The organism is Gordonia caeni, assembly GCF_039537105.1.
GTDB lineage: Bacteria > Actinomycetota > Actinomycetes > Mycobacteriales > Mycobacteriaceae > Gordonia > Gordonia caeni.
Genome location: NZ_BAAAZW010000001.1, coordinates 110,216 through 167,886, shown reverse-complemented (window position 1 = coordinate 167,886; position 57,671 = coordinate 110,216). Strand labels below are relative to the sequence as shown.

Here is a 57,671-nt window from a genome sequence, read left to right as displayed (position 1 = left end):
GCGCGTGCGCAGCCACGATCCGGCCGAGATCGACCGGCACGCGGCCGCCGCCGACGACATCCCGGACATCCTGGATCCGGTGGACGACGGCCGGCGCGGCGCCGCCGCGCGCTGGGTGGATTTCCAGGCCCGGCTGCAGCAGCCGTCCACCGTAGTGATCACGGTGGTGCTCGCGGGCGCCCTGCTGACGCTGTACTGGCTGCGCCAGGGCGGCGACTTCATGCACGGTCGCGTTCTGCTCGCACCGCTGTTCATCCTGTTGCTGCCGCTGATGGTGGTGCCGGCGACCATCCCGGCCACCGCGCGCACGGTGATCTCCCGGTGGCGCCTGGCCGCGGCCGCCTTCATCATCCTGGTGGTCGGCGGCACGGTCTGGTGGGCCGCGGCGATCTCACAGGAGGTGCTCACCGAGGCGGCGATGGACATCGGTCGCGACGGCATCGTCGACGAGCGCCGGTTCTACGTCGCCAACATGGCCAACGAGAACCCGGTGACCGCGCAGGACTACCTGGACTATCCGCGCATGCGCGCCATGATGGAGACGATCGAAGAGCTGGACGGCAAGGGTGGTCTGATCCTGCCGTCCGGGAACTACGACGAGTGGTACGTGGCCCATCTGCGGCAGAACCTGCCGGACCATCAGAAGGACCGCACCTCGCTGTACTTCCTTAACCTGGGTATGACGGGGATGAACGCCCCGCTGAACGTCCGGGTGATCGATCAGATGGGTCTGGCCTATCCGCTGGCCGCGCACACCGAGCGGCTCGCCGACGGGCGCATCGGGCACGACAAGAACCTGCCGACGGCGTGGGTGGTGGCCGAGTCCGGCGGTGTCACCGGCGGACCGGGACTGCCCGGCTACATCGAGCCGCTGGACGTGCGACGCGCCAACGTCGCGCTCACCTGCCCGGATACGCAGGCGCGGTTCGCCTCCTATAAGGACACCTGGTCGTTCGCGCGCTTCCGGCACAACCTGCGGCAGTCGTTCGAGTTCAACAGCTACCGGATCGTGCGGCAGCCGGAATACGAGATCCTGCGATGCGGCCTGACCCCGGTGCCCGAGCCGCCCCGATGACCGGCGGCCTCGGTGACCTGGGTCACGTCTTGGCAATTGTGGTCTCGAAACGGTAACGTCCTAGCGCAGCTACCCGATGGTATCGGTGAAGAAGGCCTCTGCAAGCGCATGATTGCTGAGACTATTTCAAGTGAAGATGCCACTACCGACACTGTGATCGCGGTCACAGTTTTGGAGCCGTGCGGACTGGGCGGATAAGCTTCCGTCAATCCGGTTACGGGTGTGGCGTGTGTCAAGTCGCGAGACTCCCGGCACGAACGAGACGTCTGTGGGGGGCCTTACAGGTTCCTTACAGCCGAGGAAGTTAAGGAAGAGAGCAGTAATGCGCTTAGCTAAGAGCAAACCGCGGTCCAGCCGGCGGCTGGTAGCGGTTCTGGTCGCCGTGGCGACCACCCTGGGTCTCGTGGGAAGCACGATCGGTGTCGGCGACGCCGACGCGGTCCCGGGGCGCACCTACTGGACCGATTCCTGTGGCATGCCCACCAACGGTGCCTTCGGTAACAAGTCGATGGCTCCCGGCAAGGTGAAGGTCCGCATCTGGTCGCGGCCGGGGAACACTCGCACGGTGATCATGCTCGACGGCATGCGCGCCCAGTACGACCGCAGCGGCTGGGAGATCAACACCAACATCCAGCGTCTCGCTGATCGCGGCGTCAACGTGGTCGAGCCCATCGGCGGCCCGGCCAGCTTCTACACCAACTGGGATGCCCCCTCGAACTTCAACGGCCAGCAGCGCACCTACAAGTGGGGCTGCGTGATCGATCGCCTCGCGGTTAATCTGCGTCACGGCCGCGCCGGCGTTCCGAAGCTGGCGACCAAGGGCGGCAAGTTCGCCATCATGGGTCTGTCGTCCGGCGGTAACGCCGCACTGACCCACGCCGCACAGCGCCGGGACCTGTTCTACGCGGCCGGCTCGCTGTCGGGTTACAACTTCCTGACCGCCCCCGGTATGCGCACCATGCTGCGCGTCGCGATGCTCGACGTCGCCCCGCAGCCGTGGAACATCGACTCGATGTGGGGAGCGCCGTGGAGCCCGCGCTGGCCGCAGAACGACCCGTTCATGCTGATCAACCGGATGCACGGCCTCAAGCTGTACGTCGGCTCGGGCAACGGCTTCTTCGGCAAGTACAACTACCCGCAGAACATGGGCGACGACCTGTTCAAGGGCACCCCGCTGGAGATGCTCGCGCTCACCCAGACCGTCGCCTTCGAGGCCGGTGCCCGCGCTCAGGGTCTGAACCCGATGACCTACTACGCCAACGGCACCCACGCCTGGGGCTACTGGCAGGACATGGTCTGGAACGCTCACCGACGCGGCTTCTTCCGCTGATCTGAGCGACGTGGCTAAGAAACATTAGTCACACAATTCACATGCGCCACAGCGTGGCGCACGGACATCGAGGCGCCCCACGTGTAAGAACACACGTGGGGCGCCTCGCATCGTTGCGTGCGATACGCCCGGGAACCGCCGGTCGGGGACACCGGCACCGCAGGCCAGATGCCTGTGGGCCCGATGGACGCAGTGAAGGAGCATGGACGTGACGGTGTGGAGTGGACGCAAGAGGGCGTCGTCGGAAGGCCGCAGACCGCGGCTGCGGACGGCTGCCGTCGTCACCGCCCTGAGTGCAGCCCTGGTGCTGCCGTTCGCCGGCTCCGCCGGTGCCGACCCGGAGCCGGCTGCGCCGCCCGCCCCCTCGGCCGCGCCGTCGCCGGCGGCCCCGGCCCCGGCGGCTCCAGCACGCGTCACCAAGACCTTCTGGTACGACAGCCACCGCGTCGCGCTCTGGGTGTACTCGCCCGCCATGAAGCAGGAGATCCAGGTGCAGGTGCTGCTGGCCCGCGACTGGTTCGCCAAGCCGCGCGAGAAGTTCCCGCAGCTGTACACCCTGGACGGACTGCGCGCCCAGGACGATCAGAGCGGCTGGATCATCAACACCGACATCGCGCGCTTCTATCAGGACAAGAACGTCAACGTGGTGCTGCCGGTGGGCGGCGAGTCGAGCTTTTACACCGACTGGAAGGAACCCGACCGCGGCAAGAACTACCAGTGGGAGACCTTCCTGATCCGCGAACTCCCGCCGATCCTGCAGGACCAGTGGCGCTCCACCGAGGTGCGCGGCGTCCAGGGGCTGTCGATGGGCGGCTCGGCCGCCATGATGCTCGCGGCCCGCAACCCCGGCTTCTTCAAGTTCGCGGCCTCCTACTCGGGCATTCTGCAGTTCACCTCCTACGGCATGCCGCAGGCCATCCAGTTCGCGCTCCGCGACGGCGGCGGCTACGACTCGATGAAGATGTTCGGTGAGCCCAGTGACCCCGCCTGGGCCGAGCACGATCCGTACCTGCTCGCCGACAAGCTGCGCGGGACGAGCCTCTACATCTCGTCCGGCAACGGCGTGGTGGGCCCGCACGACGACCCCAGCGACATCCCGTTGCTGGCCACCAACTATTCGGGCGTCGGCCTGGAGGTGCTCTCGCGCACCACGAGTCAGCAGTTCGCGACCAAGCTGAACAAGCAGGGCATCCCGGCCCAGGCCGTCTACCGCCCGTCCGGCACGCACACCTGGCCGTACTGGGAGTTCGAGATGAAGCAGGCGTGGCCGCAGGCCGCCAGCGCCCTGGGTCTCTCCGGCGACAAGGTGCAGTGCAAGGTCGGCGAGGCCTTCAAGAAGGCCAAGCAGGTCCGCGGCCTCGGCGGCTGCCTCACCGGGCAGTACACGGTGCCGGGCGGTCACGCCCAGGACTTCCGCAACGGGCGGATCTTCACCGGGCCGAAGGGGCCCAAGGTGGTCGCCGGCGCGATCGGCGGCGCCTACGTCACGGCCTTCGACCGGCTCGGCCTGCCGACCAGTGACGAGCTCACCACCAAGGATCGCAAGGTGAAGTACAACACCTTCGAGCGCGGCAAGATCACCTGGACCCCGTCCCGCGGTGCCCGGGTGGAAACCGGACGGTGATGGTCGATATTGATAATCGGCTGAGTTTCTGCCGTGTTTCTGCAGGTGAATACCGTTTGCGCGGTGGGATAGCCGGATTCGGAAGGTAGCCTCTCAGTCATGACTGGCAAGTACTCCCGTGGCCTCTTCGTGTGCGCCGCCCTCGCCGCCGCCGCTGTCGCCCTGAGTGCCTGCGGGGACTCGTCCACCGCGAGTGCCCCGCTGACCCAGGACGTGACCACCACGTCGATGTCCGGCAGCTCCGCCGCCTCGACGGACCCGTCGGCGGAGGCCGAGGCGTCCAGCCAGGCGGCAGAGGCGGCGTCGAAGGCCACCAGCACCCTGCCCGCCACCAAGCCGGATTCGTCGGCCAAGGTGCCCGGCAACTTCCCCGGCTCCGCGCAGGGGGGACAGGAACTCAGTGACAAGGACAAGAAGTACCTGGCCGCGCTGAAGAAGGACAAAGTGGAGTTCATGGGCGACGACGACAACAACGTCGCGCTCACTTGGGGTCACTACGTGTGCTCGGAGAAGCAGAAGAAGACCGACCCGATGATGATCAAGGTGTACGTGCGCGCCGGGCTCGGTCCGATGAACGACAGTGAGGACCAGGCGGGGGCCAAGGCGGACAAGCTGATCGCCGCCGCCGAGAAGAATCTCTGCTGACAGTGAAACGCCACGCCCGCAAGCTGGCGTTCGGCCTCGGGTTCCTGGCGCTGGTCGCCGTCGTACTGGTGATCGTGCTGGTCTTCCAGTTCCTGCGGCCCACGCCGCCGCCGCCGGGAACCCCGTCGACGCCCCCGTCCACCCCCGCCGACCGCCCCGAAGCGCAGCCGGCGGACTGCCCGGACGTCCTGGTGCTGTCGATTCCCGGGACCTGGGAGTCCAAGGCCGACGACGACCCGTACCGGCCGAGCGCCAATTCGCGCTCGCTGATGCTGCGCGTGACCAAGGCGCTGCAGAGCAAGTTCCCGGACAGCCGCGCCGAGGTCTACACGGTGCCCTACGTCGCCCAGTTCCGTAATCCCACGGTGCTCACCGACAAGCAGCGGGACTACAACGTCTCGCGCGCCCAGGGGAAGCGCCGGGCCGAGGCCAAGCTGACGAAGACCCACGAGCGCTGCCCGCTCACCAGCTACGTGCTGATGGGCTTCTCGCAGGGCGCGGTGATCGCCGGCGACATCGCCGGGGACATCGGCAACGGCCGCGGCCCGATCCCGGAGCAGGACCAGGATCTGGTGCTCGGCGTGGGCCTGATCGCCGACGGGCGTCGCGAATCCGGCCGCCAGCACGACGTGGGGCCGAGCCCGGAGGGCGTCGGTGCCGAGATCACCCTGGCGCCGTTCGGTTCGCTGGTGCCCGGCATCACGATGAGCGGTGCCCGGCCCGGCGGCTTCGGCGAGCTGGAGGATCGCACCTATTCGATCTGCGCCTCCGGGGACCTGATCTGCGATGCCCCGCGCGCGACCAGCCCGCTCACCGCGATCGGCCAGCTGGCCAATGCGGCCAACAATCCGGTCCACGCCATGTACGCGACCAAGAGGTACTGGTCAGACGGCGGAACCACCGCGACGCAATGGATGTACGCGTGGGCGAGCCGACTGATCGAGGACGCGCCGCACCCGCCGCATTCCTGACACTTTGGGGTCAGCTCACCTGCTACGTTAACCTTTTCGTGACCTTGCGCCGTTCCCCCTTTCGGAGGACCCGGCGCATGCCCCGCGAAGACGATGACGATGACGATGAGGAGGCCGCCCGTGAGTTCAGCCCCGGCTGGAAGCCCCGCGACCCACAACGCCGAGGGTCTCCGGAAGTTCCGCTTCGGTGCGGGCGGCGAGGGAAACAAGGACGAGGGCGGCGCGCGCAAGTTCGTCAAGCTCGCGCAGACCGCCGAAGAATACGGCTACGACACCTTCGCCATCCCCGATCACCTGGGCAACCAGGTGGGCCCGCTGGCCGCGCTCGGCGCGCTCACGCAGGCCACCGACAACATCCGGCTGGCCACCTCGGTGCTCGCCAACGGGTTCCGCCATCCGGCGGTGCTGGCCAAAGAGGCCACCACCATCGACGTTCTCTCCAAAGGACGCCTGGAGCTGGGCATCGGCTCGGGCTGGATGAAGGACGAGTTCGACAAGGCGGGGATCGAGTTCGGCACCCCCGGCGAGCGGATCCGCCGGCTCGACGAGGCGCTGACCATCCTCGACGCCCTGATGCGCGGTGAGACCGTCGACTTCGAGGGCGAGTTCTACCGCATCCGGGGCCTGGAAGGCAGCCCGCGCCCCCGCCAGGGCCCGCGGCCGCCGATCGCCGTCGGCGGCGGCGGACCGAAGATGCTGGCGCTGGCCGCCAAGCACGCCGACATCATCTCGGTGGCCACCGGCTCCACCCCCGAGGGCAAGCTCCGCCTGTCGGACATGACGCTGGCGAAGACCAAGGAGCGGGTGGACCGTATCCGGCGGGCCGCGGGCGACCGGTTCGACGAGATCGAACTGAATTGGACCATCGCGACCATCGTCGTCACCGACGACCGCGTGGCCACGGCCGAGATGGCGCTCAAAGCCCTGGATCAGGGGTATCCGCCGAACATCGAGCGCGACGTGGAACTGAGTGTCGACGACATCCTCTCCTCCCCGTATCTTGCGTTCGGAAGCTTCGAGGAGATCGCCGAGCAGATCCGCGAAGTGCGCCGACAGACCACCATGAGTTACGTCGGGGTCTTCCCGACGCAGATGGATGCCTTTGCACCCGTCATCCCGCTGTTGCGGGAGGAGTAGAATCAGCGACGGTTTTGCGTGCCCCCGGGCCGGTGAGGCCCATGGAAAGAGGCGGGGCGAAGACAGGGCGCCGACAACCTGCGGGGGCGGGAGTCAGAGCGCCGACAGTGTGACTGAGACGAAGCCGCGTGTGCGGCACAGGAGTTTGGAATGCTGAAGACCGAGTTCGAGGAGTTTCTCGACGAGGACGGGAACCTGCGGTTCACCGAGGACGCCACCCTCGTCGACTATGTCGAACGCAACGTCCGCGATCAGGCCGACACCCTGGCCTACCGGTTCATCGACTACAGCCGGGAACGCGACGGCGAGGCACAGGACCTCACTTGGGCGCAGTTCGGCAAGCGGCTCCGCGCCGTGGCCGCCCGCCTCCAGCAGGTGACCAAGCCCGGCGACCGCGTCGCGATCCTCGCGCCGCAGTCCCTCGAGTACGTGATCGGCTTCTTCGCCGCCCTGTACGCCAGCAACATCGCCGTGCCGCTGTTCAGCCCGGACGAGCCCGGTCACACCGACCGGCTGCACGCGGTGCTGGCCGACTGCCGCCCCACCGCGATCCTCACCTCCACCAAGTCGGCCGAGGCGGTCCGCGACTTCTTCTCCGACCGCCCGGCCAAGGAGCGTCCGCGCGTCATCGCCGTCGACGCCGTCCCGGACTCGGTCGGTTCCACCTGGGTGGCCCCGGTGGCCGGCAAGGACCACAACCGCGACACCGTCGCCTACCTGCAGTACACCTCCGGTTCCACCCGCGTGCCGGCCGGCGTCGAGATCACCTACGAGGCCGTCGCCGCCAACTGCCTGCAGATCTACGACTGCATCGAGATCGACCGCAACTCGCGCGGCGTCACCTGGCTGCCGATGTTCCACGACATGGGTCTGTTGACGGTGATCCTGCCGGCGCTCGGCGGCAAGTACATCACCATCATGAGTCCGGCCGCGTTCGTCCGCCGGCCGGGCCGCTGGATCCGCGAGCTGGCCGCCGCCGACGATCGGGCGCCCACCTACGCGGCCGCCCCGAACTTCGCCTACGAGCACGCCGCGGTCCGCGGCCTGCCGCGTGACGGTGAGGAACTGGACCTGTCGAACGTGATCGGCCTGATCAACGGCTCCGAGCCGGTCACCGTCAGCTCGATGCGCAAGTTCAACGAGGCCTTCGAGCCCTACGGACTGTCGCCGAAGGCGATCAAACCCTGCTACGGCATGGCCGAGGCCACCCTCTTCGTCTCCGCCACCCAGCGCGACAACGAGGCCCTGATCAGCTACGTCGACCGCGAGAAGCTGAACGCCGGCGAGTTCGTGCCGGTGTCCGAGGACGCCGAAGGCGCCATCGCGCAGGTGTCCTGCGGCCAGGTCGCCCTGAGCCAGTGGGCCTGCATCGTCGACTCGGACACCGCCACCGAGATGCCCGACGGCCGCGTCGGCGAGATCTGGCTGCACGGTCTCAACATCGGCAAGGGCTACTGGAACAAGGACTCCGAGACCGAGGAGACCTTCCACAACGTGATCGAGCACCCGCTGGCCGAGGGCAGCCACTCCGCGGGCGCCCCGGCCGACGCGCGGTGGATGCGCACCGGCGACTACGGCGTCATCTACGACGGCGAGCTCTACATCACCGGCCGCGTCAAGGACCTGGTGATCGTCGACGGCCGCAACCACTACCCGCAGGACCTGGAGTACAGCGCGCAGGAGGCCAGCCCCAATCTGCGGCCGGGCTTCGTCGCCGCCTTCGCGGTGCCGGCCAACCAGCTGCCCGCCGAGGTCTTCGAGGGCGGTTTCTCCGGTCTCACCTTCGACGCCGAGGATGCCTCCGAGCAGCTCGTGATCGTCGCCGAGCGGGGTCCGGGCCGCAAGGCCGATCCGAACGAGATCGCCGACGCCGTGCGCGCGGCGATCGCCGGCCGGCACGGCGTCATGGTGCGCGACCTGCTCCTGGTGCCCGCGGGCTCCATTCCGCGGACCTCGAGCGGCAAGATCGCCCGGCGCGCCACCAAGGCCGCATACATCGACGGCACCCTCCGGGGCGGCTATCAGCAGACGGCCTTCCCGGATGCCGGCGAATAAGCACCGATGACCTCCGCGCCGACGGCCCGGTATGTCCAGGACATACCGGGCTTGAGGCGCACCACCGTACGTGAAGACGATCAGTAGGCTGTAGGCGATGTCTGACACTGAAAACACCGGTACCGGCGCTTCCACCGAAGAGCCCCAGACCGGGGAGACCCAGACCCAGGAGCCCCGGACCGGGGCCGGTGACGGGGCGGCGGACGCTCCCGGGACCGACGGCGAGACCGCCGGCGGCCTGACGGTAGAGGAACTGCGCGACTGGCTGCGCGAGTGGGTGTCGACCACCACCGGCCTGCCGATCGACCAGATCTCCGACGACCGCCCGATGGAGGAGTTCGGGCTGTCCTCGCGTGACGCGGTGGCCCTGGCCGCCGACGTCGAGGACCGTACCGGCGTGATCCTGACCGCCACGGCGGCCTACAACCATCCGACCATCGCGATGCTGGCCAAGCGCATCATCGAGGGCGACCCCGACGAGGGCCTGGACGTGGACGCGGACCGCTTCTGGGAGCGCGAGCGCAGCAGCGACGACGACATTGCGATCGTCGGTCTGGCCACCCGTTTCCCGAAGGCCGGCGAGACGCCGGAGTCGACGTGGGAGGCGCTGATCACCGGCGTCGACGGCATCACCGATCTGCCCGAGGACCGCTGGGCCGAGTTCCGGGCCGATCCCCGGCTGGCCGAGGTGATCGCCGAAGCCAACGTGCACGGCGGCTACCTGGACGATGTGCGCGGCTTCGACGCCGACTTCTTCCAGATGAGCCCGCGCGAGGTCGAGATGGTGGACCCGCAACAGCGCCTGGCCATGGAGCTCACCTGGGAGGCGCTGGAGAACGCGCACCTGCCGGCCAGCGACCTCAAGGGCGCCCCGGTCGGCGTCTTCCTGGGCACCTCCACCAACGACTATCAGATGCTGGCCACGCTCGGGCTCGGCGAAGGCGCCAGCGAGACCGCCGCCTACGCGCTCACCGGCACCGCCACCTCGATCGTCGCCAACCGCGTCTCGTACTTCTTCGACTTCCGCGGCCCGTCGGTCGCCATCGACACCGCGTGCTCGTCGTCGCTGGTGGCCGTGCACCAGGCCGTGCGGAGCCTGCGCAGCGGTGAGACCGGCGTCGCGATCGCCGGCGGCGTCAACATGATCATCACCCCGGCGGTCACGCTGGGCTTCGACACCATCGGCGCGCAGGCGAAGGACGGCCGCATCAAGGCCTTCTCGTCCGACGCCGACGGCATGATCCGCGCCGAGGGCGGCGGCGTCTTCGTCCTCAAGCGCCTCTCGGATGCGCGCGCGGACGGCGACCAGGTGCTCGCGGTGATCGCCGGCAGTGCGGTCAACTCCGACGGCCGCTCCAACGGCATCTTCGCGCCGAACCCGGAAGCCCAGGTGGACGTCCTGCGGGATGCCTACACCGATGCGGCGATCGATCCGCGCACCGTCGACTACATCGAGGCGCACGGCACCGGCACGGTCCTCGGCGACCCGATCGAAGCCGACGCGCTGGGCCGCGTGCTGGGCCGCGGCCGCACCCCGGACGCCCCGGCGCTGCTGGGCTCGGCCAAGACCAACTACGGCCACATGGAAGCAGCCGCCGGCGCCGGAGCGCTGGCCAAGGTGGTGCTGTCCCTGCAGCACGACCAGATCCCGGCCTCGCTCAACTACGTCGGCCCCAATCCGTACATCCAGTTCGACGCCACCAACCTGAAGGTGACCGCGGAGAACACCGACTGGCCGCGCTACTCCGGGCACGCCGTCGCCGGCCTGTCCGGTTTCGGTTTCGGCGGCACCAACGCGCACGTGGTGGTCCGCGAAGTGCTGCCCGAGGATCTGGCGCCCGCCGCGGCCGCCGAGACCCCGGCCGTCGCCGAGGCGCCGGCGCCGGCCGACGCGTTCGACGACGACGATGACGAGGACTACCTGACCGAGGCCGAGCGCGCCGTGCTGGCCGCGCAGGCGGCCGTACCCGAGGTGGCCGCCGAGACCGTCGAGGCCGATCCGGCCGAGGGCTTCGCCCCCGCCGCGGTCCAGGGCGCCCCGGTGCCCCTGGTGATCTCCGGTTTCGTGCCGTCGCGCCGGCGCAAGGCGGCCGCCGAGCTGGCCGACTGGCTGGAGACCGAGGAGGGCCGGACCGCCTCGCTGGTGGAGATCGGCCGCACCCTGGCCCGCCGCAACCACGGCCGCACGCGGTCGGTGGTGATGGCCCGCAGCTACGACGAGGCGCTCAAGGGCGTCCGGGCCGTCGCCGACGGCAAGGCGCTGCCCTACGTGTTCACCGCCGACTCCCCGGACGCCGCGTCCGCGGTGTGGCTGCTGAGCGGGTTCGGTTCGCAGCACCGCAAGATGGCCAAGCAGCTGTACACCGACAACCCGGTCTTCGCGAAGTACGTGGACCGCGTGGACGAGTACATCCAGAACGAGCTGGGCTATTCGATCGTCGAGATGTTCCTCGACGACGCGCAGACCTACGGCATCGAGACCTCCCAGGTGGGCATTTACACCATCCAGGTGGCCCTGGCCGACACCATGAAGCACTTCGGCGCACAGCCGGGCGTGCTGGTTCCGCACTCGATGGGCGAGGCCTCGGCCGCCTACATCAGCGGCGGCCTGTCGCTGGAGGACGCCACCCGCGTCATCTGCCAGCGGTCGCGGCTGATGGGCGAGGGCGAGTCGATGCTGGTCGGCGACGACATCCGGCTGATGGCCCTGGTGGAGTACAGCGCCGACGACATCAACGGTGTCCTGGCCGACTTCCCCGACCTGGAGATCTGCGTCTACGCCGCCCCCACCCACACCGTCATCGGCGGCCCGGAGTCGCAGGTGGACGCGATCGTCGAGCGTGCCGAGAGCGAAGGCAAGCTCGGCCGCAAACTGCAGACCAAGGGCGCCAGCCACACTTCGCAGATGGATCCGCTGCTCGGCGAGCTGGCCTACGAGCTGACCGGCATCGAGGCCCTGCGCCCCACCGTCGGCTTCTACAGCTCGGTCGACCGCGAGGTGTTCTACCGGCCCGGCGCCGAGCCGGTGCACACCATCGAGTACTTCACCAAGGGGCTTCGGCACAGCGTCTGGTTCGCGCAGGCGATCGCCAAGGCCGTGGAGAACGGACACCGCACCTTCATCGAGCTGTCGCCCAACCCGGCGGTGCTGATCTCGGTGGCCGCGGCGGCCTTCGGTTCGGGCATTCACAACGCCGAGCTGATCGAGACGCTGCGCCGCAAGGAAGACGAGAACGCCGGCCTGATGACGGCGCTGGTGAAGCTGTGGGTGCACGGGCACCCCGTCGACGTCGGTGCGCTGTTCGGCACCGGCCAGGACCTGCCTTACGCGGACGTCCCGCGGACCCGCTTCGAGCGCAAGCCGTACTGGCTCACCGCCTCCATCGGCGGCGCCGCCGGCCCCGCCGGCGTGCCGGGTGCGCACGTCCAGCTGCCCGACGGCCGCCACGCCTGGGAGGTGGCCGTGAGCGCGGTGACCGATCCGCGCGAACTGGTGCTGGCCGCCGCACGCCAGATCCTGGACTCGCCGTCCGTCACGGCGGCCGAGACGATCGCCGCCCTCCCGGAGGACGGCACGGTGACCACCGTCTACACCCGCCATCCCGGTGGCGGGGCGATCGCGGTGTACGCCGACGCCGACCACGGGCACGCGCTGCTGTTCGAGGCGGCCGTCACCGGTACCGCCGCCGCCCGCACCGCCGCGGTCGCACCGCCCGCACCCGCGCCCGGGGCGCCGGGCGACCCGGGCCCCGGCGAGGCGGCCCGCAGCAGCGGCTTCGTCGACGAGCGTCTGGTGATCGACGACGAGGTGGTCGACGACATCGGCAACAAGTGGGAACCGGACTCCGGCGAGACCGTGGAGCAGCGTCTGGCGCTGATCGTCGGCGAGTCGATGGGCTACGACCCCGACGACCTGCCGCGGGAGATCCCGCTGATCGAGCTGGGGCTGGACTCCCTGATGGCGGTGCGCATCAAGAACCGCGTCGAGTACGAGTTCGACATCCCGCAGCTGCAGCTGCAGGCCATGCGCCAGGCGAATCTGTCCGATGTGACCAAGTTCGTCACCTTCGCCGTGGAGAACCGCGACCAGGTGGGCCTGCTCGCCGAGGGACACGACGGCCAGGAGCTCGACACCGCCGCCCTCAGCGCGCTGATCGACGAGGCCAACGCTCGCAAGGCGGCCGGCGAGGACGTCGCCGCGCCCGCGGCCGAGCAGTCCGCCGAGCCCGTGCAGCCCGCCGAGACGCAGGGGCCCGCCGAGACGCAGGAGCCTGCCGCCCCCGTCGAGACCGCGGCGCCTGCGCAGGCCACCGAGGCCGCCGACCTCACCGATCAGGCGCAGGTCTCGGCCGCGGCGGGCGCCGATGTGCCCCCGCGGGACGCGGCCGAGCGCCTCACCTTCGGCGCCTACGCCGTGGTGACCGGCACCTCCGCCGGCGGCATCTTCAACAAGCTGCCGGTGCTCGACGAGGAGACGGCCGAGAAGCTGACCGAGCGGCTCAACGAGCGCACCGGCGGCGCCATCGACGTCGAGGACATCCTGGACTCGGAGACCATCGAAGAGATGAGCGACTACGTCCGCCGGCACATGGAGTCGGCGGCCGACATCGACGGCTTCGTCCGGTACCTGCGCGTCCCCGAGGCGCCGGGCGGCGGCCGCCTGCACGCCTTCGACACCACGGCGGGCGACCCGATGCCGGTGCTGGTGTTCCACCCGGCCGGCGGCAACACCTCCGCCTACGAGGCGCTGCTCAAGCGCCTGCCCGAGGACCAGCCGGTGGTCGGCTTCGACCGCGTCGAGGGCACCATCGCCGAGCGCGTCAGGGAGTACCTGCCCAAGCTTCGCGAGGTCCAGCCGCACGGCCCGTACGTCCTGGTCGGCTGGTCGCTCGGCGGCGCCCTGGCCTACGGTGCCGCGCAGCAGCTGCGCGAAGCCGGCGAGGAGGTCGCCTTCGTGGGCCTGATCGACGTGGTGCGCCCCAGCAAGGACGTGGAGGAGACTCCCGAGACCAAGCGGGCCCGGCTGGAGCGGTGGAAGGACTTCGCGGTCAAGACCTACGGTCTGGACGACGACATCCCGATCCCGATGGACCGTCTGGTCGAGGCCGACGACGACGAGCAGTTCGCCATCATCATGGAGATGATGCAGATGTCGGGCACCAAGATCCCGGGCGGCATCATCGAGCACCAGCGGACGTCCTTCCTGGACAACCGGGCGCTCAGCGACATCTCGCCCACGCCGTACGAGGGCAAGGTGGTGCTCTACCGTGCCGACAAGATGCACGACGGCGCCATCGAGCTGGAACCGCAGTGGGCCGAGATCGACCCCGACGGGCGCTGGGGCGAGGTGGTCGACGATCTGGAGATCGTCCACATCGGCGGCGACCACCTGTCGATCGTCGACGAGCCGTACGTCGCCAAGGTCGGTGCCGACCTGACCCGGCGCATCGCGGAACTGGACCAGACCGGCCCGAATCAGAAGGAGACCCGAGGGTGACCACGGACAACACCACTGCCGGCAAGCTCGACGATCTCCGCGAGAAGCTGGAGCTGGCGCGCGAGCCCGGCGGTGAGAAGGCCGTCGCCAAGCGCGCGGCCAAGGGCATCTGTTCGCCGCGTGAGCGCCTGGAGATGTTGTTCGATCCCGGAACCTTCGTCGAGGTCGGCGCGCTGGCCAAGATGCCGGGCGCCGCGGACACCGGCTACGGCGACGGGGTGGTGACCGGGCACGGCCTGGTCCACGGCAGGCCGGTCGCCGCGTTCAGCCACGACCAGACCGTCCTGGGCGGCACCGTCGGTGAGATGTTCGGCCGCAAGGTGTCGGCGCTGATGGAGTGGGCCGGCAAGCTGGGCTGCCCGATGGTCGGCATCAACGACTCGGCCGGTGCCCGCATCCAGGACGCCGTCACGTCGCTGGCCTGGTACGCCGAGATGGGGCGCCGCAACGACCTGCTGTCCGGGCTGTCCCCGCAGGTCTCGGTGATCCTCGGCAAGTGTGCCGGCGGCGCCGTGTACACCCCGGCGAACACCGACATCCTGGTCGGCGTCGAGGACAAGAGCTACATGTTCGTCACCGGGCCGGACATCCTCAAGGCCGTCAACGGCGAAGAGGTCTCGGCCGAAGACCTGGGCAGCGCCCACAATCAGGCGCGCTGGGGCAACATTCACCACGTCGCGCCGGACGAGAAGGCCGCCTTCGACTGGGTGCGGGAGTACCTGCAGTACATGCCGTCGAGCTGTCACGAGACGCCGCCGGTGATCAATCCGGGCCTCGAGCCGGAGATCACCGAGTCCGACCTGGAGCTCAACGAGTTCATGCCGGACAACGACAACGCCGGCTACGACATGCACGATCTGATCGTGAAGCTGTTCGACGACGGCGCCTTCCACGAGGTGGCCGAGATCTTCGCGCCCAACCTGATCACCGGTTTCGCGCGGGTCGACGGTCACAGTGTCGGCATCGTCGCCAATCAACCGTCGGTGATGGCCGGGACCCTGGACACCGACGCCTCGGAGAAGGCCACCCGGTTCGTCCGGATCTGCAACGCCTTCAACATCCCGCTGGTCTTCCTGGTCGACACCCCGGGCATCCTCCCGGGCGTCATCGAGGAGTCCAAGGGCACCATCCGCCGCTCCGGCAAGTTCCTGTACGCGTACGTCGAAGCCGACGTCCCCAAGATCACCGTGGTGCTGCGCAAGGCCTACGGCGGCGCCTACGCGGTGATGGGCTGCAAGCAGCTCGGGGCCGACATCAACTTCGCGTGGCCGTCGGCCAAGATCGCAGTGATGGGCGCCGAGTCGGCCTCGGTGATCCTCACCCGCCACCAGACCGAGGGGCTCTCGGCGCACGACGCCGACAAGGTCCGCCAGGACTTCATCGACTTCTACAACGCGATGATGGCCACCCCGTACCTCGCGGCCGAACGCGGCTACATCGACGCCGTGATCGAGCCGTCGGAGACCCGGCTCCAGCTCCGCAAGGCGCTGGCCCAGCTGCGGGACAAGCGGGTGCTCCGGGCCCCGCGCAAGCACTACCTGATGCCCATCTGACACCGGCACACTGACTTCGGATCTGCGCACTCGGCCGAGTGCGCAGATCCGAAGTCCATGCGCCGTGCCCACCGGCGGCACTACCATCTCGCCATGGAGACGTTCGCCGGGCTGCCGCTGCACCCGCTGGTGGTGCACTTCGTGGTGGTGGCCGTTCCCGTCGCCGCGCTGGTCGGCATCGTCGTCACGCTCTGGCCGCGGGCGCGCGCCCACCTCGGCTGGTTTCCCCCGTTGCTCGGCTTGATCACGCTGATCTCGGTGCCGATCGCCACCACCGCGGGCGAAGCCCTGTTCGAGTCGATGGGCAGCCCGCCGTTCGCGCAGCGCCACACCGAGCTGGGCGATCAGGTGATCCTGGCCGTCGGGCCGCTGTTCGGGGTGCTGGCCCTGCAGTGGCTGCTCGACCGGCCCGCCGTTTACGACCGCCTCCCGCTCAGCGACCATGCGCTGACCTGGATCCGGCGCGCGGTGGCCGCCGCCGTGATCGCCGCCGCCGTCGCCTCGATCTGGCTGGTGATCCTGGCCGGGGACTCCGGCGCCCGGGCCGTGTGGACCTGACCGCCGGGCCCGCGGCTCAGTAGCCGGCGGACCGCATCGGGGCCGGGCTCGAGAGTCCGTTCACGGTGCGGTAGCCCAGCTCCAGTTCGGCGGGCGTGGCGTCCGGCACCAGCGGCGTGAACCGCTGCAGGCCGCCCCAGTCGCGACCCCAGTTGTTCCGCAGATACGTGGGCACCAGGGTGTTCGCCAGTAGGGCGTCGGTGATGCCGAGCGGTCCGCCCGACTTGCCGGCCATCCAGGTCTGGCTGTTCTTCTGCGTCGCATCCGCGTCCGGCATGATTCGCCAGTCCGGCAGCTCCAGCACCCCGTTGCGCACCGCGATCGGCCGCTGGCAGGGGAACACCAGGCCGGGCAGCCAGTCGATCAGCACCGGGTCGGTGCGGCCGACGACGTCGTTCAGCGTGCGCAGCGACGGCACCCGCGGCGGCGTGAACGCCACCCATTCGGCGGACGCCGCGGCCTCGTCGACCACCTGCAGCCGCACCAGGGTGGCGCCGGGGGGCGCCTGATCGAGCGGGAAGCGCAGCGTCCGCCACTCGGCGTTGGTCTCGATCGCGTCGATCGGGATCTGCGGTGCCCCCACCGGAACAGCGCGGCCGTCGGCGCCGATCCGGGCGTACTCGGCCACCAGTTTGCGGCCCGGCGTCACCGCTCCCAGACCGTTGACGGCCTCGATGGAGCCGGCGGCGGCCACCGCGAGCAACGGCGACGACTCGGGCGCCTCGCCGGCGGCGAACGGCAACTGATACCAGTCGGTGGTCACCGAAGCGGCGCCGGTGGCCCCGCTGCTGCCCAGGACCGGCGTCGTGGCCGGATTCAGCCCGTACGGGAGCCGGACCCCCGAGGCCGAATCGGAGACGGGGGAGTCGATCTCCTCCACCTCTTCGCCGCTGGCGTCCTCGGTGGTCGGCAGCGACGTCTGCGGGCTGTCCTCGTCGTCGTCGGTGGAGCTGCCGCTGGTCTTGCGTTCCAGCGGATCGATCAGCGCGGTGGAGGCGACCCCGTCCTCGGTGAAGCCGACGTTCTCCCCGGCCAGGGCGGCCCGCGGCGCCGGCGCCGGGCGCCCGTCCACCGCGGCCGGACGCAGGATCGAGGCGTTCGGGTCGCTCTCCACCAGGACGTCGTTGGCCAGCGCGCATTCGTCGCCGGTCAGGGCGCGCACATTCGATTTGACCCACGACCAGCTGTCACGCTGCACCCACGCGGCCTTGGCGAAGGAGCCGAGCATGAACACGATCACCAGGGCGGCGATCACCGGCAGCGGCGACACCTTGAACCGGTTGAGGCCGGTCCGGGTGTACCCGGTGCGTTTGTCCTCGTCGACGTAGTCGTTGCGGAAGTAGTACCAGAGCCCGAAGAGCGCGGCGAGGATCGACAGGCCCAGGACCGCCCAGCCGAGTTTGACGCCCGCGATCGCGATGGGCCGGTCCCACCACGGGATGCCGTAACTGCCGACGTACCACCACATGTTGGTGCCGGTCGCGGCCACCGCGGTCACCAGGAGCACGGCCGAGGTGAAGAAGGCGCGGTTGCTGCGCGAGCGCAGCAGGGCCGGCGACATCATGGCGGCCGTGGCCCCGACGATCGCGGCACCGATGCAGGCGTAGATGCCCAGGTGGTGAGTCCACTTGGTGGGAGTGAACGAGATGAAGAACATGGTGCCGAGCATCACCGCGATCAGGCGCCAGATCGGTGCCCGGGCCACGCCGTTGAGGCGGCTCTTGGACAGCAGGCGGAAGATCGCGATCAGCAGGCACAGGAACATCACCAGGATGCCGAAGCGGCGGGAGAAGGTGCCGTCACCGGTCTGCAGGATCAGGTAGTAGTACCGGACCGGCTCCTGCCACCACTCCAGGGTGGGGCCGACGTCGCTGGCCACCGAACTGCCCTCGAGCAGCGGCATCAGCGGCTGCCAGTAGAAGATCATGAACAGCACCGAGGTGCCCGCGGCGAGTACCGGCAGCAGCAGCGGGCCCAGCCCGTCGCGCCGGCGCCGGGAGACGATGGTGCGCACCACCGGACGCAAGCCGGCCAGCAGGGCGGCGACGGCCATCAGGCCGCCGGGGGCCACGGCGAGGGTCAGCGCGCCGATGATCGCGGCCACCGCGTAGGGCAGCAGCCGGCGGGTGGCGATCGCCCGTTCCACCGCGCACCAGGTCAGCAGGGCGCCGACGGCTTCGAGCGGCTCGAACCGGATGCCGTTGTTGTAGGGCAGCCAGATGGCCAGGAACACCAGGGCGCACGACCAGATCGCCGCCTGGTTGGTGCGCACCGCCCGACCCAGGCGCGGGAGCACCTCGCGGCTGAGCAGCCACCAGCCGAGCAGGCCGAGCAGGAAGGCCGGCAGCCGCAACCACGGTGTCGCGACCGAGACCTGCGTCATCCACGACAGCACCTGATAGGGCCAGCCGAACGGGTCTTGTGGCACACCGAAATAGCGGAAGTAGTTGTCGGCGTAACCGGCTTCGGCGGTGATCCGCGAGACCGTGATGTTGTAGCCGTCGTCGGAGGTGTTGCCGCCCATCAGCCACCACACCGCGAGCACGGCGAAGACCACCACGTCGGGCGGCCGGATGGTGAACCAGCCGCGCGGCAGGAAACGCTTGTGGCCGCGGCCGTCACGCGCATCGAGGATGCCGAGAGCGATCAGCGACAGCAGCGTCATCACGACGCCCACGATCACCGCGGCGAGCTTCAAGGTGGTGGGGTCGTTGACGTAGCGGGTGTCGATGTCCGCATGCACCGACAACCCCTCCCGCGGGACGTCGGCAGGAAGGTCGGAGAACAGCCCGACGATCTGCGGCCGCATGTCCGGGTCGCCGGTGGAGTAGCCGGTGCCCTCACCGTCCATTCCGGTGACCTGTGCGGTCACGCCGTCGGCGCCGCCGTTCAGCTCGAAGGCGCAGTTCGGATTCGACTGTGCCGCTTGCCGATCCACGCTCAGGAGCAGGACGTCGCGCACGGTCATGTTGATCCGGGAGTCGTCGGCCTTGACGAACAGGCCGCGCGCGCCGGCCTGCTTTCCGGCAGACGGGATGGTCGAGAGCAGCACGCCGCCGGACGACGGGAGCTCGTCGGCCAGCGAACACGGCACGGTGACCGTCATGTCGGTGGGGACGAAGGCCACCAGGGGCGCCGTCACATCGCTGATGGTGCCGCCCTGCGGCCACTGCAGGGCCGCGCTGCGCTGCTGCACCGGCAGCAGAGGGGTCGCAAGCGCCAGCAGCAGACCGATCAGGCCGGCCACCACCGCCACCAGTTTGGTGACGCGGTAGTCGTCGGCGGTCAGGAACGCCCAACGGCTGCGGGACGTGTCCGCGGTCGGTTCCGCCGGAGGCTTGCCGGCGCCGGTGGTGGTCTCATCGGTCATTTGGCGGGCTCCAGGCGGATCGATCCGGCGCGGGACAGGCCCGAGCGCGTCACCTGCTGCGTCGTTACGGCGGCGGTGGCGGCGTCCGGGGCGAGCGGGGTCAGCTTCTCCAGCGTGCCCCAGTCCTGATGCCAGTCATGGTCGAGGTAGGTGGGCACCACCACGGACTTGGTGGTCGACTCGCTGACCGACAGCAGGCCGCCGGCGTTGGCCGCCATCCAGGTCTTGGACTGCATGTTCATGGTCACGTAGTCGGGCAGGATCCGCCACTGCGGCACCTGCGCGACGCCGTGCGTGAAGGTCATCGGCCGCTGGCACGGGAAGTAGGCGGCCACCGGGAAGTCGATCAGCGTCGGGTCCGTCGAACCCACCAGATCCTGCAGGGTCACCAGCTTCGGCGCCCGCGGGGGTGTGATGCCGATGAACTGCATGGCGCCGAGGTTGGTGTCGTCGATCACCAGGCGCATCGCGGTGGCGTTCGCCGGGGCGGCGTCCATCGGCACGCGCAGGTTGCGCCACGGGCGGTTGGCGATCCGGGGGCCCGGATCGATCGGCAGCACATCGCGTCCCACCTGCACGAACTCGCCGTCCGCGCCGGTTTCACCGAACTGCACCACCAGCGACTGGCCGGGGACGGTGACACCGTTGGCGTCCACCGAGGTGACCGCACCCGCCGTCGCGAAGACCAGCAACGGTGAGTCGGCGCGGTCGGGCAGCCGGTACCAGTCGGTGGTCAGGTGCGCGTTGCCCGGGTAACCGAAGCTGCCCAGCACCGGCGTGGTGGCCGGGTCCAGGCCGAACGGCAGCGCGACAGTGGAACCGTTCACCGTCCTCGGTCCCTGGCCGCCGGTGGTGCCGGCGCCCAGGGTGCCCACGGTGGAGAACGGCCGGGAGGTGGACCCGGAGACGTGCATCTGACCCGGTCGCGACGTGATGGGCTCGGGAGACAGGTCGCCGGCCACCCCGTCCGGGGTGAAGCCGACACCGCCGGTGCCGGCGAGGGCCGCCGACTGCGTTCGACCGTCGGCCGGCGTCAGCAGGTTGGCGTTGGGGTCCGGTTCGGCGAGCACCTGATCGGCCATGCCGCAGGAGTCGCCGCTCACCGCATGCACGTTGTGACTGAGCGTCGTCATCGCGTCGCCGCGCGTCACCGCGGACTTGGCGAACAACGCGAGCGTCGCCAGCACCATGACGGCCGCGATCACCGTGATCGGGGAGGAGGCCACGGCCATCCGGCGCCGGTCGGCGACCGAGTCGGGTTGTCCGGCACCGTGATGCGCCATGCCCTTGTTGGCCACGTAGTCCAGGCGCAGGGTCTGCCACAGGGCCACGGCCACCGCGATCACTGCGAGCACCAGCAGCATCGACGACACCTGCTGGCCCGCCAGCGACGGTGCCTGGTCGAACCAGGAGATGTCGTAGCGGGAGACGTACGGCCACGAGTTGTAGCCGGCCGCCACCGCGGCCAGGCCGAAGAGCAGTCCGGCGACGAACACCGTCAGGTTGCGGCTCGAGCGCGCCGCGCTCTGGGCCACGGCCAGCGTGCCGGTGGCGGCCAGGGCCGCACCGAGGCCGGCGAAGACGCCGAACTGGATGGTCCATTTGACGGGGACGAAGAAGAACAGGATCAGGGTCACCGCGAAGGCGCCCACCAGCCGCCAGGCCCGCCGGGCGTGCACGCCGTCGATCTTGCCGCGCCGCAGCAGGACCGCAGCGGTCACGATGGCGCCGGCGTACAGCAGCAGCACCGGGATGCGGCGGGCGATGGAGCCGTCGGGGGTGGTGACCGAGAGGAAGTAGTAGCGCAGGAACTCCTGGCTCCACGGGATGATCGGGCCGGTCACGTAGCGGACCCGCATCGCCTCCAGCGTCGTCATCAGCGTCTGGTCGCGGAAGACCACCACCAGCACCACCAGGGCGGCCGCCCCGATCGGCGCGAGCAGCGCCGACAGCGGGTCCTCGCGGCGGCGCTTCACCAGGATTCGCAGCAGCTGACGGGCGCAGACCAGCAGGATCGCCAGCCCGATCACGCCCTGCGGGGCCAGGGCGAGAGTGAAGGCGGCACCGGTGGCGGCCAGCGCGGCGGGCAGCAGCTGCCGGGTGCCGATGGCCCGCTCGGCCGCCCACCAGGTCAGCAGCGAGCCGAGGACGATGATGCCCTCGGTGCGCAGACCCGAGCAGAACGGGAGCCAGAAGGCGAGGAAGACCGAGGCGGCGGCCCAGCCGGGCCAGCCGGTCGGCGTGACGGCACGGCCCAGGCTGGGGAGCACCACCCGGCTGAGCAGGTACCAGGACACCAGCCCGGCGATCAGCGCGGGCACGTGCATCCAGACGATGGCCGGGGACACCTTGGCCCAGAGGGCCAGGAAGCTGTAGTACCAGTCGAACGGGGCTTCGGCGATGCCGTAGTAGCGGTAGTAGTTCGACAGATAACCGGCCGCGTCGGCGGTGCGGCCCATGTTCAGGATGTAGCCGTCGTCGGGAGCCCCGGCCCCCAAGAACAGCCAGATCAGCAGGACCGCGGTCACCACGGCGTCGGTCGTGCGCAGCCGCAGCGAACGGAGCCACAGTGTCAGCCCCCGCGTGCGGCCGGCGCCCGGCGGCGCGCGGTAGCCGCGCAGCCGGTCCAGGCAGAACAGCGCGAACAGCGCCACCAGCGTCGCGATCACGGCGATCACCATCACGATGATCTTCAGCACCGAGGCGCTGGACTCGTAGCGGTTGTCGACGGTGATGGTCGCGCGCATGCCCGCGTCCTGCAGCGTCTGCACCTGGTCGGTCGACAGCGCGGTGAACAGGCCGTCCACCTGCGGCCGGGCATCCGGTTCGAGGATGGTCTTCGGGCCCAGTCCCACGAACTGGGCGCCGGTCTCGGCCGGGGAGGAGAAGATGTGCAGGCGCTCGCACTCGCCGGACGACAGGGCCTCGAGGGTGGCACTGGCGGCGGTGTTGGAACGGGACAGCACCGTCACGCGGTCGCCGCGGGCCGAGACCACCAGGGCGTTGTTGGCCAGCCGGTTGGCACCGGGCGGCATGGTCGCCAGCAGCGTCCCGTCCTCGCGGGCGGCCGCGGCCAGCGGGGCACACGGGATCGAGATGTCCAGGCCCTGCGGGGTCTGGGCGATCAGCGGCGCGATGATCGACGGATCGTCGGCGCTCAGCTGCTGCCCCTGCGGCCAGGTGATGGTCGCCTCGGTGGTGGAGACGGGCAGGAACGGGACGGCCAGGGCGGCGACGACGGCGACGACACCGGCCACCGCGGCGAGCAGCCGCGCCTGCGGTGCCGACAAGGGGGCCGATCGCCGGGGACGCTCGGTGTCTTCGGTGTCAGTTGTCGGCACAGGCACGGTCTCTGAGGTTAGTCCAACATGCTGAGGAGGTCCCAAACGCTCCTCGGCACGTCAGTGCCGGATGGGGGCGGGGCTCCACAGGCCGCTGCGCGTCTGGGTGTCGTAGTCGATGACGGCGGGGGGTGCGTCGTCGTAGGCCTCGTAGCGTTCCAGCGCTCCCCAGTCCCGGCCGATGTCGCCCTGCAGATAGGTCGCGACGGTGGTCGGCCGCTGGGAGACGTCGAGCCAGCCGAGCGGTCCGCCGCCGGCGGCGCTCTGCCAGGTGCCGACGGCGGCCGCCAGGTCGGCGCCCGGCCGGATCCGCCACTTGGGGGTCTCGGCGACGCCGGCGTGGAAGTTGAACGGGCGCTGGCAGGGGACCACCAGGCCGGAGGTCCAGTCGGCGTGCACCGGGTCGCTGCTGCCGACGGTCTCCTGCAGCGTCGTCATCTCGGGCAGGCGCGGCGGGGTGACCACCAGGTAGTGGTCGGCGGCCAGGTTGTGGTCGTCGGCGACGATCCGGACCGCGGTGAGATCGTCCGGCAGTCCCGCGGTGTCGATGCGGACGTTGCGCCAGGACGGCTCGGGACCGGGATCGATCATGGTGACCGCCCCGGTGGGCGACAGCGAACCGTCGCGGGCATCCGGGCCGATCGGGTCGTCGGTGTACTCCAGGCGCAGTTCGCCGCGGTAGAAGTCGCCGGCCACCGAGAAGGTGATCAGCGGGTGGTCGCGGTAGTCGGCGGGCAGCGCGTACCAGCCGGAGGTGAGTCCGGCCGGGGTCTGTGTGTCGGCCGAATAGCTGCCGAGCACTGCGGTGCGGGCCGGATCCAGCCCGAACGGCAGCGCGGCGGGCGACCCGTTGATTCCGGGATCGGCCAGCACGCCGCCCCCCGTGCCGCCGCTGTTGGCGATCAGCAGGTCGGGGTCCTGCGAGGCCGCCCCGGCGAGCACGCCGAGGCTGCCCGACGTGGCGCGCGTGTTCAGATCCACGGGCACTCCGCCCGCGGTGAAGCCGACGGTGGCGCTGCGGTCGGCGCCGGCCGGCTGGGTGGTCGGCCCGGCCAGCGGATCGCGCAGCGTGGGGTCCACCGGCTCGAGCAGGTGCTCGCTCGGATCCTGTTCCACCCAGACCTTGTCGGCCATGCTGCACGGCTTGCCCAGGAGGGCCTCGAAGTTGCTGCGCGGCACCGAGTACGAGCCGCTCTGGTTGATCCCGGCGAAGACGGCGGTCACCAGCGCGAAGATCACCATCGCACCGGCGGCGATCCCCATCGGGGCGCGAGTCGGCCAGGCGACGATCCGGCGCGCCCGGCTCGGCCCGGCCGGCCCGGAGAGGTGGCGCACCGGATCGGCTCCGGTGAACGGCTCGCGGAAATGGAACCAGAGTGCGACGGCCAGCAGGACCAGGGTCAGGTACAGCAGGACCTGGCCGATCATCGCGCCGGCGATCGTCACCTGCCAGACGCCCCACGGCATGCCCCAGGCCGACGAGTAGTAGTACGAGTTCGGGGCGGTCAGGGCCAGTCCGGCGATGAACACCACCAGTGCGCCGAACAGGGTGCGGTTGCGCCGCGAGTGGGTGGCGTCGGCGCTGGCCGCGACCGTCGCGAGCGCGGCCAGGGCCGCCACCAGCCCGGCGAAGACGCCGAAGTGGTGGGTCCACTTGGTGGGGGTGAACATCAGGAACAGCAGCGAGGCGAAGGTGATCCCCACGATCCGCTGGGCGGGACCGGCCGCGGTGCCCGGGATCCGCCCCTTGCGGATCAGCACCGCGCCGGCCACCACCATCGACAGCACCATCGCCAGGACGGCGAAGCGCCGCATGATGGAGCCGTCGGCGGAGAAGGCGAACAGCGACGAGTAGCGGTCGATCTCGTTGTACCAGTGCGACGACGGGCCGACCGCGGTCTTCATCGTCGAACTCTGTGTGAAGGCGGCCAGCGTCAGGTTGGTGAAGACCACGAACAGCACGAAGGTGCCGGCGGCCAGAATCGGGGCGATCAGGCACACGTAGGCCCAGGTGGCCGAGCGGGCGGTCTGCCGGGCGATCTCCCGCGCCCGGCGCACCAGCGCGAGCAGCATGGGCCGGGCGCCGGCCACCAGCGCGGCCACGGCGAGCACACCGGTGGGGCCGGCGGCGATGGAGAAGGCGGCGATCAGGCAGGCGACCGCCGCCGGCAACAGCCGGCCGGTGGCGATCGAGCGTTCCACCGAGCACCAGGTCAGCAGTGCCCCCAGGCAGATGATCGGTTCCGGGCGCAGACCGTTGTTGAACGGGAACCAGGCGGCCAGGAACACCGCGGCCGCCGTCCAGGCGGGAGCCGACCGCAGCGAGGCCGCGCGGCCCAGGCGGGGGAGCACCTCGTGGCTGATGATCAGCCAGCTGATGATGCCGCACAGCAGGGCCGGGATACGCATCCACGGGCTGGCCACCGTGACCTGGCTCAGCAGGCCGAAGACCTGGTAGTACCAGCCGAACGGCGATTCGGGGGCGCCGAACCAGCGGAAGTAGTTCGCGGTGTAGTCGCTCTCCTGCGCCACCCGCGACATGGTCATCAGGTAGCCGTCGTCGGAGGTGTTGGGGCCGACGAAGTGCCACACCAGCAGCAGACCGATGACGGTGTAGTCGCGGGAGTTGAAGCGCCACCAGCGGGCCGGGAAGACCCGGCCGTTGCGATGGCCGTCGGTGGCGTCGAGCCGGCCGAGGGCGATCAGCGACAGCAGGGTGGCGACCACGCCGACGACGATCGCCAGCCATTTCAGGAGGGTGGGCGAGGTGCTGTACCGCGAGTCGATCTGCACGTGCGCCGACAGACCGGGCAGTGCAGCGGCCGGTCCGGACAGCTGGGTGAACAGCCCGGTCAGCTGCGGACGCTGGTCACCGAGATCCTGGTCGTTCGTGGACGCGGCGAGCGGCTCGCCGTCGTCGCCCCGCAGACCGATGACGGCGGCGGTGACCTCCGTCGAGTCGGCCGAGACCGTGATGGCCGAGCAGTCGCCGGAGAGCACCCGCTCCAGCGGGACCGACAGCAGCGGGATGTTGCGGTTGATCACCTCCACCGACTGCGGGGCGTCGGCGGCGCCGGTGTTGCCGGTGACCCGAACGAACAGGCCGCGTTCGGCGGCCTTGGGCGCCGACGGCGAGGTGGTGGACAGCAGTACGCTCTGCCCGCTCGGCAGGTCGCCGGCGGCGGAGCACGGGATCGACGCCTCCAGTGTGATGGGTGCGTAGGAGATCAGCGGCGCCGAGACCGAGCCGACGGTGTTCTCCTGTGGCCAGGAGATCTCGGCGGTGGTCTGCTGTACGGGCAGCAGGGGTGTCAGCAGCGCCAGGAGGAATCCGGCCAGTCCGGTGACGATGGCGGTGATCTGGGCCCGCCGGACCGAAAACGATGGCACAGGGGCATCGTAGCGATGCCCCTGTGCCATCGATGGAGTCGATGTGCCGGTCGCGTGCCCCGGCTCGGGAGAGGTCAGGATTTAGAGGTCGTCGCCGCTCCAGTTGGCGACCGCCCAGATCACCAGAACGTCGATGGCGATGATCAGGATCGACCACCAGGGCGTGTACGGCAGCCACAGGAAGTTGGCGACGATCGACAGCGAGGCGATGATGATCGCGCAGACGCGGGCCCAGGTGGCGCCGATGAACATGCCGATCGCGATGCACACGCCGATCACGCCGAGGACGATGTGGATCCAGCCCCAGGTGGTGAGGTTGAAGGCGTAGATGTAGTCCTCGTTGATCAAGACGAGTGACTCGTCGTTGGCCACAGCGGCGATGCCCTGGAAGAAGGCCAGGATGGAACCGACCAGAAGGAGGGCGGCGGCGGCCCAGGTGGTGCCCACTGCCCAGGGATTGGCTGCCGGAGGTCCGGCCTCATACTGCGCGCGATCTTCTCTGTTAACAGTCATGAATGGTAATTACCACGCCGAATAGGCAGACGCGGCAGTTGACGCCCGTTGGGGGTGAATTCGTTATGACGACTCGGCACCGGCTGTGACCGGCGTGCCGGTTCGGCGGGACGGAGGCCGACGTCTCGTAGACTTCTGCCCATGTCGTCCGATTCTCCCGCCGCCGGTGCGCCGCTGCCCATCCTGCTGCTCAACGGCCCCAATCTGAACATGCTCGGTGCCCGGCAGCCGGAGGTCTACGGTACGGCCACCCTCGAGGACGTCGTGGCCCTGGTGGAGCGGACCGCCGCCGAGCACGGTTTCGGTGTGCAGGCCCTGCAGACCAACCACGAAGGCGAGATGATCGATGCGATCGGGGCCGCGCGCGGGGCGATCAGCGGGATCGTCATCAACCCGGCGGCGTGGACCCACACCTCCGTCGCGCTGATCGACGCCCTGGTGCTCCCGGAGGTGCCGATCATCGAGGTGCACCTGAGCAATGTCCACGCCCGCGAGAGCTTCCGGCATCACTCCTACGTGTCGCCGATCGCCGCCGGGGTGATCGCCGGTTTCGGGATCGCCGGCTACGAGTACGCGGTCCGCCACTTGGTGACTCTCGTCTCCTGATGCGCCGCGGCGTCCCCGGACCGAGTACGGTGGCCACATCGGCGTTCATTCGCCGCGCGTCGTAGAACGCTCCCCGATCCCACGGTCGGCCGGACTCTTCCGCCCCCTGGACCAGATCGATGACTTTCCTGCGGCGAACGGATACGCACACCTGCGTGTTCGCCACCGATTTCCCACGCTCTGTTGTGTGCCGCGCTGCTTTGTCGCGCCGGCGCACCGTCGTTCGCGGGGAGTCCCTAGCCGCAAAGGCTGACTTGATATGACAACGACTTTCGCCGCTCTCGGCGTACCCGATCCGATCGTGGCGAGCCTCGCCGCCGAAGGCAAGACCGATGCCTTCCCGATCCAGGAACACACCCTGCCCGACAGCCTCGGCGGACGCGACGTCCTCGGCCGCGGCAAGACGGGCTCGGGCAAGACCCTGGCCTTCTCCATCCCGATGGTCACGCGCCTGGCCGCTCAGGGGGCGACGCGCCGCGCCGGTCACCCGACCGGTCTGGTGCTCGCGCCGACCCGCGAGCTGGCCACCCAGATCGCGGCGGTCCTCGCCCCGATGGCCGCAGCGATGGGCCTGCGCGTCACCACCGTCTTCGGCGGCGTGAAGCAGGCCGGCCAGGAGCGGGCGCTGCGCGCCGGTGTCGACATCGTCGTCGCCTGCCCCGGCCGCCTGGAAGATCTGATGAAGCAGCGCATCGTCTCGCTCGACGACGTGGCGATCACCGTGCTCGACGAGGCCGACCACATGGCCGACCTCGGCTTTCTGCCCGGCGTGACCCGCATCCTGAACGCCACCCCGCAGGGCGGGCAGCGCATGCTGTTCTCGGCGACCCTGGACAACGGCGTCGACAAGCTGGTCAAGCGGTTCCTGAACCGCCCGGTGACGCACTCGCTGGAAGAGGCCAACAGCCCGGTGGAGAAGATGACCCACCACGTCTTCGAGGTCCGCAGCGCCGCGGACAAGAACGACCTGGTTCAGGCCCTCGCCTCCGGTTCGGGCCGCCGCATCCTGTTCATGCGCACCAAGCACCAGGCCAAGAAGCTGGCCAAGAAGCTGACCGCCGCGGGCATCCCGTCGGTGGACCTGCACGGCAACCTGTCGCAGAACCAGCGCGACCGCAACCTGGCCTCGTTCTCGGCGGCGGACGGCGCACGCGTGCTGGTGGCCACCGACGTGGCCGCGCGCGGCGTGCACGTCGACGACGTCGAGCTGGTGGTCCACGTGGACCCGCCGGCCGAGCACAAGGCCTTCCTGCACCGTTCGGGCCGCACCGCGCGGGCCGGCAGCGACGGCGACGTGGTGACCGTGTGTCTGCCCGAGCAGCGCGCCGACCTGCGCAAGATGCTGCAGAAGGCGCAGATCAAGGTGACCCCCACGCAGGTGACCGCCACGTCCCCGGCCGTCGACGAGCTCGTCGGCGAACGGGCCCCCTATCGTGAGCCCGCTCCGGCCCCGGCTCCGCAGCAGCAGCAGCGCAAGCGCTCCGGCGGCGGCCAGGCCCGCTCCGGTCGCGGCGGCGCACAGGGCGGTCGCGGCCGCAGCGGACAGGGCGGCCGCAGTGGCCAGGGCAGCCGCAGCGCGCAGGGCGGCCGCAACGGCGGGAGTGCGGCGGGCGGTGAGTCCACGCAGCGCGTGCACACCTCCTCCACGCCCCGGTCGTCGTCGGCCGCGGCACCCGCGCAGCGCCGTCGCCGCAGTGCGCGCCGCCCCGCCGGTGCGCCGAGCGCGCGCTAGAGGCACCGCGCCACAGGCACGCAGTATTTCCGTGAACCGGGCTCTCAGCGACGGCTGAGGGCCCGGTTCACTGCTGTGCGCATGGAGCCCTCCCAGAGGTCGCCGTGCCCGGGCAGCAGCAGGTGCGCGTCCGTGGCGGCCAGCGCCTCCAGGGATTCGGCGTTGCGCTCGGGGTCGTGGGTGAAGATCGGTCCCAGGCATTGCGGGCCGTGCTGCGAGGTGATCGCGTGCCCGCTGATCAGCGCATCCCCGGACACCAGTCCTTCGCCCTCGGCGACCAGATAGGCGCAGTGCCCGCGGGTGTGACCCGGGGTGGGGACGGCGACGGGGCTGCCGGGCAGTGCCGACAGATCGCCCAGCGGGGAGGTGTCGTCCAAACCGGCCCGGCTCAGGGCGCCCAGCGGAATGATCTGACTCAGCCAGCGCATCACGCGCGGCTGCCAGGCGATCGGCGCCAGGCTCACCGCGTTCGCCTGCTCCAGATATTCGCGCTTGGCGTGCGCCACTTCGTCGGGGTGGGCGTAGACGTCGAAGGTGTACTCCTCGCGCAGCCGGATCAGACCGCCGAGATGATCGACGTGCGCGTGGGTGAGCAGCGCCGCCCGGATCTCCTCGGGTGCGCTGCCGACCCGGCGCAGGGATTCGAGCACCGCACCGGCGTGGCCGGGGTAGCCGCCGTCGATCAGCGTGACACCGCCTTCGCCCTGCGCGATCACCCAGTTCACGGTGGACGTGGAGACCAGGTGGGTGGTGGTGTGGTCTCCGGTCAGCGTGTCGATGCGCATGTCCACCGCGGTACCTCCAGGTCTGTGCCGGTTAGTTGCGGACCACCAGGACGAAGGGGCCCACCTCGGTCACCGTATACGCCGGATCGTCGAAGACGGCGGGGTCGAAGGTGACCGTGTACCGCTTGATGTTCGGGTCGTTGGGGTAGACGTCCTGGGCCAGCCGCAGCGTGTAGCCGTCGGCGCCGTACCGGAACACGAAGACGTTCGGCGTCCGCCACGGGCTGGCCGCCATCGCGGCCTTGAGTTCCGCCGGATCGGTGGCCTGCGACCAGCGCTCGATGGTGGCCGCGCGGGCGTCGAACTCGGCCAGCGGATTGGCGTAATGCGAGGTGAGTCCCTGGAAACCCCAGTACGGGTACACCGACAGAAAGCTGTAGTCGGCGGTCAGCACCACGTTCTCGGTGGCGCCCCGGCCGGTCTGCTCGCCGATCAGACGGTGCAGTTCGGCGTAGTACGACTCCGAGCCGGCCGGCCGGTGGTCGGCGCGCTCGCCGTATCCGTCGGTGTCGGTGTAGGCGATGGTGATCTCCTGCGACAGCGTCGCCGGCAGCTGCTGGGCCACGCCCAGGGCGCCCACCGCGGCCAGCACCCCGATCAGGGTGCGCACGTCGCCGAAGTGCGCGACCGCGGTGCGGGACAGTTCGACGACGGCGAAAACACCTGCGGCGGCGAGGATCCCGGCGGTGACGGCCTCCAGCCGGAACGACAGCAGAGTGCTGCCGATCGCGGTGCGGCCCAGCGACGCCGCAGTCAGCACCAGGACGCCGACCAGCGCGGTGACGAGCGCGAAGGCGATGGTCCGGCGCCGCATCCGCAGCACCGCCCAGATCAGTCCGGCCAGGGTCAGCAGCCCGATCAGGGTGAACTCGAGCATCGGCAGCGGCAGGATGGCGCCGCGCTCGGGCAGATAGTGCTCGGCGGCGCCGGAGACGGTCACCGAGGAGCCGGCCCGCTCGATCAGGTACCGCGCCCAGAACACCAGGGCGACGGCGACGGCGACGGCGCCCATCACCGCCAGCCGGACGATCACCCCCAGCATCCGGGACCGGCGCCGGGCCTTCAGCACGTCGTCGTCGACGGCGCTGTTGCGCACCATCATCCGGGCCTGGACCAGATAGACCAGCGCGATCAGGATCGCGGTCCCGGCGAACAGGGCGGTGTAGAGCGTGTAGACGGTGGCCGAGACGCCGAGGAAGACTCCGCCGGCGACCACCGCGAGCCAGCCGGTCTCGCGCACCGGTGCCGGTCCGTCGGCCAGACGCCCGGCCCCGCGCAGCGCGTGGGCGATCACCACCAGCATCGGCACGCCGACCAGGATGAGCACCGCCGCATACGGTTCCGGCGACGCGAAATGCAGGGTCACCGCCGTCACCGCCAGGCCCACCGCGGTCCCGGCGCCGACGCCGACCATCCGGTTCCAGAGCACCACGCCCAGCGCGGCGGCGGCCGCCAGCGACACGATGGCCCACGGCCTGTAGGCCTCCCAGCCCGGGAGGCCGAGCGCGTCGGCGTACCGCCCGCCGAACCAGAACCACGTCGCCGGGTAGTACGGCGGCAGGTCGATGTAGGTCATGTCCGCCAGCCGCGGGCTGCTGGTCAAGCGCGTCAGATACTCGGTGCGGAACTGCTGATCGGCGGTGAGGCCGTGCAGATACAGCTTGGTCGCGCCCAGCGGCATGCCGAGGCTCACCGTCACCAGACCCGCCGAGGCGACCGCCCCGAGCCACGAGGTCGCCAGACGCCACGACGGCCGGTACCGGGCGGTCACCGCCGCGACCACGGCCACCAGGACGAAGACCGCCTGGCCCAGCGTGGTCAGCGCGCGGGTGACGTTGGAGGTGTTGTAGGCCGGCCAGGCCACCGCCTCGATCACGCGCAGCCCGGCCATCGCGACCGCGGTGCCCAGCACCACGGCGCCCAGGAGTTCGATCAGATCGCGCCCGCGGCGGCGCAGCGGCGAGCCGAGTCCGGATCCGGCGGCGGTCAGCACGTCAGACGGGGAGCTTGCGGAAGATCGGGCGCGGGACGTGGCGCAGCACCATCATGATGAACCGGAACGGACCCGGCACCCAGATGACCTCCTTGCCCTTGCCCACGGCGGCCACCACGCGCTGGGCCACATCCTCCTTGTTCACCGTCAGCGGGGCCTCGGCGACGTGCGCCGACAGCCGGGTGCGGACCTGACCGGGGCGCACCACCAGAACGCGCACGCCGTCCGGGCGCACCGCGTCGCCGAGGCCGAGGTAGAAGCCGTCCAGGCCGGCCTTGGTGGAGCCGTAGACGAAGTTGGAGCGGCGCACCCGCTCGCCGGCCACCGAGCTCATCGCGACGATCTGGCCGTGTCCCTGGGCGCGCATCCGCTCGCCCAGCAGGACGCCGACGCTGACTGCGGCGGTGTAGTTGATGTCGGCCTCGAGGACGGCGAGCTTCTGGTCCTGCCAGGCCTGCTCATCGTCGCCCTGGATGCCGAAAGCCACGATGGCCACGTCGATGTCGCCGCCGGCGAAGGCCCGGTCGATCACGGCCGGATGCGAGGCGGTGTCGAGGGCGTCGAAGTCGCTCTGCTCCACCGAGGTGGCTCCGGCGGCCTCCATCTGGGCCACGGCGGCGGCCGCGGCCGGATCGTTCGGGACGGTGGCGAGCACCACGCGCATGGGGCCGCGGGACAGGAACTCCGCGGTGATGGCCAGGCCGATCTCGGAGCTGCCGCCGAGGACGAGGATGGATTTCGGGACGCCGACGGCGTTGAACATGTGGGTTCTCTTTCGGTTGGGGCTCGACCGGGGCCCGGAGCACTCGGTCGCTGCCGGGAAGAAATGTCCGTCGTAGCGGAGGTCTCAGACCAGTTCCAGGCGGCGGCCCATGTCGGACATGAAGACCTTGTCCGGGTCCACGCGGCGCCGGACCTTCAGCCACTCGTCGATCCGCGGGTACATCGCGTGGAAGGTCTCGGCGGTGGTGCGCGAATCCTTCGCGGTGTACAGGCGTCCGCCGATCTCCAGGACGCGGCGGTCCAGTTCGGAGACGAACTCGTGCAGGCCCTTCTTGATGGGGAAGTCCACGCAGATGTTCCAGCCCGGCATCGGGAAGCTCAGCGGTGCCTGGTTGCCTTCGCCGAAGAGCTTGAAGACGTTCAGGAAGCTGACGTGCCCGGAGGCCTGGATGTCGTAGATGATGCCCTTGAACTCTTCGACGGCGGCCGGCGGCACGATGAACTGGTACTGCAGGAAGCCCTTCGAGCCGTAGGCGCGATTCCAGTTCCCGAACAGATCCAGCGGATGGTAGAACTGCGTCAGGTTCTGGACTTTGCCCTGGTAGTCGCCGCCCATCCGGTAGTAGGCCTCGCCCACCATGGAGAAGTTGAACTTGTTGGCCAGCCCGTTGGGGAAGATGTCCGGGAAGTTCACCAGCGTGGGGGCGTCGAACTTCAGCGGATCCTTGGCGAGCTTGTCCGGGAGCTGGTCGAGGCGGGCCAGTGAGCCGCGCGAGAAGGTGCCGCGGCCGAGCTTCGGCGGCTTGCTGATCGCGTCGAACCAGCCGGAGCTGTAGGTGTAGCGGTCCTCGGAGCCGTCCGTGTGCAGGGCGATGGTTTCGTCCAGCGAGTGGGTCACCGAGCCGTCGGCGATGAAGTAGGCGGTCTCGGTGCGCGTCATCTTCACCTTGGCGCGCAGGATGATTCCGGTGAGGCCGATGCCGCCGATCGTCGCCCAGAAGATGGAGGCGTCCGGGTCGTCGGAGCTGCCCTCGGGGGTCAGCGTGAGGATCTCGCCGGAGGCGATCAGCAGGGACAGCTCGACGACGTGGTTGCCGAAGCTGCCGGCGCTGTGGTGGTTCTTGCCGTGGATGTCGCAGGCGATGGCGCCGCCCACGGTCACCTGGCGGGTGCCCGGCAGCACCGGAACCCACAGGCCGTGCGGCAGGGCCACTCGCATCAGGGTGTCCAGGTCGACGCCGGCGTCCACGTCGACGATCGCGGTCTCCGAGTCGATCGCGTAGATCCGGGTGAGCTTGGTCATGTCGACGGTCAGCCCGCCGGAGTTCTGCGCGTTCTCGCCGTACGAGCGGCCGAGACCGCGGGCGATGACGCCGCGCTTGAGGTACGACGGTTTGTCGGCGTCCTCGTCGGCGACCCGGCTGATCGCCTCGGCGATGACCTCGGGGTACGGGGTCGCCAGCACGTGGCCCTCGACGGGCATGGTGCGGCCCCAGCCCATCAGTCTGCGGGTCTCGATCGGGAGTACATCTGTGTTCGTCATCGGATAGCAGCGTACTCGCCGGACGCCGCCGATGACTTGGATGTGCCCGCCGCGGGCCTTCCGGACCGGACATTACGGGCTAGGTGGGGCCGCGGCCGGTCCGATACTGTCGAACCGTGGAACCGGCCGGGAAGACCCGGCTGAGGGACGCAGCGGCAGATCCGATCCGAGTCGGGGAGAAGGGGGCGGCGATGATCGTCGTGGGCTACGCAGCCGGGGCCTTCGGTCGCGTCTGCCTGGAGCAGGGGATCATCGAAGCCCGGCTGCGGGACACCGAACTGCTGGTGATCAGCGCCGTCTCCGAGGTGCGCGGACACCGGATCGCCGACGCCGACGAGATCGCCGACGTGGAACAGCGGCTGAACGCTTCGGGCCTCAAGTTCCGGATCCAGCAGCCGATCGGCGCCACCCCGGCCGAGGAGTTGCTGTCGGCGATGGACCACCCGGACGCCGAGATGCTGGTGATCGGGATGCGCCGGCGCACCCAGGTGGGCAAGCTGCTGCTCGGCAGCACCTCGCAGTACCTGCTGGTCTCGTGTCACAAGCCCGTGCTGGTGGTGAAGCCGTCCGGAATGCACCGGTCCGCGGCGATCGCCGCCGAGGAACCGGCGGAAGCGCCGATGCAGAGCGGCGACGCCATCGAACCCTGACGGCCGCGTGCCACGAGCATCCGGTCAGCGCAGGATGCGCGCCAGGAACGGCGTGGAGTCCGGGATGGACGCCAGCACGGTGCCGGAGTGGTCTTCGCCCGGGTAGGCGTGGAACTCCACCGGTTGTCCGGCGCCGAGCATCTGCGCGTACAGCGAGCCCGCCGACACGGCCGGGACGTCGGTGTCGAGCAGACCCTGGCCCAGGAAGATCGGGCGGTCGTAGCCGGAGTACGGGGTGGCCATGTAGTCCACCAGTGCGGCCTGGACGCCGGGCACCGTGGCCAGCGGCCGGGAGAACCAGGTGTTCACGCGTTCGCCGTCGAGTTTCTCGGCGAGCGGGCCGTAGCAGAGGGTCTCAGCGAGGCGGAGCACCTGCTTCCCGCGCGCGGTGAGCGCCGACTCGGGTTTCAGGTCGGGACGGGCGTCGGCGAAGCCGGCCAGGATGTAGGCGGCGTAGGCGTTCAGCGCGCTGGGCAGGGTGATCGGCGGAAAGGCCGGGCCGGCCTGCCAGACGATGTGCTCGATGTTGGCCGGGGTGCCGGTGGCGACCACGCCGCGGTAGTCCAGACCGCTGCCGCGGGAGTAGGCGGTGGCGCGGCGGGCGGCGTTGAGTGCGGCGCCGGCGCCCTGCGACTGCCCGACGATGGCCCACCGCTTCGACAGCGGCAGGCCGGTCTGGTGTGCGGCCTTGACCGAGTCGACCACCGAGTGGGCGGCCACTTCGCCGCTGAGGTAGCTCATCAGCCCGGGGGTGCCGAGGCCGGCGTAGTCGGTGGCCACCACCGCATAGTCCTGCCTGAGCCAGTGGTTCAAGTAGGTCTCGTCCCGTTCCGACCGGGGCAGCGCCGACGGGGTGCAGTCGTCACCGAGGCCGGTGGTGCCGTGCGCCCACGCGATCACCGGGTAGCCGCCGGCCGGCGCGCTGACGCGCGGCAGGAAGATCGCGGCGGTGCTGACCGCGGGCTTTCCGTGGACGTCAGTGGTGGCGTACAGGATCCGGTAGGCCTGCCCGGCGGCCGGCAGCGACACAGACGGGTCGAGCGGCGTCTTCGCCAGCAGGGTGCCGGGGGCGCCGATCGGGCCGCGGTAGTCACGCGCGTCGAGCCCGGACCAGACCGGGGCGACCGAGTCGGGTGCGGCGTGGGCGGGGACGAGTCCGGCGGTGACGGCGAGCAGCGTCGCACAGGCGGAGGCGAGCACCGCGGTCGTCACCCGGGTCAGCAGGCGGGTCATGCCCCCAGATTAGGGGACACCTCCGGGCGCCATCGGCGAATACGTCGCCCCACCACAGGGGGCACTAGGCTGTCAGGGTGCACGACAGCGACCCGAGCCAGGACCCGACGGATCCGCGGCATCATCACGAGGACTTCACCACCCGGCATGCGCCGATGCCGATCGAACTGCCCCTCGACGACGAAGAGGCCTCGACCGACGTCGATCTGAAGACCCAGCTCGTCCGCTTCGTGCTGACCGGTGCGGGCTCGGCGGTGCTCGACTACGGCCTGACCATGCTGCTGCAGTACGGGTTCGATGCGTCGTTCGGGATCGCCAAGGCGGCCGGCTTCCTGCTGGGCACCACGGTGGCGTACCTGATCAACCGGCGCTGGACCTTCCGCGCCGAGCCGTCGGCGGCGCGCTTCGTCGCCGTCATCGCGCTGTACGCGATCACCTTCGGCGTCAACGTGGGCCTGTACAGCTGGCTCTCGCACGCCTGGCCGGTGACGGTGCTCTACTCCGCGGCCGCCTTCGTGGTGGCGCAGGGGGTGGCGACGGTGATCAACTTCGTCGTCCAGCGCGCGGTGATCTTCAAGATCCGTTAGCCTCCATCCGCCGCTTCCCTTCGCTGCCTGAGCCATTCGCGAGTTCCATTCGCTGCCTGAGCCACTTGCGAACGAAGTGAGCACGTGTGTCGAAGGCTGAGCGACGCAGCGTCTTCGACACGACCTCGCCCCAGGGGGCTCGGTCGGCTCAGACGGCGTAGGGGCGGAGCGCTCGGCTCAGACGGCGTAGGGGCGGCGCGCTCGGCTCAGGCGGCGTAGGGGCGGTGCGCTCGGCTCAGACGGCGTCGGGGCGGTGCGCTCGGCTCAGGCAGCGTAGGGGGTCAGCCGGCCTTGGCGATGATGTTCTCGCCGTACCAGTTCAGGTTCTCGATCTTCTTCGCCAGCGGTTCGGTGTCGGAGCCCATGATGTAGGGCAGCCGGAAGCCGACGATCACATCGGTGATGCCCTTGTCCTCCAGGCGCTTGACCCCGTCGACGGTATAGGCGTCCATGGAGATCACGTGGATCTCGAAAGGGTCGTTCTCCTTGCCCTCGTCCGCCCGGATCCGGGCGATCTTGCCGAGCAGCTCGTCGAGTTCCTCGGGCGGGCCGCCGCCGTGCATCCAGCCGTCCCCGCGGCGGACGGCCCGGCGCAGCGCGAGGTCGGCGTGGCCGCCGACCAGCAGCGGAACGGGCTCGGTGGGCGCGGGGGCCATCTTGATCTTGGGGATGTCGTAGAACTCGCCGTGGAACTCGAAGTAGTCGCCGGAGGTGAGGCCCCGGATGATGTCCATGCACTCGTCCATGCGCTTGCCGCGGCGGGCGAAGTCGACGCCCATGATGTCGTAGTCCTCGGGCCACGGGCTGGTGCCGACGCCCAGGCCGAGCCGGTTGCCGGTGAGGTACGCGATCGAGGCGGCCTGCTTGGCCACCAGGGCGGGCGGGCGGATCGGCAGCTTCAGTACGAACGGCAGGAAGCGCAGCGTGGTGGTGACCGCGCCGAGGGCGGCGGCCAGGATGAAGGTCTCGATGAAGTCCTTGTCTTCCAGGAACTCCCGGTTCCCGTCAGGGGTGTAGGGGTAGGTGGCGTCGGAGACTTCCGGATAGGCGATCGAGTCGGGGATCGTCATACCCGAGAAGCCCGCCGCCTCGGCGGCTTGGGCGAGGGGCGCGTAGTAGCTGGGATCGGTCATGGCCTCGGCGAAGGTGAAACGCATGCCACCCACACTAGAACACGTTCTAGTGCGATGGCGGCCGAAAGCCGGGACGGTTCAGCGGCGGACGGTGATGGTGGAGCAGCCGGGCGTCACGATACGGCCCGTCAGCCTGGTCATTCCCGTGGTGATCGGGCCGTCGATGGTCACCGGAACCATCTCGTAGGTACCCGGCCGATCGATCCAGCGGGTAGGGGTGAAGACCACGTCGTCGCCGAGCCGGAGGCCGAGCATCTCGAACGATCCGCGCTCGGTGCCCGGGTTGCCGGGGGTGGGGCCGAACTCGAAAGTGGCCCGGACCTGGTTGTCGGTGAGCCCGCTCCGGATGGTGAAGACCACCGAGCTCTCGCCCTGACGGCACTGGTAGGTGCCCGACCACCTCCCCTCGATCGCCGACAGCGGCGCCGCGGGGGTACCGGACGACGACGATGCCGAGGTTGACGAGGTCGACGACGACGCGGTGGTGCTCACCTGGCTGCTGGTGGAGCCGCCGGCGATCCCGGCCGGTTCGCCGGAATCACCCGAGCGCACCAGCCAGAAGACGCCGGCCACGATCACGGCCACGACCAGCAGTGCGGCGGCGACGGCGCCGGCCACCAGGGCGGTCCGCCGCGAGGAGGACGGCGGTGTCGCCGGCGGCGGTCCGTAGGCGTACCCGCCGAAGTTCGGGCCCGGTGGCGGGCCCGGCGGTGGGCCCTGGGAAGGACCGGGCGGCACCGGGACGAGTGGCTGCGGCGGCGCGGCCGGGTGGTCGTAGTGCCCCGGCGGCAGCACCTGGGTGCCGGGCCGCGGCACCGGCGGCGGCCCGGACGGCACCGGTCCGGGCACCGGCGCCGCGCGCAGCGCCTGGGCGAAGGCCGTGCTCGACGCGAAGCGGTCGCGCGGATCCTTGGCGGTCGCCCGGGCGATCGCCGCGTCGACCTGCGGGGGCAGCCCCGGCAGCAGGACCGACGGCACCGGCGGCGGCTCGGACAGGTGAGCCTGCATCAGCGTCGCCGGGGATCCCTCGCCGAACGGCGGCCGGCCGGTGAGCAGATGATAGGCGGTGCACGCGAGCGAGTACTGATCGGAGCGGTCGTTCACCTGGGCGGCGCCCAGACTCTCCGGCGCCAGGTACGACAGCGTGCCCACGGCCATGCCGGTCGCGGTCAGCTGTGTCTGATCCGGTCCGGTGGCCACCCCGAAGTCGGCCAGCTTGATCACCGGTGGACCGCCCTGGACCTGCCGGACAAGGATGTTCGCCGGCTTCACGTCCCGGTGGGCCAGCCGGTTGGTGCTCCACGCGTAGTCGAGCGCGGCGGCGATGCCGGTGACGATCTCGGCGACCGCGGTCAGGGGCAGCCGTCCCTGCTGCTGAAGCAGGGACGCGGCGTCCGGGCCGTCGATGTACTCCATGGTGAGCCACAGGCGGCCGTCGGTCTCCCCGCGGTCGTGCACGCGCACGATGTTCGGGTGATCCAGCTGCGCCAGCACGTCGGCCTCGCGCGCGAACCGCGCCCGGTAGACGGGATCGCTGCTCAGGGTCGGAGCGACAAGCTTGAGGGCCTCCTGGCGCGGCAGCCGCGGATGCGCGACCAGGTAGACGGTGCCCATGCCGCCGTCGCCCAGCTTGGCCAGGACGCGGTAGCCCGCGATCATCTCGTTCATCGTGCCTCCGCGCTAATGGCCGGGGCCGCCGAACTGTTCGCGGCGGCCCATCCGCCGCAGGCGAAGCCATTCGCGGAACCCGGCGCCGTCGCGCTGCTGGACCAGGAAGTACCAGGCGAAACGCGCGTACTCCTGGGGGAGGAGCTTGCGCATACCGGGCTGGCTCATCAGGTAGCCGCGGTTGCGGTAGGTGAAGAAGCGCTTGGTCTCGTTGTCCGGGTATTGCGTGTGCATCCGGCCGCCGAGGATCGGCCGGAACTCGTCGCTGCCGTCCGGATGCAGGTAGGCCGCGGTCAGGCAGGTCCCGAACGGGATGCCCGAGCGCGCCAGCCGGCGATGCATCTCCACCTCGTCGCCGCGGACGAAGAGCCGCAGGTCGGGGACGCCGATCCGGTCGACGGTGGCGGCGGCGAACAGGGCGCCGTTCATCAGGGAGGCGATGCCCGGCAGCAGGTCGTCGGACTGGGCCTCGCCGTCGGCGAACAGCTCGGAGCGGCGGCGCCGCCACACCAGGCCGCGGCGCAGGGGGAAGGCGAGCGCGTCCGGGTCGTCGATGTTGACCACCATCGGCGAGACCTGGCCGAGGTCATGACGCGCGGCGCAGCGCAGCAGCGTCGACAGCACGGCGGGGCCTTCGGGCCGGCCGTCGTCGTCGGCGCACCAGATCCAGTCGGCGCCCAGTGCGAGCGCGTGCAGCATGCCCAGGGCGAAGCCGCCGGCGCCACCCAGGTTGTGCTGCGACGGCAGGTAGGTGGTCGGCAGGTCCTGCGCGCCCACCAGGCTCTCGACCTCGGGTTCGGCGGCATTGTCCACCACGATCAGGTGATCGAGCGGACGATCCTGCACCGACAGCACCCGCAGCGATTCGGCCAGCAGTTCCCGGCGGCGGTGCGTCACCACCACGCCGATCACGCGGTCGCCTGCCGGTGCGCTCATGCCCGGCCGCCCGGGCGCTTGTCGTCGTGCTCGGCGAGGACCTTGCGGACCTGCGCGGCCGCCTCCTCGCCCTGGTAGGCGTGGACCACTTCTTCGATGCCGCCGTCCTTGCGGATCTGACCGTGATCGATCCACAGCGCACGGTCGCACAGCTGGGCGAGGAACTCGTTGGAGTGGCTGGCGAAGACCAGGATCCCCGAACGCTCGACCAGCGCCTGCAGGCGGGCGCGGGCTTTCTTCATGAATTCGGCGTCGACCGCGCCGATCCCCTCGTCGAGGATCAGGATCTCCGGATCGATGCTGGTCACCACTCCGAGGGCGAGGCGCACGCGCATACCGGTGGAGTAGGTCCGCAGCGGCATCTCCAGGTAGTCGCCGAGCTCGGAGAACTCGGCGATCTCGGCGGTCTTGGCTTCCATCGCCTTGCGGGTCATGCCCAGGAACATGCCGCGGATGATGATGTTCTCGTAGCCGGAGATCTCCGGGTCCATGCCGACGCCGAGGTCGAAGACCGGGGCGACGCGGCCCTGGACGCGGCAGGAGCCACGGGTGGGCTCGTAGATTCCGGACAGCAGGCGCAGCAGCGTCGACTTGCCGGCGCCGTTGTGGCCGACCAGACCCACCCGCGCGCCGTGCTCCAGGTGCAGGTTGATGTCGCGCAGGGCTTCGACCACCACCGTGCGGGAGTCGTTGGCGCCGATCACGCCGCCGGCGGCGCCGATCACGGCCTTCTTCAGCGAGCGGGTCTTGGCGTCGAAGATGGGGAAGTCCACACAGGCATCCCAGGTGTCGACTCGGACGTCGGTCTTAGCCACTGGTCAGCTCCTAAACCCAGTACGCCACGCGGGCGCGGTAGTTGCGCATCACCATCAGTGCGGCGGCCCAGCCGAGCGCGGTGCAGGCCAGGACCACCCACCAGTGGTATGCGGCGACGTTCTCGCCCATCAGCGGCCCGCGGGTGATCTCGAGGTAGTGGTACATCGGATTGAGCTCCACCAGCCGCAGGCGGCTCGAGACGTCGCCCGAGGCGTTCTGCAGGCTCTGCGCCGACCAGATGATCGGAGTCATGAAGAACACCAGCTGCACCATGGTCGTCAGCAGCTGACCGATGTCGCGGAAGCGGGTGGACATGATGCCGAAGACGATGGTCACCCAGATGGAGTTGAGGACGAACAGCGCGATCGCAGGGAAGACCAACAGCGCCGACCAGCCGATGGGCTGGGGGAAGACCACCATGATGATCAGGTAGATCACCACGTTGTGGGAGAAGATGATCAGCTGCCGCCACACCACCCGGTAGACATGGATGCTGATCGGGGCCGGCAACTGCTTGATCAGGCCCTCGTTGGTGGAGAACACCACGGCGCCGTCGAGGATCGAGTTGGAGATGAAGTACCAGAAGATCAGGCCGAGGGTGACGTACGGCAGGAAGAAGTTGAGGTCCATCCCGAACAGCTGGCCGTAGAGCAGGCCCATCGCGACGGCGGTGACGCCGGTGGCCAGGGTGATCCACAGCGGTCCCAGCACCGAGCGCTTGTAGCGCTGCTTGATGTCGGTCCAGCCGAGATGAAGCCACAGCTCGGAGTCGACCAGGCCGTCGGTCAGGTCCTTGAACGCGCGCTTGAAGGTCCGGGAGTTCGACACGGGCGGGGCAGGGGGGACTGCACCCGCCGGGGTTTCCACTGACACAACGTCTGAGGATACAGACGCGCCCGCTACAGGTACTGACCCGTGCTGGGGCCGTCCAGCCCGGGACCGTCCGGACCCAGGCCGTCGCCGGACGGCAGCGCGCCGTTGCGCATCTGTTCCAGCTGGGCACGGGCGGACATCTGCTGAGCGAACAGCGCGGTCTGGATGCCGTGGAAGACGCCTTCGAGCCATCCGACCAGCTGGGCGTGCGCGATCCGCAACTCGGCGTCGCTGGGCACCCCGTCGTCGGAGAACGGCAGCGCCAGCCGGGTCAGTTCCTCACGCAGCTCCGGGGCCAGTCCCTCGGACAGTTCCCGGATGGAGGTGCGGTGGATGTCGGCCAGACGCTGGCGGGAGGCGTCGTCGAGCGGGGCCGACCGCACCTCGTCGAGCAGTTGCTTGATCATGCTGCCGATCCGCATCACCTTGGCGGGCTGCTCCACCAAGGCCATCACGGCCGCGGGGCCGCTCGTGTCGTCCGCATCGTCCGGGGCGTCCGCGTCGGGGGTGGCGCCCTGCTCGGGCATCGGTGTGCCCGGTCCCGGGCCGGGGACGATGATCGAGGGTTCCTCACCAGGGCCGGAGGAGAGCGTCAGCGGGTGCAGAGGGCCGGTACTGCCGAAGATCTCCGGGTGCATGGGGTTCATTCTGCCCGCTGCATGTCTATCGTGAGTCCCATGCCGTTCGACGTCGCCTCGGTGCGGGGGCTCTTTCCCACACTCGGGGACGGCTGGATCCACTTCGACGCTCAGGCCGGTCAGCAGATCCCGGATGCGGTGGCCAGCGCCATGAACACCGGGGTGCGGGTGCTGCCGGTGGATCCGCGCGGGGTGTACCCGCAGGCGGTCGCCGCCGCCGACACCGAACAGACCGCGCGGCGGGCGGTCGCCGACCTGCTCGACGCCGATCCGGCGGGTGTGGTGTTCGGCTCCTCGCGCAGTGCTCTGGTCTCGGCGCTGGTCGATGCGCTGCCCGCCGAGAACTGGGGCGGCGAGGTGCTCTGCTCGCGGCTGGACGACGAGGAGAACATCGTCGGGTGGTTGCGCGGCGCCCGCCGCCACGGTGCCCGGGTGCGCTGGGCCGAACTCGACGTCTCCGACGGCACGCTCCCGGAGGGGCAGTACGCCGACCTGGTGAACCGGCGCACCCGGATCATCACGGTCACCCTGGCCTCTTCGGTCACCGGTGCCATCGTCGACGTCGGGCAGATCGCCAACTTCGCGCGGTCGTCCGGCGCACTGCTGGTGGTGGACGCCAGCTCGGCCGCACCGTACGTTCGGATGTCGGCGGCCGAGCTCGGCGCGGACGTGGTCATGGTGAGTCCGGCGCGCTGGGGCGGGCCCCGGATGGGCGCGATGGTCTTCGCCGATCCCGCCCGCATCGACGCGCTGCATCGGGTGTCGATGGATCCGGGAACCACCGGGCCCGCGCGACTGGAGCCCGAGTCGCTGGCCGGACCCCAGCTGACCGGCCTGGTGGCTTCGGTGGAGCACTTGGCGAGCCTGGACGGCAACGCCACCGGCAAACGCCGGCAGCGGCTGACCACCTCCCTCGACGGCACCTACGAGTACGTGCAGCGACTGACCCGCTATCTGGTGGACTCGCTGACCCAGCTGGGCCGCGTGCAGGTGATCGGTGCCGATGCGCATCGGGTGCCGGCCGTCAGCTTCGTCGTCGACGGCGTGGCGGCCGAGAAGGTCTGCCGGCGCCTGTCCGACAACGGAATCAGCGCGCTGGCCGATCTGCCCAGCCGGGCGCTGGCACGAATCGGTGCCTCTGACGTGGGCGGCGCGGTGACCGTCGGGCTGGGACCGTACGCGCTGCCGTACGAGATCGACCAGCTCACCCGGGTCCTCGGTTCCTTCGGCTGACCGATCACCGCCGGGTCGCTCGTTCAGGGGACAGACCTGCGATTCTGTATTCTGGCACGAAGCGCACATCACAGTCTGGTGGGCGTTGGTCTGTGCCATGGGGAGGAAAGTTGGCAGAGGTGGGGAACTTCGGTGCGCCCGACGGGGCGCTGTCACCACAGCAGAAGAAGCAATGGTACGCACTGCTCGGATCCGCGTCGGAGCTGTGGCACGCGATCCAGGTCCGGACCGCGGCGGCATCGCCGCTGACTTACGCGGAGTGGCGGCTGCTGGAAGTGATGTCGGTGGCGCCGAGCCTGCGGATCTCGGATCTGTCCGAGCTCACGCGCATCGGTATGAGCACGGTGTCCCGCCAGGTCAGCAAGCTGATCGAGGCCGGCTGGGCCGAGGTGGTGGACGGCGCTTCCGGTGATGCGCGACAGAAGTGGGTCGCCATCACCGACGCCGGCCGCGCGGCGCTGCAACCGGTGACGAACGCCCGGGACGCGGCGGTCCGCGATCTGGTGCTCGGAATTCTCACCGAGGACGAGTTCTCGCAGGTGGTCGACATGTTCCGTCGAATCGGTGAGAGTGCCGCGCACCCGCGGGTCGCCGGCGACGCCGTCTGAGCTGCCCGCCCAGGCTCCCGAAGGATCAGACCTCCAGCAGGATCTTTCCGACGGCCGAACCGTCGGTGAGGTGATCGAGGGCGGCCCCGGCGTCGGCGAGCGGGAACACCGAATCGATCACCGGGTGCACCGCACCGTCGGCGATCAGCGGCCACGTCCCCTCCAGGGTGGAGGCCACCACCTCGGCCTTGGAGCCCGGACCGTGCGCGGGTCGTGAACGCAGCGTGGTGCCCATGACGGTGGCGCGCTTGGTGAGCAGGCGGCCCAGATCGATCTCGGCCTTGCGTCCACCGAGCATGCCGATCACCACCAGCCGGCCGCCGGCCGCCAGGACGTCCAGGTTGCGCTGCAGGTACTTGGCGCCCACCACGTCCAGAATCACGTCCGCGCCGCCGTGCGGGGCCAGGGCGGACACGAAGTCTTCGTAGCTGTAGTCGATCAGCAGCTCGGCGCCGAGCTCGGCGCAGCGGGCCAGCTTCTCCGGATTGCGGGCGGTGACGGCCACGCGGGCGCCGAAGGCGCTGGCGACCTGGATGGCATGGGTGCCGATACCGCTGGAGCCGCCGTGGATCAGCAGCAGCTCGCCGGGTTCCAGGTGGGCGGTGCTGAACAGGTTCGACATCACCGTGCAGGCCACTTCCGGGAGCGCGGCCGCGTCGCGGACACTCACTCCCGCGGGAACCGGCAGCAACTGCGCGGCCGGCACAGCCACCTTCTCGGCGTAGCCCCCGCCGGACAGCAGGGCGCAGACCGGGTCGCCGACGGCCCACCCGGCCACCTGCGAGCCGAGCGATTCGACGTGACCGGAGACCTCCAGGCCGAGGATCTCCGAGGCGCCGGCCGGCGGCGGGTAGTGGCCGGTGCGCTGGAGGACGTCGGCGCGGTTCACGCCGGCGGCGACCACCTTGATGACCACCTCGTCCGGCGCCGGATCGGGGTCGGGGACCGAGGTCAGCTGGAGGTGCTCACTTCCGGTGATCGCGTACATGGCCCCGAGTCTTCCAGTGCTTGCGGTGGCCGTCGACCCCGCGGTCCCGGCCGGCGGTGTTCAGGGCGCGATCCCGGCGAGCTTCTCCGGATTGCGGAGGCTGTAGACCCCGGACACCGCACCCTCGGTCACCTCGACGCAGGTGATGGTGTCGACCACCCCGTCGAACGACACCACCACCGCGGGCAGGCCGTTGTACTGCGCGAACCGCACGCCCATCGCGCCGAGGCCGGCGCCCACGCGCAGCAGTCCGACCACCAGCCGCGCCACCTTGTCCGCGCCGTGGACGGGGCGCCGCGCCGCGCTGCGGACGCCGCCGCCGTCGCCGAGGAAGACCACGTCCGGCGCGAGCAGATCCATCAGCGACTGCACGTCCCCGGTCGCCGCGGCCGCCAGGAAGCGTTCGGCGACGGCCCGGGCCTCCGCCGGTTCGGCGAGGGCCGCGGTGCGCCGGGCCCGGACGTGGTTGCGCGCCCGGTGGGCGATCTGGCGGACCGCCGCCGGCTTCTTGCCGACGGCGTCGGCGATCTCCGGGTAGCCGAAGTCGAAGACCTCGCGCAGCACGAAGACCGCCCGCTCGGTCGGGGTGAGCGTCTCGAGCACCAGCAGCATCGCGGTGGAGACGGCTTCCCCGGTCAGCACGTGGGCGCCGGGCTCGTCACCGGTGTCGGTCTGCAACGGCTCGGGCAGCCACGGCCCGACGTACTCCTCGCGCCGGCGGGCCGCGGTGCGCAGAGCGTTGAGCGCCTGCCGGGTCACCAGTTGCGCCAGATAGGCCCGCGGGTGGGCGACGTCGTCCAGGTCGACCCGGGCGAACCGCAGGTAGCTGTCCTGGAGCACGTCCTCGGTGTCGGCGACCGAGCCGAGGATCTCGTAGGCGATGGAGAACAGCAGCGGGCGGTACTCCGCGAAGGTCCCGGCGGCGGTCTCGGCGTCCGGCGGGGTCATCGGGGCGCCGGCAGCCAGGCGTAGCGGCCCGTGCCGGCGACGGTCTTCGCCATCCGGCAGACGACCTCCTTGACGGCGGCACCGGCGCGGCCCCCGAACCAGACGCGGATCGGGGTGTCGTCCCGCCGGGCGGACTGGATCACCGCGCGCCGCCGCCCGATCGACACGTTCTGGCCGGTGTACCCCATCGAGTACGGCCGCGGCGGCTTGCCGGTGAGCTCGCGTGCCAGATTCGCCGCGGCATGGGCGCCCTGCGGCAGCGCGGTCTGGCAGCTCAGCCGCTGTCCGGGCACGGCGGCGCCGTCGCCGGCGGCGAAGATCCGCGGATCGCTGAGGCTGTGCAGATACTCGTCCACCTGCACGCGGCCGTCCTCGGTCACGGCCAGTCCGCTGCGCGCGGCGAGTTCGGAGACGTCGGTGGCGACGGCCCACAGCACCAGGTCGGCGTCACCGGGCCCGGCGTAGCGGCCGCGTTCACAGGTGACGCCGAGGCGATCGAGTTCGCGCTGCACGCGTCGTCGTGCGGACGGGTACAGGGAGGCGGCCACCTCACCGTCGCTGATCATCGCGACGGACACGTCGGGCCGGGTCTCGGCGATCTCCGCGGCCGTCTCGATGCCGGTCAAACCGCCGCCGACCACGGTGACCCGGGCGCCGTCGCCCAGTCCGGCCAGCACCTGCTGGGCCTTGCCGGCCTGCTCGGGGTCGCCCACCGCGAAGGTGCCCTCCGGCGCGCGGGGCGCTCCGCCGGCGGCGTAGATCAGGCGGTCGAAGGGCACCGTGGCGCCGCCGCTCAGAGACAGTTCACCGTCGCCGATCCGGTCGACGGCGCCGATCACCACCCGGATGCGCGGATTCAGCAGGTCGGTGAGGGGCGTGGCCGCGTCGCCGGTCCCGGCGACCCGCTGGTGCAGGCGTACCCGTTCGACGAAGTCCGGGCGGGCGTTGACCAGGGTGATCGAGACGTCGTCCCGATCGGTTCTGCGGGCGAGCCGGTTGGCGGCCATGCACCCGGCGTAGCCCCCTCCGACGACGACGATCTGCGTGCTGCCCATGACGGTTCCTCCTCGTGGATTCCAGTGTTCCGCATCTGTAGACACCGGGCGAGGAGGATCTGTGACAGGGGAGCGGCGGGCGCTCACCAGACCATCGGAGCGAGCAGGGTGGCGGCGAACTCGCGGAGCTCGGCTTCGTCCGCGATGTCCAAGGTGTCCGACGGCGCACTGGTCAGGGAGACGAACATCCGCACCTGAACCTCAGCGGCCAGCCGCAGCTGGCGATCGGGCATGCTGGCGCCGGCGGCGCGCAGCGTCGCGGCGATACCGCGGCTGAACTCGTTCACCATCTCGGCCAGTTGCGGCGGGCCCACGCCGGTCAGGAGGTCGACGGTCTCCGGACTCTCGCCGAAGATGCGGGTGAGCAGCTCGTCCTCGCGGAAGATGGTCATCGCGAGAGCGAATCCTTCGACGACGGTGGCTCGCGGGTCGAGTCCGGCCAGCTTCTCGCCGACCTCGCGCACCAGGGTGCGCCGCATGTCGACGATGACCGATGAGAGCAGGTCTTCCTTGCTGGGAAACCGCCGATAGAGGGTGCTCCGGCTGACCCCGGCGTTCTCGGCGATCCGCTCGATGCTGGCGTGCCGGACCCCGGATCGCCGGAACTCGTCGGCGGCCGCGTCGATGATCCGCGTCTCTTGCTCCCGCTGCGTCTTCGCCCGGCGGGGCGTCGCGGGTGACGTCTTCGGCGGCACCTCGCTCCTCCGATCTGTTCCGGCACGCACTGGAACACAAACTGAACCATATCGTCATCCATAGTTTCACAATGGATTTCGCGTGGGTTGTGGGGACGGTATGACGACGAGATCGGATACCGCCATCAACCTGCTTATATACACGCAGTGTGACAGGCGACACATCGATGTGCCAGACTGTGGTCTGCCCATTGCTGACACGAATAGGCCAACAGAGTCTCAAGTGTTCTTCAGTGGGCGTGTCTGGCGGAACGAAAGGGGACCCCGTGGCGGTGGCGCAGAGCGTGCAGGGCTTCGGCCGCACCGTGCGCCTGGGTGTCCGCACCCCGGTCATCGCCGCCGGCGACCTGATCAGCGGCCGGTTCCCCATCCGCGAGGCCATCGTCCAGATGTGGTTCCTGCTGAGCATCACGGTTCTGCCCGCGCTCCTCATGGCCATCCCCTTCGGGGTCATCGTCGCCGTCCAGATCGGCGGTTTGACCAGCAACCTGGGCGCCAGTTCGATGGCCGGCGCCGTCGGCGGCATGGGAGTGATCCAACAGGGGGCGCCGATGGCCGCGGCCCTGCTGCTCGGCGGCGCCGGCGCCTCGGCGATCACCGCCGACCTCGGTGCGCGCACCGTGCGCGAGGAGATCGACGCGATGCGCACGCTCGGGATCGACCCGACCCGCCGGCTCGTCGCGCCGCGCATGGTGGCGATGGTCGTGGTCGCCCCCGTGCTGTCGATCCTCATCATCGTCATCGCCGTGTGCGCCAGCTTCATCGTCGCCGTGCTGGGCCAGGGCGTGGTGGCCGGTTCGTACTGGCAGTCGTTCGGCACCTACGCCTCGACCACCGACCTGTGGATCTGCCTGCTCAAGTCGATGATCTTCGGATTCGTGGTGGTGGTGATCGCCAGCCGGCGCGGGCTGGAGGCGGCGGGCGGCGCCCGCGGGGTCGCCGACGCGGTCAACGCCGCGGTGGTTCTCGGGATCGTCGCCTCGATGGTGCTCAACGTGATCATCACGCAGATCACCGCCCTGTTCATCCCGGTGCAGGTGATCTGAGATGGCGCTGCCCACCCGGGGGGAGATTCCCAGCACCCACCGTCCGCAGCTGACGCTGGCCGGAGAACTGGCGGGCAGGCCTTTCGAGCACATCGGCCGGGTGGTCACCTTCGTCCTGGACGTGCTGGCGGGGCTGCCGCACACCGTGCGGGCGTACCGCAAGCAGACCCTGGCCGCCTTCGCCGAGACCACCTGGGGCAACGGCTCGATCATGGTCGGCGGCGGCATCGCCGCCGTCCTGGCCATCCTCGGACTGTCGGTCGGCGGCATGATCGGCATCCTGGGCGTCACCAGCCTGCAGTCGCTGAACCTCTCGCCGATGGCCGGTCTCATCACCGGGTACGCCGCCACGCGTGAGATGGCGCCGATCATCGCAGCGGTGGGCTTCGCCGCTCAGGCGGGCTGCCGGATGACCGCCGAGATCGGATCGATGCGCATCTCCGAGGAGATCGATGCGCTCGAAGCCCAGGCCATCCGGCCGATCCCGTTCGTCGTCGGCACCCGCGTGGTGGCCGGCGTGACCGCGATCGTGCCCTTCTACCTGATGTCCCTGTGCCTGGCCTACCTGGCGTCCCGCCTGGTCGTCAGCGTCTTCTACGGCCAGTCGGCCGGGGCCTACGACCGCTACGTCGAGGCCTTCGTCAGTCCGGTGGACGTCGTCTATTCGACGATCAAAGTGGTGATCTTCGCGGTGGTGGTGATCATCGCGCACACGTATTACGGCTACTTCGCCAGTGGCGGTCCGGAGGGCGTCGGGATCGCGTCCGGGCGGGCGATCCGCGCGAGCCTGGTGTTGATCGTGACCTTCGACATGCTGCTGTCGCTGATCTTCTGGGGCCTGAACTCGGGGCTGAACTTCGCATGAGCAATCCTCGAGAAGTCTCCACGGGCTCGCTCCGCCTCCGGGGCGTGATCGCCGTCGGCCTCGTGATCGCGATCGTCGCGCTGGTGGCGGTCGATCCGTTCGGCGGCGACGACCGGATCCGGTTCTCCATCGTGGCGCCCACCCTGCCGGACGGCATCCGCGACGGAGTTCCGGTGGACGTCCGCGGAACCACCGTCGGCGAAGTCTGCGGCCTGGACATCTCCCGGCGGGATTCGACGCGCATCTCGGTGTGCGTCGACAGGTCGGCGACCGGCGAGATCACCGATCAGATGCCCGTCAGCTTCGTCTCCCGCAACCTGTTCGGCTCGGATGCCCTGCGGTTGACGCCCACCGGGATCGGGGGGCGGGTGTCCGAGGACAGCACCATCGTGCTGTCGGCGCCGCCGTCGGACTACACCATCACCGCCACGGTGCGCAGCGCCGGCGGCTTCACCCTCCCGGTCCTCACCCCGGAGCTGAGCGAACTGCTCGACCAGGTCAGTGACACCACGATCAGTCTCGCCCCGTTCCTCACCGCCGCCACCGTGACGCTGCAGGCCATGCAGCGCGGCGACGTCACCGAGCTGACCGGCGAACTGGCGACCGTCGCCGACGCGCTCGACGGGGCGGCCGCGGCCGGTGCCGGCGGTGTGGGCGCGCTGCAGACGATCATCGGGAACCGGTTGCTCGAGGACGACGAGTACACCGGCCGCGTCGAGAGCATGATCGCCGACATCGGCGGTCTCTTCTCCGATCTGGGTGCGCTGTTCAACGGCATGAGCGGCCTGGGCGCCACCATGGATCTGATGACGGCGTTCACCACGCCGCTCAACGTCGCGCTGCGCGACGTGACTCCGGGACAGGTGGGCACGCTGATCGATCACCTCGGCGGGGCCTTCCACCGCGACCCGGCGACCGGTAAGACCGTCCTGCGGGTCGAGGCCGATCTGGACGTGGTGCCCGGCGCCTCGACGCCGCTGAACGTTCTGCTCTCCGGCGCGGGAGGTGGCCGGTGAGGACGCTGTCCGGAGCGATCAAGCGGCTGCTGCTGGTGCTGGCCGTGGTGATCCTGGCCCTGTACACGATCGTGCAGGCCATCAACCGTCCCGTCGGCGGTGACGTGGAGACCTATCACGCCCAGTTCGACGACGTCTTCGGTCTGCGGGAGAACGGTGACGTCCGGGTGCGCGGGGTCCAGGTGGGCAAGGTGACCGACATCGAGCTGCAGCCGTCCGGGACCGCGCTGGTCCGCTTCACCGTGCGCACCGACGACCGGCTCATCGAGACCGATCAGCTGGCCATCCGCTTCCAGAACCTGGTGGGGCAGCGCTATCTCGCGATCCTGAAGCCGGGCGAACAAGCCCGTGACGACCGAGACGACGAGTCGGCGTCCGCCGCCCCGGCAGCCCTGATCGATCCGGGCGAAATGATCCCGGCGGCCAAGACCCGAGGGTCCTTCGACATCACCAGGCTGTTCAACGGGCTTCGACCCGTCCTGCAGGGCGCCGACCCGGAGGTCTTCAACACCTTCGCCGAGAACCTGATCCACCTGCTGCAGGGCGAGGACGGGGTCGGGCTGGGCGACGTGCTGGCCGACGTGGAGCGTCTCTCGCAGTTCGCCGCCGACAAGAGCGAGATGATCCGGGTGATCATCGGCAACCTCGGCGTGATCTCCGAGCAGTTGCAGGGCAAAGCCTCGATCATCAAGGCGCTGATCGACAACATGGAGATGCTGTTCGACACGCTCGAGGTGAACCTGGAGCTGCTCAAGGGCGCGTTCGGTGAAGGGGCGCGGGTGTTTCCGCCCCTCGTCGAGTCGATGCAGAGCGTCTTCGACCTCTCTCTCGGCGGGCACGACCACGTGCGGCAGCGGCTGATGGAACTGGTTCCCGACACCGATGCCCTCGCCGAGGCGATGTCGGTGGTGCCGACCTTCCTGACCGCCCTCAACACCCGGCTCGCCCAGTTCGATTCGGGTGGGAAGTGCACCAAGGGTGAGGTCCCGCTGCCGCCGATGGGCGAGGTCCTCCTCGGTGGGAAGAAGGTGACCCTGTGCAAGGCGTGAAACGCTTCCAGGACTTCACCGTTCGCGATGAGGTCGATCGGCGCACCGAGGGGATCTGGGCGGTGGTCGCCCTGATCGTCGTCGCGGTGCTGGTGGTGGTGATCGCGGTGGTCTATCTGCGGCCGCCGGGCCGGGTGGAGTATCGCGCGAGTCTGGACGAGAGCGGTGGTGTCGTCGCCGGTACCGAGGTCCGGGTCGCGGGCATTCCGGTCGGCAAGGTGACCGAGGTGCGATTGCACGACGACCGGGTGGACGTCGCGATGTCGATCACCGGTGACGTCTTCGTCGGCGACCAGACCTCCCTGGAGGTCCGCATGCTCACCGTGGTCGGCGGCGCCTACGTCGCACTCCTGCCTGCGGGCGGAAAACCCTTGGGGGACGGTGTGATCCCGGCGGGAAGGACCTCGGTGCCGTACTCCACCTCCGAAGTGCTCGACGCCGCCGCGCAGACCGTCGAGGACATCGACGCGATGAAGATGCGGCGGGCCGCGATCACGGTGACCGAGTCTCTGGACTCGGCGCCCGGTTCGGTCCGGCAGATCGCCGGCGACGTGGAGAAGCTCACCGGACTGCTCGACGAGCAGCACCGCCAGGTGGAGGCCGTGGCTTCACTCGGCGCCGAATACACCACGGAGCTCGCCGCTCAACAGGACCTGCTCCGGGAGATGATCGGCCGGATCCGGGCCGTCCTGCCGGTGATGGTCGGCTACAAGGACCGCGGCATCGTGACCTATGACGCGCTCGGCGAGATGGTCCTGTACGTCGGCGACATCCTCGGCGAGCCCTACGAGAAGCGGTTCAAGCAGCCGCTGCACCAGATCGTCGATTCGGCGTCGGCCACCAAGGTCACCGTCGAGCAGATGGGCGAGGCGATCGATTCCCTCAAGGCGATGGTCGACGGTCTGTCCGCCGTGGCCGGCCCGCGCGGCGTCACCCTGGACTTCGGCGATCTGGTGATCGACGACTCCACCGTCTGCATTCCTATCGCGGGGCGCTCATGCTGAAGCCGAATGGAAGGGCACAAGCGCTGATCAGCGCACTGGTGGTGGCGCTGCTCGTGGTGGGCGGGGTGCTGGTGTACGTGCGGACCTCTACCCGGGACACCCGCTCTCTCTGCGCCCAGCTGCCCGACTCGGCCGGCCTGTACCCGGGCAATGCGGTGAACGTCCGCGGCGTCAAGATCGGTGCGGTCACGCAGGTGACGCCCTCGCCGGGCCACGTGACCGTGCAGATGCGCATCGACGACCGGTCGCTGGCAGACGGCGTGCGGGTGCTCGCGGTGAACAACTCGGTGCTCGCGGACCGGCGGATCGAGCTGGTGGACGCGGCTCCCCGGGGCGGGGCGGAACTGCCGGCGGGGCAGTGCGTGCCGTTGTCGCGGGGGTTCACCCCGGTCTCCGTGAGCACGGCCTTCCAGTCGTTCACCACGATGTTCGACGAGCTCGGCGGGCCGGGCGCAGACTCCGACGCGCCGATCGCGCAGGCGCTGTCCGAGGCGTCCCGGCAGGTCGACGGCTCCGGCGAGGATCTGAACAAGATCCTGAAGAACATGGCCGGGATCATGGCGGACCCGAACGAGTTCCTGTCCCAGATGCGCACCGTCTTCAAGAACCTGGCCGTGCTGACCGAGGTCGCCGACGACAACTGGGACGCGATCAAAGACATCGGGACCAACGCAGCCGACCTCACCCACTTGATGGGCTCGCTGTTCAAGAGCTTCGTCTACATCTTCGACGGCCTCGGCGAGGCCGGACCGGGGATGGACGATCTACTCAGCAACGTGGCGCCGCCGATGCTGGAGATCAGCGACGAACTGATGCCGTTCATCGACATCGGTCTGGCGCGCGTCGACGATCTCACCGCCATCCTGACCGGACTGCCCGGCATCGGCAAGGGCCTCGAGGCCTCGCTGAACCGCAAGGCCGGTGCGTTCCGGATCAGTGTGCGGACACCCACGGTGGTGGCCGGCAGCCCGGACGGTGGCGCGCTGTGCACGTTGATGAACGCCACCCAGCGGGGCAGCTGCGACGTGAAGTCGCGCTCGATGGTCGCGGTGGACCTCGGTGCGTTGATCACCCGTGCCGTGCAAGGGGGGATCGGCTGATGAAGCGACGTCTGGGTCTGGTGTTGTGCGTGCTCGCCGTCGTGGCGGCGCTGGTGGTGGTCGTGGTCGGTCGGGGCAGCAATCCGGCGAACACGCTGCCGCGCTTGGCGTCCGGGGGCTCGTCGACGCTGTACGTCGACTTCGTCTCGGTGGTCAACCTGCCGCTGGGGGCGCGCGTGCTGTCGCGCGGCACCCAGATCGGCACCGTCGACGACATCGACCTGGTGCCGAATGCGGCCCGGCTGACTCTCGGGCTCGAGCCGGAGGCGCAGCTGCCCGTCGGCACCCGCGCCGAGCTGCGGCAGCTGACCATGCTCGGCGACATCTACGTCGCGCTCACGCCGCCGACCGACGACACCGGCGAGATGCTCGGCGACGGCGACGTGATCAATCTGGCGGATACGGATCCGGGACCGCAGATCGAGGACATCATCACCAACCTCGCCGACTTCCTGGCGGGCGGCTCGCTGATGCGGGTGCAGGACGCCGTGCGGCAGACCAATCGGGCGGTCGACGTGCAGCGGATCGACCTGCCGGCCGTCTCGGCGACGGGCGCGAGGACCATCGACGACCTGGCGGCAGGCACCGCCGAACTCAGTGCCATGATCGTCTCGCTCGAGCGGGCGACCACCGAGATCGCCAGTGATCCAGGGGAATTGGGCTACGCCTTCGGCCCGGCGGGTCACAAGGGGCTGCGCGCGGTGTTCAACGCCGTGAACGAGGGCTTCAAGCTGGTCGCCGGCTCCAGCGAGCTGGCGTTCGGCCTCAACTGGCTCACTCCCCGGCTGGCTCAACTCAACCCGTTCCTGGACAAGCTGGTGCCCTTGCTCCGCAGCTACTCGGCGCATTCGACGCAGTTCAACGGGAACATCGGGAAGGTCGTCGACGTCACGCAGAACAAGCTGATCCCGTTCGCCCAGAACGGCGGCATCGCCCTGGACAAGATCACCGTCGACTCCGGTGACACCGAAGCGACCCGCTCGGTGGCCTCGGTCCTGCGCATGATCGGAGCGCTGCGATGACCCTGCGTGCGAGCCTGTCGATCCTGGCGACCATCGCCGTGCTGATCGGCTCGGTGCTCTACCTGACCGGCGGCGTGCTCAAGATGAGAACGTTCAGCGGTCAGACCACGATTGTCGTGAGCGCCCCGAAAACCAATGGGCTGCATGCCGGTTCAGCGGTGCTGTACCGGGGTGTGCCGATCGGCAACGTCCGGGACGTGTCGTACACCGGCGGCGACGCGGTGCGGATCGAGTTGTCGTTCGACTCGCGCTACCGGATTCCGGTCGACTCCGACCTGGTGATCGAGAACCAGTCGATGCTCGGCGAAACGGCCATGTATTTCGATCCGCGGTCGGATCAGGGGCCGATGATCGATGGCTCGAAGCCGCTGCAGGCGACGGTGGTCGAGGTGCCGGCCTCGGTGCCCGAAGTCCTCGGCTCGGCGCAGACCCTCCTCGATCAAGTGGATCCGTCACTGGTGAACGACCTGGTCGACACGGTGGCGCAGGCGCTCGCGGGCACACAGGGGGCGGTGGAGACCCTGACGCCGGCCGCGCAACTGGTGGCGGCGACGATGATCTACTCGGAGCCCGATCTGGCCGCGATCATCCGCCGGTCCGGAGTACTGATGGCCGACGGCGAGTGGATCGGGCCGGCCATGCGGCCGACCCGCCAGGAGCTGTTGACCGCGGGGGACAACCTGTCCGAGGTGATCACCCACGTGAAGCCGTTCGCCGACTTCACCGAGGGGGGCGACATCATCGGCGAACGCTGGAAGCAGACGCTCGAGAAGTCCGCCGAACAGGTGAGCAAGCTCGTGCCGCCGATCGGCAGGCTGGCGGAGGTTCTCACCCCGGCGGCCCGGAGATCCGGTGCGGCGCTGCTGGGCACGATGAACATCTCGACCTTGCTCAATCAGGCCATGCGGGCACTGCCGGGGGATTCCCTGCGCCTGTCCGTCGCATTACCGAAGTAGGAGCACCATCACATGACAGACGACTTCATGACAGACGACGCAGCCGACCAGCCGAGCACGCCGCCCGAAGACGCGGTGGCGGACGCGGCTCGCAAGCGCAAGAAGAAGGAGAAGAAGAAGGCCGAGGAGGCCGAGAAGCTCGCCGCCGCGCGGCGTGAAGCAGTGGCCGAGGCGGACGCCGAACGCGAGCGCGCCGAGAAGGGTCGCTCGACTCGGTCCCGGTTGGCGGAGTATCTGAACCCTCGCCGTCATCCGGCGGTCGTGGCGGTCACGGTCCTCTGCCTCGCCGCACTGGTCGCGATGTCCGTCCTCGCGGTGCTGTTCACGCAGCGCGCCGACGAACTGTCGGCGATGCAGCAGCGCGATCGCGACGAGGCTGCCGCCGAAACGGTCGCCGGTGAGTACGCGGTCGGTGCGGCCACGTTCTCCCACAACGATATTCCGGCGTGGGCGGAGGCGCTGAAAGTCGGCACCGCCAACGAACTGGAGTCCCGCTTCGACGTGGCGGTGGAGACGCTGACCCCGCTCATTCAGGAAGTGCAGTGGTCCCAAACCGCCGAGCTGATCACCGCGACGACCGTCGACGTCCGGGCCGACCGGCAGTTCGTGGTGCAGGTGTTCGTGTCGACGCACATGACGAGCACCCAGAATCCCAACGGCCTCAATATCATCACCCCGTACACGATCACGCTGGACCGGGACGACGACTGGCTCATCACCGATGTCGCCGACATCGCCGGAGTGTCGCAGGACGGTTCGATGGGGACGGGAGTCCCCGATCTGGGGAACGCCGGGGAACAGGCCCCGACGGGTGACGCCGAGACGCCCCAGCCTGCACCGACCCCGTGACGCCGACGCGGTCCGGTGCCGCGTCGGCGACGGCGCTCCTGGTGCTCGCCGCGGGCGCGGCGGTGACGCTGCTGTGTCCGTGGGTGCGGGCGCGCGGCTACCGGGTGCCCGATACGGCGGAGCTCGACGAAGCGGAGCTCGCCCGGGCGGGGGTGAGCGAAGCGTTCGCGGCTAACGGTGCGAGCACGCTGCTCGGGGCGGTGCTGCTGGCGCTGGCGTGCGTACTCGCCGCGGTGGCGTTGTGGCGGCACAGCCCGCGCTA

At 69.8% G+C, this 57,671-nt stretch carries 45 protein-coding genes (2 of these 45 running past the window's edge); 26 read left to right on the top strand and 19 right to left on the bottom strand.

The features are described 5' to 3' along the window. From ABD732_RS00800 to ABD732_RS00755, 10 genes are all read left to right on the top strand, one after another. Window positions 1-1,075, top strand: partial view of an arabinofuranosyltransferase AftB family protein gene (locus ABD732_RS00800; protein ID WP_344779595.1) — the 3' portion only. The gene continues 950 nt to the left of window position 1, outside the view; 1,075 of the gene's 2,025 nt are visible here — the last part of the coding sequence; its start codon lies off the left edge, out of view; it ends in the stop codon at window positions 1,073-1,075. A 322-nt stretch (window positions 1,076-1,397) separates the two neighbouring features. Further along, complete coding sequence (locus ABD732_RS00795) at window positions 1,398-2,405, top strand: alpha/beta hydrolase (RefSeq protein WP_344779593.1); 1,008 nt, start codon at window positions 1,398-1,400, stop codon at window positions 2,403-2,405. A gap of 208 nt (window positions 2,406-2,613) precedes the next feature. Beyond that, window positions 2,614-4,029: an alpha/beta hydrolase-fold protein gene (locus ABD732_RS00790; RefSeq protein ID WP_425552956.1), complete on the top strand. Its 1,416-nt coding sequence runs from the start codon at window positions 2,614-2,616 to the stop codon at window positions 4,027-4,029. A gap of 99 nt (window positions 4,030-4,128) precedes the next feature. Next, a complete protein-coding gene (locus ABD732_RS00785) occupies window positions 4,129-4,674 on the top strand; it encodes a hypothetical protein (protein WP_344779591.1) in 546 nt (181 codons plus the stop codon). 2 nt (window positions 4,675-4,676) lie between these two features. Continuing rightward, window positions 4,677-5,645, top strand: a complete 969-nt coding sequence (locus ABD732_RS00780; protein ID WP_344779589.1) for a cutinase family protein — start codon at window positions 4,677-4,679, stop codon at window positions 5,643-5,645. A 120-nt stretch (window positions 5,646-5,765) separates the two neighbouring features. Next, window positions 5,766-6,782: an LLM class F420-dependent oxidoreductase gene (locus tag ABD732_RS00775; protein ID WP_344779587.1), complete on the top strand. Its 1,017-nt coding sequence runs from the start codon at window positions 5,766-5,768 to the stop codon at window positions 6,780-6,782. Window positions 6,783-6,932: 150 nt separating this feature from the next. Further along, window positions 6,933-8,837, top strand: a complete 1,905-nt coding sequence (fadD32, locus tag ABD732_RS00770; protein WP_344779585.1) for a long-chain-fatty-acid--AMP ligase FadD32 — start codon at window positions 6,933-6,935, stop codon at window positions 8,835-8,837. A gap of 97 nt (window positions 8,838-8,934) precedes the next feature. Continuing rightward, entirely contained in the window at window positions 8,935-14,334 is a 5,400-nt protein-coding gene (pks13, locus tag ABD732_RS00765; RefSeq protein ID WP_344779583.1) for a polyketide synthase Pks13, read from the top strand. Further along, entirely contained in the window at window positions 14,331-15,887 is a 1,557-nt protein-coding gene (locus ABD732_RS00760) for an acyl-CoA carboxylase subunit beta (RefSeq protein ID WP_344779581.1), read from the top strand. The genes pks13 and ABD732_RS00760 overlap by 4 nt, the downstream gene beginning before the upstream one ends. Before the next feature lie 93 nt (window positions 15,888-15,980). Beyond that, window positions 15,981-16,445: a DUF2231 domain-containing protein gene (locus ABD732_RS00755; RefSeq protein ID WP_344779579.1), complete on the top strand. Its 465-nt coding sequence runs from the start codon at window positions 15,981-15,983 to the stop codon at window positions 16,443-16,445. A 16-nt stretch (window positions 16,446-16,461) separates the two neighbouring features. Here the strand turns inward: ABD732_RS00755 and ABD732_RS00750 are convergent, their stop codons facing one another. From ABD732_RS00750 to ABD732_RS00735, 4 genes are all read right to left on the bottom strand, one after another. Continuing rightward, window positions 16,462-19,815 carry an arabinosyltransferase domain-containing protein gene (locus ABD732_RS00750; RefSeq protein WP_344779577.1) on the bottom strand — a complete coding sequence of 1,118 codons (3,354 nt, stop codon included), beginning with the start codon at window positions 19,813-19,815 and terminating at the stop codon, window positions 16,462-16,464. Further along, window positions 19,812-23,162, bottom strand: a complete 3,351-nt coding sequence (locus ABD732_RS00745; protein WP_344779575.1) for an arabinosyltransferase domain-containing protein — start codon at window positions 23,160-23,162, stop codon at window positions 19,812-19,814. Before ABD732_RS00745 ends, ABD732_RS00750 begins: the two co-directional genes overlap by 4 nt. Before the next feature lie 54 nt (window positions 23,163-23,216). Further along, on the bottom strand, window positions 23,217-26,546 hold the full coding sequence (locus ABD732_RS00740) for an arabinosyltransferase domain-containing protein (protein WP_344779573.1): 3,330 nt from the start codon (window positions 26,544-26,546) through the stop codon (window positions 23,217-23,219). An 81-nt stretch (window positions 26,547-26,627) separates the two neighbouring features. Further along, on the bottom strand, window positions 26,628-27,059 hold the full coding sequence (locus ABD732_RS00735) for a DUF7144 family membrane protein (RefSeq protein WP_344779570.1): 432 nt from the start codon (window positions 27,057-27,059) through the stop codon (window positions 26,628-26,630). Window positions 27,060-27,200: 141 nt separating this feature from the next. Here ABD732_RS00735 and aroQ point away from each other — a divergent pair, with 141 nt between their 5' ends. Both aroQ and ABD732_RS00725 read left to right on the top strand, forming a co-directional pair. Then, a complete protein-coding gene (aroQ, locus tag ABD732_RS00730; protein ID WP_344779568.1) occupies window positions 27,201-27,665 on the top strand; it encodes a type II 3-dehydroquinate dehydratase in 465 nt (154 codons plus the stop codon). Window positions 27,666-27,924: 259 nt separating this feature from the next. Beyond that, a complete protein-coding gene (locus ABD732_RS00725; protein WP_344779566.1) occupies window positions 27,925-29,397 on the top strand; it encodes a DEAD/DEAH box helicase in 1,473 nt (490 codons plus the stop codon). A 44-nt stretch (window positions 29,398-29,441) separates the two neighbouring features. On the opposite strand, the gene ABD732_RS00720 is transcribed toward ABD732_RS00725, so the two are convergent. The 4 genes from ABD732_RS00720 to dprE1 form a co-directional block, all read right to left on the bottom strand. Then, the gene (locus ABD732_RS00720; RefSeq protein ID WP_344779564.1) at window positions 29,442-30,182 is read right to left on the bottom strand and encodes an MBL fold metallo-hydrolase; all 741 of its coding nucleotides are present in this window, start codon (window positions 30,180-30,182) and stop codon (window positions 29,442-29,444) included. A 31-nt stretch (window positions 30,183-30,213) separates the two neighbouring features. Then, window positions 30,214-32,175 (bottom strand): arabinofuranosyltransferase, encoded by a 1,962-nt coding sequence (locus ABD732_RS00715; protein WP_344779562.1) that lies wholly within the window; start codon window positions 32,173-32,175, stop codon window positions 30,214-30,216. 1 nt (window position 32,176) lies between these two features. Next, the gene (gene dprE2, locus ABD732_RS00710; RefSeq protein WP_344779560.1) at window positions 32,177-32,938 is read right to left on the bottom strand and encodes a decaprenylphospho-beta-D-erythro-pentofuranosid-2-ulose 2-reductase; all 762 of its coding nucleotides are present in this window, start codon (window positions 32,936-32,938) and stop codon (window positions 32,177-32,179) included. Between the two features lie 84 nt (window positions 32,939-33,022). Continuing rightward, a complete protein-coding gene (dprE1, locus tag ABD732_RS00705; protein ID WP_344779558.1) occupies window positions 33,023-34,441 on the bottom strand; it encodes a decaprenylphosphoryl-beta-D-ribose oxidase in 1,419 nt (472 codons plus the stop codon). 191 nt (window positions 34,442-34,632) lie between these two features. Between dprE1 and ABD732_RS00700 the strand changes: the two genes are divergently transcribed. Next, on the top strand, window positions 34,633-35,091 hold the full coding sequence (locus tag ABD732_RS00700; RefSeq protein ID WP_344779556.1) for a universal stress protein: 459 nt from the start codon (window positions 34,633-34,635) through the stop codon (window positions 35,089-35,091). A 24-nt stretch (window positions 35,092-35,115) separates the two neighbouring features. Here ABD732_RS00700 and ABD732_RS00695 read toward each other — a convergent pair whose 3' ends face one another. Further along, on the bottom strand, window positions 35,116-36,324 hold the full coding sequence (locus tag ABD732_RS00695) for a lipase family protein (RefSeq protein ID WP_344779554.1): 1,209 nt from the start codon (window positions 36,322-36,324) through the stop codon (window positions 35,116-35,118). A 77-nt stretch (window positions 36,325-36,401) separates the two neighbouring features. On the opposite strand from ABD732_RS00695, the gene ABD732_RS00690 reads away from it, so the two are divergent. Further along, a complete protein-coding gene (locus ABD732_RS00690; protein ID WP_344779552.1) occupies window positions 36,402-36,911 on the top strand; it encodes a GtrA family protein in 510 nt (169 codons plus the stop codon). A gap of 281 nt (window positions 36,912-37,192) precedes the next feature. Here ABD732_RS00690 and ABD732_RS00685 read toward each other — a convergent pair whose 3' ends face one another. The 6 genes from ABD732_RS00685 to ABD732_RS00660 are packed head-to-tail and all read right to left on the bottom strand — an operon-like array spanning window position 37,193 to window position 42,975. Further along, on the bottom strand, window positions 37,193-38,068 hold the full coding sequence (locus tag ABD732_RS00685) for a TIGR03619 family F420-dependent LLM class oxidoreductase (protein ID WP_344779550.1): 876 nt from the start codon (window positions 38,066-38,068) through the stop codon (window positions 37,193-37,195). 54 nt (window positions 38,069-38,122) lie between these two features. Then, window positions 38,123-39,712: a serine/threonine-protein kinase gene (locus ABD732_RS00680; protein ID WP_344779548.1), complete on the bottom strand. Its 1,590-nt coding sequence runs from the start codon at window positions 39,710-39,712 to the stop codon at window positions 38,123-38,125. 12 nt (window positions 39,713-39,724) lie between these two features. Then, complete coding sequence (gene glfT1, locus ABD732_RS00675) at window positions 39,725-40,648, bottom strand: galactofuranosyltransferase GlfT1 (RefSeq protein WP_344779546.1); 924 nt, start codon at window positions 40,646-40,648, stop codon at window positions 39,725-39,727. Further along, window positions 40,645-41,463, bottom strand: a complete 819-nt coding sequence (gene wzt / locus ABD732_RS00670; protein ID WP_344779544.1) for a galactan export ABC transporter ATP-binding subunit Wzt/RfbE — start codon at window positions 41,461-41,463, stop codon at window positions 40,645-40,647. The genes glfT1 and wzt overlap by 4 nt, the downstream gene beginning before the upstream one ends. A 10-nt stretch (window positions 41,464-41,473) precedes the next feature. Continuing rightward, window positions 41,474-42,337, bottom strand: a complete 864-nt coding sequence (gene wzm, locus ABD732_RS00665) for a galactan export ABC transporter permease subunit Wzm/RfbD (RefSeq protein WP_344779542.1) — start codon at window positions 42,335-42,337, stop codon at window positions 41,474-41,476. A gap of 26 nt (window positions 42,338-42,363) precedes the next feature. Beyond that, window positions 42,364-42,975 carry a bacterial proteasome activator family protein gene (locus ABD732_RS00660; protein WP_344779540.1) on the bottom strand — a complete coding sequence of 204 codons (612 nt, stop codon included), beginning with the start codon at window positions 42,973-42,975 and terminating at the stop codon, window positions 42,364-42,366. Between the two features lie 39 nt (window positions 42,976-43,014). On the opposite strand from ABD732_RS00660, the gene ABD732_RS00655 reads away from it, so the two are divergent. Together ABD732_RS00655 and ABD732_RS00650 are read left to right on the top strand one after the other, a co-directional pair. Next, the gene (locus ABD732_RS00655) at window positions 43,015-44,208 is read left to right on the top strand and encodes an aminotransferase class V-fold PLP-dependent enzyme (protein ID WP_344779538.1); all 1,194 of its coding nucleotides are present in this window, start codon (window positions 43,015-43,017) and stop codon (window positions 44,206-44,208) included. Window positions 44,209-44,327: 119 nt separating this feature from the next. After that, a complete protein-coding gene (locus tag ABD732_RS00650; protein WP_344779536.1) occupies window positions 44,328-44,816 on the top strand; it encodes a MarR family winged helix-turn-helix transcriptional regulator in 489 nt (162 codons plus the stop codon). Between the two features lie 25 nt (window positions 44,817-44,841). Here the strand turns inward: ABD732_RS00650 and ABD732_RS00645 are convergent, their stop codons facing one another. The 4 genes from ABD732_RS00645 to ABD732_RS00630 all read right to left on the bottom strand — a co-directional run bounded on the left by ABD732_RS00645 (window position 44,842) and on the right by ABD732_RS00630 (window position 48,502). Further along, window positions 44,842-45,804: an NAD(P)H-quinone oxidoreductase gene (locus tag ABD732_RS00645; protein WP_344779534.1), complete on the bottom strand. Its 963-nt coding sequence runs from the start codon at window positions 45,802-45,804 to the stop codon at window positions 44,842-44,844. A 60-nt stretch (window positions 45,805-45,864) separates the two neighbouring features. Then, window positions 45,865-46,752 carry an RNA polymerase sigma-70 factor gene (locus ABD732_RS00640; protein WP_344779532.1) on the bottom strand — a complete coding sequence of 296 codons (888 nt, stop codon included), beginning with the start codon at window positions 46,750-46,752 and terminating at the stop codon, window positions 45,865-45,867. After that, window positions 46,749-47,807 carry an NAD(P)/FAD-dependent oxidoreductase gene (locus ABD732_RS00635; protein ID WP_344779530.1) on the bottom strand — a complete coding sequence of 353 codons (1,059 nt, stop codon included), beginning with the start codon at window positions 47,805-47,807 and terminating at the stop codon, window positions 46,749-46,751. Before ABD732_RS00635 ends, ABD732_RS00640 begins: the two co-directional genes overlap by 4 nt. A gap of 83 nt (window positions 47,808-47,890) precedes the next feature. Then, window positions 47,891-48,502, bottom strand: coding sequence for a TetR/AcrR family transcriptional regulator (locus tag ABD732_RS00630; RefSeq protein ID WP_344779528.1), 612 nt, complete (start codon window positions 48,500-48,502; stop codon window positions 47,891-47,893). Window positions 48,503-48,768: 266 nt separating this feature from the next. Here ABD732_RS00630 and ABD732_RS00625 point away from each other — a divergent pair, with 266 nt between their 5' ends. The 10 genes in view from ABD732_RS00625 to ABD732_RS00580 are tightly spaced (at most 27 nt apart) and all read left to right on the top strand, a layout consistent with a single transcriptional unit that may run on beyond the window. Then, window positions 48,769-49,548: an MlaE family ABC transporter permease gene (locus tag ABD732_RS00625; RefSeq protein ID WP_344779526.1), complete on the top strand. Its 780-nt coding sequence runs from the start codon at window positions 48,769-48,771 to the stop codon at window positions 49,546-49,548. A gap of 1 nt (window position 49,549) precedes the next feature. After that, window positions 49,550-50,413 (top strand): MlaE family ABC transporter permease, encoded by an 864-nt coding sequence (locus ABD732_RS00620; RefSeq protein ID WP_344779524.1) that lies wholly within the window; start codon window positions 49,550-49,552, stop codon window positions 50,411-50,413. After that, window positions 50,410-51,429, top strand: a complete 1,020-nt coding sequence (locus ABD732_RS00615) for an MlaD family protein (RefSeq protein WP_344779522.1) — start codon at window positions 50,410-50,412, stop codon at window positions 51,427-51,429. The genes ABD732_RS00620 and ABD732_RS00615 overlap by 4 nt, the downstream gene beginning before the upstream one ends. Then, window positions 51,426-52,478, top strand: coding sequence for an MlaD family protein (locus ABD732_RS00610; protein ID WP_344779520.1), 1,053 nt, complete (start codon window positions 51,426-51,428; stop codon window positions 52,476-52,478). The genes ABD732_RS00615 and ABD732_RS00610 overlap by 4 nt, the downstream gene beginning before the upstream one ends. Further along, window positions 52,466-53,482, top strand: a complete 1,017-nt coding sequence (locus ABD732_RS00605) for an MlaD family protein (protein ID WP_344779518.1) — start codon at window positions 52,466-52,468, stop codon at window positions 53,480-53,482. Before ABD732_RS00610 ends, ABD732_RS00605 begins: the two co-directional genes overlap by 13 nt. Beyond that, on the top strand, window positions 53,476-54,582 hold the full coding sequence (locus ABD732_RS00600; protein ID WP_344779516.1) for an MlaD family protein: 1,107 nt from the start codon (window positions 53,476-53,478) through the stop codon (window positions 54,580-54,582). Before ABD732_RS00605 ends, ABD732_RS00600 begins: the two co-directional genes overlap by 7 nt. Beyond that, window positions 54,582-55,604 carry an MlaD family protein gene (locus ABD732_RS00595; RefSeq protein WP_344779514.1) on the top strand — a complete coding sequence of 341 codons (1,023 nt, stop codon included), beginning with the start codon at window positions 54,582-54,584 and terminating at the stop codon, window positions 55,602-55,604. Before ABD732_RS00600 ends, ABD732_RS00595 begins: the two co-directional genes overlap by 1 nt. Next, window positions 55,601-56,560, top strand: a complete 960-nt coding sequence (locus ABD732_RS00590; protein ID WP_344779512.1) for an MlaD family protein — start codon at window positions 55,601-55,603, stop codon at window positions 56,558-56,560. Before ABD732_RS00595 ends, ABD732_RS00590 begins: the two co-directional genes overlap by 4 nt. Before the next feature lie 27 nt (window positions 56,561-56,587). Further along, entirely contained in the window at window positions 56,588-57,409 is an 822-nt protein-coding gene (locus ABD732_RS00585) for a serine/threonine protein kinase (RefSeq protein WP_344779510.1), read from the top strand. Continuing rightward, a protein-coding gene (locus ABD732_RS00580) for a hypothetical protein (protein ID WP_344779508.1) crosses the window boundary here: on the top strand, window positions 57,406-57,671 show its 5' portion. 238 nt of this gene lie beyond the right edge of the window; 266 of the gene's 504 nt are visible here — the first part of the coding sequence; the start codon lies at window positions 57,406-57,408; its stop codon lies beyond the right edge, outside the window. The genes ABD732_RS00585 and ABD732_RS00580 overlap by 4 nt, the downstream gene beginning before the upstream one ends.

Excerpts from the sequence above, each read along its gene's own strand:
- ABD732_RS00585 (WP_344779510.1), top strand. The coding sequence starts at position 56,588 with ATGACAGACGACGCAGCCGACCAGCCGAGCACGCCGCCCGAAGACGCG.
- ABD732_RS00655 (WP_344779538.1), top strand. The coding sequence starts at position 43,015 with ATGCCGTTCGACGTCGCCTCGGTGCGGGGGCTCTTTCCCACACTCGGG.
- ABD732_RS00795 (WP_344779593.1), top strand. The coding sequence starts at position 1,398 with ATGCGCTTAGCTAAGAGCAAACCGCGGTCCAGCCGGCGGCTGGTAGCG.
- ABD732_RS00735 (WP_344779570.1), bottom strand. The coding sequence starts at position 27,059 with ATGACTGTTAACAGAGAAGATCGCGCGCAGTATGAGGCCGGACCTCCG.
- ABD732_RS00695 (WP_344779554.1), bottom strand. The coding sequence starts at position 36,324 with ATGACCCGCCTGCTGACCCGGGTGACGACCGCGGTGCTCGCCTCCGCC.
- ABD732_RS00640 (WP_344779532.1), bottom strand. The coding sequence starts at position 46,752 with ATGACCCCGCCGGACGCCGAGACCGCCGCCGGGACCTTCGCGGAGTAC.
- ABD732_RS00660 (WP_344779540.1), bottom strand. The coding sequence starts at position 42,975 with ATGCACCCGGAGATCTTCGGCAGTACCGGCCCTCTGCACCCGCTGACG.
- aroQ (WP_344779568.1), top strand. The coding sequence starts at position 27,201 with ATGTCGTCCGATTCTCCCGCCGCCGGTGCGCCGCTGCCCATCCTGCTG.
- ABD732_RS00680 (WP_344779548.1), bottom strand. The coding sequence starts at position 39,712 with ATGAACGAGATGATCGCGGGCTACCGCGTCCTGGCCAAGCTGGGCGAC.
- ABD732_RS00595 (WP_344779514.1), top strand. The coding sequence starts at position 54,582 with ATGAAGCGACGTCTGGGTCTGGTGTTGTGCGTGCTCGCCGTCGTGGCG.
- ABD732_RS00755 (WP_344779579.1), top strand. The coding sequence starts at position 15,981 with ATGGAGACGTTCGCCGGGCTGCCGCTGCACCCGCTGGTGGTGCACTTC.
- ABD732_RS00635 (WP_344779530.1), bottom strand. The coding sequence starts at position 47,807 with ATGGGCAGCACGCAGATCGTCGTCGTCGGAGGGGGCTACGCCGGGTGC.
- ABD732_RS00750 (WP_344779577.1), bottom strand. The coding sequence starts at position 19,815 with ATGACCGATGAGACCACCACCGGCGCCGGCAAGCCTCCGGCGGAACCG.
- ABD732_RS00620 (WP_344779524.1), top strand. The coding sequence starts at position 49,550 with ATGGCGCTGCCCACCCGGGGGGAGATTCCCAGCACCCACCGTCCGCAG.
- dprE1 (WP_344779558.1), bottom strand. The coding sequence starts at position 34,441 with ATGACGAACACAGATGTACTCCCGATCGAGACCCGCAGACTGATGGGC.
- ABD732_RS00700 (WP_344779556.1), top strand. The coding sequence starts at position 34,633 with ATGATCGTCGTGGGCTACGCAGCCGGGGCCTTCGGTCGCGTCTGCCTG.
- pks13 (WP_344779583.1), top strand. The coding sequence starts at position 8,935 with ATGTCTGACACTGAAAACACCGGTACCGGCGCTTCCACCGAAGAGCCC.
- ABD732_RS00685 (WP_344779550.1), bottom strand. The coding sequence starts at position 38,068 with ATGCGTTTCACCTTCGCCGAGGCCATGACCGATCCCAGCTACTACGCG.
- ABD732_RS00645 (WP_344779534.1), bottom strand. The coding sequence starts at position 45,804 with ATGTACGCGATCACCGGAAGTGAGCACCTCCAGCTGACCTCGGTCCCC.
- ABD732_RS00590 (WP_344779512.1), top strand. The coding sequence starts at position 55,601 with ATGACCCTGCGTGCGAGCCTGTCGATCCTGGCGACCATCGCCGTGCTG.
- fadD32 (WP_344779585.1), top strand. The coding sequence starts at position 6,933 with ATGCTGAAGACCGAGTTCGAGGAGTTTCTCGACGAGGACGGGAACCTG.
- ABD732_RS00600 (WP_344779516.1), top strand. The coding sequence starts at position 53,476 with ATGCTGAAGCCGAATGGAAGGGCACAAGCGCTGATCAGCGCACTGGTG.
- ABD732_RS00615 (WP_344779522.1), top strand. The coding sequence starts at position 50,410 with ATGAGCAATCCTCGAGAAGTCTCCACGGGCTCGCTCCGCCTCCGGGGC.
- ABD732_RS00720 (WP_344779564.1), bottom strand. The coding sequence starts at position 30,182 with ATGCGCATCGACACGCTGACCGGAGACCACACCACCACCCACCTGGTC.
- ABD732_RS00785 (WP_344779591.1), top strand. The coding sequence starts at position 4,129 with ATGACTGGCAAGTACTCCCGTGGCCTCTTCGTGTGCGCCGCCCTCGCC.
- glfT1 (WP_344779546.1), bottom strand. The coding sequence starts at position 40,648 with ATGAGCGCACCGGCAGGCGACCGCGTGATCGGCGTGGTGGTGACGCAC.
- ABD732_RS00725 (WP_344779566.1), top strand. The coding sequence starts at position 27,925 with ATGACAACGACTTTCGCCGCTCTCGGCGTACCCGATCCGATCGTGGCG.
- dprE2 (WP_344779560.1), bottom strand. The coding sequence starts at position 32,938 with ATGTTCAACGCCGTCGGCGTCCCGAAATCCATCCTCGTCCTCGGCGGC.